This is a genomic window from Microbacterium sp. SL75 (assembly GCF_026625865.1).
Lineage (GTDB): Bacteria > Actinomycetota > Actinomycetes > Actinomycetales > Microbacteriaceae > Microbacterium.
Genome location: NZ_CP113067.1, coordinates 1,025,582 through 1,082,179, shown reverse-complemented (window position 1 = coordinate 1,082,179; position 56,598 = coordinate 1,025,582). Strand labels below are relative to the sequence as shown.

General features: G+C 71.4%; 53 protein-coding genes (2 of these 53 only partly in view). 30 read left to right on the top strand and 23 right to left on the bottom strand.

Annotation, left to right across the window (positions count from 1 at the left end):
• The 4 genes from OVA17_RS04910 to OVA17_RS04895 form a co-directional block, all read right to left on the bottom strand.
• Positions 1-1,029, bottom strand: partial view of an ABC transporter permease gene (locus tag OVA17_RS04910; RefSeq protein WP_267789358.1) — the 5' portion only. 105 nt of this gene lie to the left of the window's left edge; only the first 1,029 of its 1,134 coding nucleotides appear in the window; the start codon lies at positions 1,027-1,029; its stop codon lies off the left edge, out of view.
• 5 nt (positions 1,030-1,034) lie between these two features.
• Positions 1,035-1,919: an ABC transporter ATP-binding protein gene (locus OVA17_RS04905; protein WP_267788562.1), complete on the bottom strand. Its 885-nt coding sequence runs from the start codon at positions 1,917-1,919 to the stop codon at positions 1,035-1,037.
• 274 nt (positions 1,920-2,193) lie between these two features.
• Positions 2,194-2,871 (bottom strand): response regulator, encoded by a 678-nt coding sequence (locus tag OVA17_RS04900; RefSeq protein WP_267788561.1) that lies wholly within the window; start codon positions 2,869-2,871, stop codon positions 2,194-2,196.
• Entirely contained in the window at positions 2,864-4,123 is a 1,260-nt protein-coding gene (locus tag OVA17_RS04895; protein ID WP_267788559.1) for a sensor histidine kinase, read from the bottom strand. Before OVA17_RS04895 ends, OVA17_RS04900 begins: the two co-directional genes overlap by 8 nt.
• Before the next feature lie 144 nt (positions 4,124-4,267).
• Between OVA17_RS04895 and OVA17_RS04890 the strand changes: the two genes are divergently transcribed.
• On the top strand, positions 4,268-4,840 hold the full coding sequence (locus tag OVA17_RS04890; RefSeq protein ID WP_267788557.1) for an NADPH-dependent FMN reductase: 573 nt from the start codon (positions 4,268-4,270) through the stop codon (positions 4,838-4,840).
• Positions 4,841-5,099: 259 nt separating this feature from the next.
• Here the strand turns inward: OVA17_RS04890 and OVA17_RS04885 are convergent, their stop codons facing one another.
• Entirely contained in the window at positions 5,100-5,945 is an 846-nt protein-coding gene (locus OVA17_RS04885; RefSeq protein WP_267788556.1) for an exodeoxyribonuclease III, read from the bottom strand.
• Positions 5,946-6,254: 309 nt separating this feature from the next.
• On the opposite strand from OVA17_RS04885, the gene pyrE reads away from it, so the two are divergent.
• Positions 6,255-6,833 (top strand): orotate phosphoribosyltransferase, encoded by a 579-nt coding sequence (pyrE, locus tag OVA17_RS04880; RefSeq protein WP_210076888.1) that lies wholly within the window; start codon positions 6,255-6,257, stop codon positions 6,831-6,833.
• 756 nt (positions 6,834-7,589) lie between these two features.
• Here pyrE and OVA17_RS04875 read toward each other — a convergent pair.
• From OVA17_RS04875 to OVA17_RS04865, 3 genes are all read right to left on the bottom strand, one after another.
• Positions 7,590-7,745, bottom strand: coding sequence for a hypothetical protein (locus tag OVA17_RS04875; protein ID WP_267788554.1), 156 nt, complete (start codon positions 7,743-7,745; stop codon positions 7,590-7,592).
• Between the two features lie 18 nt (positions 7,746-7,763).
• On the bottom strand, positions 7,764-8,594 hold the full coding sequence (locus OVA17_RS04870) for an HAD-IIA family hydrolase (protein ID WP_210075830.1): 831 nt from the start codon (positions 8,592-8,594) through the stop codon (positions 7,764-7,766).
• Positions 8,595-8,704: 110 nt separating this feature from the next.
• Positions 8,705-8,875, bottom strand: coding sequence for a CsbD family protein (locus OVA17_RS04865; RefSeq protein ID WP_210075832.1), 171 nt, complete (start codon positions 8,873-8,875; stop codon positions 8,705-8,707).
• A 191-nt stretch (positions 8,876-9,066) separates the two neighbouring features.
• Between OVA17_RS04865 and OVA17_RS04860 the strand changes: the two genes are divergently transcribed.
• Positions 9,067-10,014 carry an SDR family NAD(P)-dependent oxidoreductase gene (locus OVA17_RS04860; protein ID WP_267788553.1) on the top strand — a complete coding sequence of 316 codons (948 nt, stop codon included), beginning with the start codon at positions 9,067-9,069 and terminating at the stop codon, positions 10,012-10,014.
• A 141-nt stretch (positions 10,015-10,155) separates the two neighbouring features.
• On the opposite strand, the gene OVA17_RS04855 is transcribed toward OVA17_RS04860, so the two are convergent.
• Both OVA17_RS04855 and OVA17_RS04850 read right to left on the bottom strand, forming a co-directional pair.
• Complete coding sequence (locus OVA17_RS04855) at positions 10,156-10,791, bottom strand: metal-dependent transcriptional regulator (protein WP_267788552.1); 636 nt, start codon at positions 10,789-10,791, stop codon at positions 10,156-10,158.
• Positions 10,792-10,800: 9 nt separating this feature from the next.
• Positions 10,801-12,132: an Nramp family divalent metal transporter gene (locus tag OVA17_RS04850; protein WP_267788551.1), complete on the bottom strand. Its 1,332-nt coding sequence runs from the start codon at positions 12,130-12,132 to the stop codon at positions 10,801-10,803.
• 223 nt (positions 12,133-12,355) lie between these two features.
• On the opposite strand from OVA17_RS04850, the gene OVA17_RS04845 reads away from it, so the two are divergent.
• Positions 12,356-13,063: a TrmH family RNA methyltransferase gene (locus tag OVA17_RS04845; protein ID WP_420712428.1), complete on the top strand. Its 708-nt coding sequence runs from the start codon at positions 12,356-12,358 to the stop codon at positions 13,061-13,063.
• A gap of 212 nt (positions 13,064-13,275) precedes the next feature.
• The gene (locus OVA17_RS04840; RefSeq protein ID WP_267788550.1) at positions 13,276-14,520 is read left to right on the top strand and encodes a monooxygenase; all 1,245 of its coding nucleotides are present in this window, start codon (positions 13,276-13,278) and stop codon (positions 14,518-14,520) included.
• A 70-nt stretch (positions 14,521-14,590) separates the two neighbouring features.
• Here the strand turns inward: OVA17_RS04840 and OVA17_RS04835 are convergent, their stop codons facing one another.
• Positions 14,591-15,919, bottom strand: a complete 1,329-nt coding sequence (locus OVA17_RS04835) for an MATE family efflux transporter (protein ID WP_267788548.1) — start codon at positions 15,917-15,919, stop codon at positions 14,591-14,593.
• 104 nt (positions 15,920-16,023) lie between these two features.
• Here OVA17_RS04835 and OVA17_RS04830 point away from each other — a divergent pair, with 104 nt between their 5' ends.
• Together OVA17_RS04830 and OVA17_RS04825 are read left to right on the top strand one after the other, a co-directional pair.
• A complete protein-coding gene (locus tag OVA17_RS04830) occupies positions 16,024-18,003 on the top strand; it encodes a M13 family metallopeptidase (protein ID WP_267788547.1) in 1,980 nt (659 codons plus the stop codon).
• 48 nt (positions 18,004-18,051) lie between these two features.
• Positions 18,052-19,017 (top strand): serine hydrolase, encoded by a 966-nt coding sequence (locus OVA17_RS04825; protein WP_267788546.1) that lies wholly within the window; start codon positions 18,052-18,054, stop codon positions 19,015-19,017.
• A gap of 6 nt (positions 19,018-19,023) precedes the next feature.
• Here OVA17_RS04825 and OVA17_RS04820 read toward each other — a convergent pair whose 3' ends face one another.
• Both OVA17_RS04820 and OVA17_RS04815 read right to left on the bottom strand, forming a co-directional pair.
• On the bottom strand, positions 19,024-20,229 hold the full coding sequence (locus OVA17_RS04820; protein WP_267788542.1) for an MFS transporter: 1,206 nt from the start codon (positions 20,227-20,229) through the stop codon (positions 19,024-19,026).
• Positions 20,226-20,750, bottom strand: a complete 525-nt coding sequence (locus tag OVA17_RS04815; protein ID WP_267788540.1) for an ArsR/SmtB family transcription factor — start codon at positions 20,748-20,750, stop codon at positions 20,226-20,228. The genes OVA17_RS04820 and OVA17_RS04815 overlap by 4 nt, the downstream gene beginning before the upstream one ends.
• A 154-nt stretch (positions 20,751-20,904) precedes the next feature.
• Here OVA17_RS04815 and OVA17_RS04810 point away from each other — a divergent pair, with 154 nt between their 5' ends.
• Both OVA17_RS04810 and OVA17_RS04805 read left to right on the top strand, forming a co-directional pair.
• Complete coding sequence (locus tag OVA17_RS04810; RefSeq protein ID WP_267788538.1) at positions 20,905-21,180, top strand: hypothetical protein; 276 nt, start codon at positions 20,905-20,907, stop codon at positions 21,178-21,180.
• 14 nt (positions 21,181-21,194) lie between these two features.
• Entirely contained in the window at positions 21,195-22,085 is an 891-nt protein-coding gene (locus tag OVA17_RS04805) for an FHA domain-containing protein (protein ID WP_267788536.1), read from the top strand.
• A 204-nt stretch (positions 22,086-22,289) separates the two neighbouring features.
• Here OVA17_RS04805 and purU read toward each other — a convergent pair whose 3' ends face one another.
• Complete coding sequence (gene purU, locus OVA17_RS04800; RefSeq protein ID WP_094735542.1) at positions 22,290-23,171, bottom strand: formyltetrahydrofolate deformylase; 882 nt, start codon at positions 23,169-23,171, stop codon at positions 22,290-22,292.
• Between the two features lie 128 nt (positions 23,172-23,299).
• Complete coding sequence (locus OVA17_RS04795) at positions 23,300-24,418, bottom strand: zinc-binding alcohol dehydrogenase family protein (RefSeq protein ID WP_267788533.1); 1,119 nt, start codon at positions 24,416-24,418, stop codon at positions 23,300-23,302.
• An 81-nt stretch (positions 24,419-24,499) separates the two neighbouring features.
• Between OVA17_RS04795 and OVA17_RS04790 the strand changes: the two genes are divergently transcribed.
• From OVA17_RS04790 to OVA17_RS04780, 3 genes are all read left to right on the top strand, one after another.
• Positions 24,500-25,075: a TetR family transcriptional regulator gene (locus OVA17_RS04790; RefSeq protein ID WP_267788532.1), complete on the top strand. Its 576-nt coding sequence runs from the start codon at positions 24,500-24,502 to the stop codon at positions 25,073-25,075.
• Between the two features lie 191 nt (positions 25,076-25,266).
• Entirely contained in the window at positions 25,267-26,589 is a 1,323-nt protein-coding gene (locus OVA17_RS04785; protein ID WP_267788531.1) for an MFS transporter, read from the top strand.
• Between the two features lie 32 nt (positions 26,590-26,621).
• Positions 26,622-27,305 carry a GNAT family N-acetyltransferase gene (locus OVA17_RS04780; protein ID WP_267788529.1) on the top strand — a complete coding sequence of 228 codons (684 nt, stop codon included), beginning with the start codon at positions 26,622-26,624 and terminating at the stop codon, positions 27,303-27,305.
• 3 nt (positions 27,306-27,308) lie between these two features.
• On the opposite strand, the gene OVA17_RS04775 is transcribed toward OVA17_RS04780, so the two are convergent.
• Together OVA17_RS04775 and OVA17_RS04770 are read right to left on the bottom strand one after the other, a co-directional pair.
• Positions 27,309-27,518: a multidrug transporter gene (locus OVA17_RS04775; protein WP_267788527.1), complete on the bottom strand. Its 210-nt coding sequence runs from the start codon at positions 27,516-27,518 to the stop codon at positions 27,309-27,311.
• A 5-nt stretch (positions 27,519-27,523) separates the two neighbouring features.
• On the bottom strand, positions 27,524-28,336 hold the full coding sequence (locus OVA17_RS04770; RefSeq protein WP_267788526.1) for an SDR family oxidoreductase: 813 nt from the start codon (positions 28,334-28,336) through the stop codon (positions 27,524-27,526).
• 115 nt (positions 28,337-28,451) lie between these two features.
• Between OVA17_RS04770 and menC the strand changes: the two genes are divergently transcribed.
• The 5 genes from menC (at position 28,452) to OVA17_RS04745 (ending at position 33,703) form a co-directional block, all read left to right on the top strand.
• Positions 28,452-29,585, top strand: coding sequence for an o-succinylbenzoate synthase (gene menC / locus OVA17_RS04765; protein ID WP_267788525.1), 1,134 nt, complete (start codon positions 28,452-28,454; stop codon positions 29,583-29,585).
• On the top strand, positions 29,582-30,301 hold the full coding sequence (locus tag OVA17_RS04760; RefSeq protein ID WP_267788524.1) for a hypothetical protein: 720 nt from the start codon (positions 29,582-29,584) through the stop codon (positions 30,299-30,301). Before menC ends, OVA17_RS04760 begins: the two co-directional genes overlap by 4 nt.
• Before the next feature lie 58 nt (positions 30,302-30,359).
• On the top strand, positions 30,360-31,748 hold the full coding sequence (locus OVA17_RS04755; protein ID WP_267788523.1) for a glycine--tRNA ligase: 1,389 nt from the start codon (positions 30,360-30,362) through the stop codon (positions 31,746-31,748).
• A 144-nt stretch (positions 31,749-31,892) separates the two neighbouring features.
• Entirely contained in the window at positions 31,893-32,903 is a 1,011-nt protein-coding gene (locus tag OVA17_RS04750; RefSeq protein ID WP_267788522.1) for an ATP-binding cassette domain-containing protein, read from the top strand.
• Positions 32,900-33,703, top strand: a complete 804-nt coding sequence (locus tag OVA17_RS04745) for an ABC transporter permease (RefSeq protein ID WP_116239503.1) — start codon at positions 32,900-32,902, stop codon at positions 33,701-33,703. Before OVA17_RS04750 ends, OVA17_RS04745 begins: the two co-directional genes overlap by 4 nt.
• On the opposite strand, the gene OVA17_RS04740 is transcribed toward OVA17_RS04745, so the two are convergent.
• Positions 33,700-36,552 carry an ATP-binding protein gene (locus OVA17_RS04740; RefSeq protein WP_267788519.1) on the bottom strand — a complete coding sequence of 951 codons (2,853 nt, stop codon included), beginning with the start codon at positions 36,550-36,552 and terminating at the stop codon, positions 33,700-33,702. The genes OVA17_RS04745 and OVA17_RS04740 overlap by 4 nt on opposite strands.
• Before the next feature lie 10 nt (positions 36,553-36,562).
• Positions 36,563-37,597: a LacI family DNA-binding transcriptional regulator gene (locus tag OVA17_RS04735; protein ID WP_267788518.1), complete on the bottom strand. Its 1,035-nt coding sequence runs from the start codon at positions 37,595-37,597 to the stop codon at positions 36,563-36,565.
• Between the two features lie 208 nt (positions 37,598-37,805).
• On the opposite strand from OVA17_RS04735, the gene OVA17_RS04730 reads away from it, so the two are divergent.
• The 3 genes from OVA17_RS04730 (at position 37,806) to OVA17_RS04720 (ending at position 45,263) form a co-directional block, all read left to right on the top strand.
• Positions 37,806-39,056 carry an MFS transporter gene (locus OVA17_RS04730; RefSeq protein ID WP_267788517.1) on the top strand — a complete coding sequence of 417 codons (1,251 nt, stop codon included), beginning with the start codon at positions 37,806-37,808 and terminating at the stop codon, positions 39,054-39,056.
• The gene (locus OVA17_RS04725) at positions 39,053-40,693 is read left to right on the top strand and encodes an amidohydrolase (protein WP_267788515.1); all 1,641 of its coding nucleotides are present in this window, start codon (positions 39,053-39,055) and stop codon (positions 40,691-40,693) included. Before OVA17_RS04730 ends, OVA17_RS04725 begins: the two co-directional genes overlap by 4 nt.
• A 100-nt stretch (positions 40,694-40,793) precedes the next feature.
• Positions 40,794-45,263 carry an SCO7613 C-terminal domain-containing membrane protein gene (locus OVA17_RS04720; protein WP_267788514.1) on the top strand — a complete coding sequence of 1,490 codons (4,470 nt, stop codon included), beginning with the start codon at positions 40,794-40,796 and terminating at the stop codon, positions 45,261-45,263.
• Between the two features lie 12 nt (positions 45,264-45,275).
• Here OVA17_RS04720 and OVA17_RS04715 read toward each other — a convergent pair whose 3' ends face one another.
• The 3 genes from OVA17_RS04715 to OVA17_RS04705 form a co-directional block, all read right to left on the bottom strand.
• Positions 45,276-45,854, bottom strand: coding sequence for an HhH-GPD-type base excision DNA repair protein (locus tag OVA17_RS04715; protein ID WP_267788512.1), 579 nt, complete (start codon positions 45,852-45,854; stop codon positions 45,276-45,278).
• 81 nt (positions 45,855-45,935) lie between these two features.
• On the bottom strand, positions 45,936-46,250 hold the full coding sequence (locus OVA17_RS04710) for a hypothetical protein (protein ID WP_267788510.1): 315 nt from the start codon (positions 46,248-46,250) through the stop codon (positions 45,936-45,938).
• A 115-nt stretch (positions 46,251-46,365) separates the two neighbouring features.
• Positions 46,366-47,697, bottom strand: coding sequence for a glutamyl-tRNA reductase (locus OVA17_RS04705; RefSeq protein WP_267788508.1), 1,332 nt, complete (start codon positions 47,695-47,697; stop codon positions 46,366-46,368).
• A gap of 100 nt (positions 47,698-47,797) precedes the next feature.
• On the opposite strand from OVA17_RS04705, the gene hemE reads away from it, so the two are divergent.
• The 5 genes from hemE to OVA17_RS04680 all read left to right on the top strand — a co-directional run bounded on the left by hemE (position 47,798) and on the right by OVA17_RS04680 (position 51,537).
• The gene (gene hemE, locus OVA17_RS04700; protein WP_267788507.1) at positions 47,798-48,835 is read left to right on the top strand and encodes a uroporphyrinogen decarboxylase; all 1,038 of its coding nucleotides are present in this window, start codon (positions 47,798-47,800) and stop codon (positions 48,833-48,835) included.
• Complete coding sequence (gene hemG / locus OVA17_RS04695) at positions 48,832-50,340, top strand: protoporphyrinogen oxidase (RefSeq protein ID WP_267788505.1); 1,509 nt, start codon at positions 48,832-48,834, stop codon at positions 50,338-50,340. The genes hemE and hemG overlap by 4 nt, the downstream gene beginning before the upstream one ends.
• Positions 50,341-50,452: 112 nt before the next feature.
• On the top strand, positions 50,453-50,854 hold the full coding sequence (locus OVA17_RS04690; protein ID WP_181906402.1) for a hypothetical protein: 402 nt from the start codon (positions 50,453-50,455) through the stop codon (positions 50,852-50,854).
• A gap of 3 nt (positions 50,855-50,857) precedes the next feature.
• Entirely contained in the window at positions 50,858-51,268 is a 411-nt protein-coding gene (locus tag OVA17_RS04685) for a phage holin family protein (RefSeq protein WP_210075893.1), read from the top strand.
• Positions 51,265-51,537, top strand: a complete 273-nt coding sequence (locus OVA17_RS04680) for a hypothetical protein (RefSeq protein ID WP_267788502.1) — start codon at positions 51,265-51,267, stop codon at positions 51,535-51,537. The genes OVA17_RS04685 and OVA17_RS04680 overlap by 4 nt, the downstream gene beginning before the upstream one ends.
• Before the next feature lie 211 nt (positions 51,538-51,748).
• On the opposite strand, the gene OVA17_RS04675 is transcribed toward OVA17_RS04680, so the two are convergent.
• Positions 51,749-52,537 carry a DUF4239 domain-containing protein gene (locus OVA17_RS04675; protein ID WP_267788501.1) on the bottom strand — a complete coding sequence of 263 codons (789 nt, stop codon included), beginning with the start codon at positions 52,535-52,537 and terminating at the stop codon, positions 51,749-51,751.
• 137 nt (positions 52,538-52,674) lie between these two features.
• Here OVA17_RS04675 and hemQ point away from each other — a divergent pair, with 137 nt between their 5' ends.
• The 5 genes from hemQ to hemL form a co-directional block, all read left to right on the top strand.
• The gene (hemQ, locus tag OVA17_RS04670) at positions 52,675-53,346 is read left to right on the top strand and encodes a hydrogen peroxide-dependent heme synthase (RefSeq protein WP_267788499.1); all 672 of its coding nucleotides are present in this window, start codon (positions 52,675-52,677) and stop codon (positions 53,344-53,346) included.
• On the top strand, positions 53,343-54,344 hold the full coding sequence (gene hemC, locus OVA17_RS04665) for a hydroxymethylbilane synthase (RefSeq protein ID WP_267788498.1): 1,002 nt from the start codon (positions 53,343-53,345) through the stop codon (positions 54,342-54,344). Before hemQ ends, hemC begins: the two co-directional genes overlap by 4 nt.
• The gene (locus tag OVA17_RS04660; protein ID WP_210075904.1) at positions 54,341-55,156 is read left to right on the top strand and encodes a uroporphyrinogen-III synthase; all 816 of its coding nucleotides are present in this window, start codon (positions 54,341-54,343) and stop codon (positions 55,154-55,156) included. Before hemC ends, OVA17_RS04660 begins: the two co-directional genes overlap by 4 nt.
• A complete protein-coding gene (gene hemB, locus OVA17_RS04655; RefSeq protein ID WP_267788497.1) occupies positions 55,153-56,136 on the top strand; it encodes a porphobilinogen synthase in 984 nt (327 codons plus the stop codon). The genes OVA17_RS04660 and hemB overlap by 4 nt, the downstream gene beginning before the upstream one ends.
• 83 nt (positions 56,137-56,219) lie before the next feature.
• Positions 56,220-56,598, top strand: partial view of a glutamate-1-semialdehyde 2,1-aminomutase gene (gene hemL, locus OVA17_RS04650; protein WP_267788496.1) — the 5' end (the start) only. 962 nt of this gene lie beyond the right edge of the window; the window shows 379 of its 1,341 coding nt (coding positions 1-379); it begins with the start codon at positions 56,220-56,222; the stop codon falls past the right edge of the window.

Here is a 56,598-nt window from a genome sequence, read left to right as displayed (position 1 = left end):
CAGAACGAGGAGCGAGAGCACGGGTTCCCACCACTGCGCGTCGCCGAGGTACATGCGCAGCGGCATCCCCACCGGAGCCGAGAACGGCACGTACGACATGATCGTCAACACGACGGGGTTGTCGTTGAAGAAGATCACCAGGAAGTACGGCGCCATGATCAGCATCGTGATCGGGGTGGTCGTCGCTCCGATGTCCTCCTGCCGCGAGACCATCGCGGCGGCCGCGGCGAACAGCGCCGCCAGCAGCACGAAGCCGAAGAGGAAGAAGATCGCGAACCACGCGATCGGGGCGCCGAGGGCGTCGAGCACCCCCGCTTGGCCGGTGACGGCGAGTCCCACGACCGCGACGGCGGCGAGCAGCACGATCTGCGCCATCGCGAGGATCGTGTTGCCGAGCACCTTGCCCGCCAGGAGCGCCCGCACCGGAATCGCCGAGATGAGGATCTCGACCACGCGCGTCTGCTTCTCTTCGACGACGCTCTGCGCGATGGTGCCCCCGAAGGTCGTCGCGGCGATGAGGAAGACGAGGCCGAAGGCCAGCGCGATGAAGTACCGCAGCACGTCGGCGGCGGTCGAGCCGGGCTCGAGCCGGTCGACCGGCGGGGTGTCGCTCAGCATCTGCAACAGGGTCGAGGGGACGCTGTCCTTCACCACGACGGTGAAGTCGAACGCCGAGTCCGACGAGTCCGAGATCAGGGCGGCATCCACCGTCCCGTCCGCCACGAGAGCGCGAGCGGCGTCGTCGCTGTCGGCAACCGTCACCTCGAGTCCGTCGAGGCCCGACACATCGCCCTGCGTCTGCGAGGTGACGGCGACGGGGATGCCGCTGCCGCTGGCGTTCGAAGCGGTGAAACCGCCCCAGAGCACCGACGCCAGGGCGGCGACGATGAGGATCGCGGTGGAGATGACGAATGCCTTGCTGCGCAGCTTCGAGCCGATCTCCCGCTCGGCGACCAGCCAGATGCTCTGCACCTCGCCGGGCGCGCGGTGCGGTGCGGTCTTTCGTGCCGGTGCCTGCGCGGTGGTCACGGTGCTCACTGGATGACCTCCTTGAAGATCTCGGCCAGGGTGGGCTGCTGGGGGGAGAAGCTGGCGACGTCGCCGCGTCCTACGGCTTCGCGCAGAACCCGCTGGGCGACGAGGTCGTCGTCGGCGTCGAAGAGGGCGTAGCCGCCGTCGAAATCGATCACGCGCACGCCGGGCTCGTCGCGCAGCCACCCGGTGTCACCGCGCGAGACCAGCTCGTACCGGTGGGTCGCGTGCTCGGCGCGGAGGCCCTCGCGGCTTCCCGCCGCTCGGATCGTGCCGTCGGCGATGATGACGAGGTCGTCGCAGAGACGCTCGACCACGTCGAGCTGGTGGGAGGAGAACAGCACGGCCGCGCCCTCGGCGGCCTTCTGCTGCAGGACGCCGGCGACCACGTCGACCGCCAGCGGATCGAGACCCGAGAAGGGCTCGTCGAGGATCAGCACCTCGGGCTCGTGAACGAGCGAGGCCGCGATCTGTGCGCGCTGCTGGTTGCCCAGCGAGAGCGTTTCGATGAGGTCGCCCAGGCGCTCACCGAGTCCGAGGCGCTCGAGCAGGGCCGTGGCTTTGGAGGTCGCCTCGGTCTTGCCGAAGCCGTGGAGCCTCGCGAGGTAGGCGATGTGCTCGGCCACCTTCATCTTGGGGTACAGCCCGCGCTCCTCGGGCATGTACCCGAAGCGACGGCGGTCGGAGGCGGTGACCGGGGCGCCGTTCAGCTCGACGGTGCCGGCGTCCTTGCCGAGCACGCCCAGAGCGATGCGCATCGTCGTGGTCTTTCCCGCGCCGTTGCCGCCGACGAAACCCGTGAGGCGCCCGGGGGCGACGTCGAAGCCCACCCCGTCGAGCACGCGGCGTCCGCCGTAGCTCTTGGTGATGCCGTCCAGATGGAGCACGATGCATCCCTTCTTCTCGATGTCTCCCACGCTAGGGATCCGGATGCCGCGTCGCCTCCGCCCCGGGACGGTTCTGCGTGTCCGCCGCAGGGGGGAGGGCCCCTCCACCGCGGGGCTGCGGCAAGGCGCCCAGATCACCCTCGATCGCCGAGACGACCCGCGGTGGCGGCGGTACGGCGCCCGGCCCCGCGGGCGCGGCGGCCCGGCGGGCGCGGCGGTTCGGGCGCGGCGCCCAACCCGACCGGCCCCGGCCCGGCGGGCGCCCGCGCCGCCGTCAGGCCAGACCGTGCCGGTGGGCCAGCACCACGGCCTGCACGCGGTCGCGCGCGCCGAGCTTCTGCAGCAGGTTCGACACGTGCGTCTTGACCGTCGCCTCGCCGATGAACAGGCGTGCGGCGATCTCGGCGTTGCTGAGCGCCTCGGCCACCAGCCGCAGCACTTCGCTCTCGCGCTCGGTGAGAGGCTCGGTCAGACGCAGCGGCTCGATCGTCTCGGAGGAAGTGGATGCCGGCACCTCGGCACCCTGCGAGGCGAAGCGCTCGATGACCCGGCGCGTAACCTCGGGTGCGAGCAGCGCGTCTCCGGCCCCGACGATGCGCACCGCCGAGACGAGCTCTTCCGGGCCCGCGTTCTTGAGCAGGAACCCGCTGGCCCCGGCGGCCAAGGCCGAGAAGAGGTAGTCGTCGCGATCGAAGGTCGTGACGATGAGCACCGCCGCGTCGGAGGCGGGGTCGGCGGTCAGCTGGCGAGTGGCTTCGAGGCCGTCCATGCCGGGCATCTGCACATCCATGCAGATCACGTCGGGCCGCAGGCGCGCCGCCGCCGCGAGTGCCTCGAGCCCGGATGCCGCCTCGCCCACGACCTCGATGTCGGGCTCGAGCGACAGGATCGTGCGGAAGCCGGCGCGCATCATGGCGTGGTCGTCGACCAGCAGCACGCGCACCTCAGACATGTGCCACCCCCGCCGGCGTGAGGGGCACGCGCACGCGCACGAGGTAGCCGCCGCGCGAGCGCGGCCCGATCTCGATCGTCCCGCCCGAGACGGCCGCGCGCTCGCGCATGCCGAGCTGCCCGAGCCCCGGCGTCGACGAACCGCGGCGTCCCGTGTTCGAGATCTCGAGCTCGACGGCATCCGTCTCGAACCTCAGGCGCACGTCCGCGCTGGCATCCGGCCCCGCGTGGCGGCGCGCGTTCGTCAGCGCCTCCTGCGCGATGCGGTACAGGTTCACCTGCACGAGGGGAGGGGGATCGCACGCGGGATCGCCGACGACGGTAAAGGTCGAAGGGAGCCCCGCGGCGGTGGCGTCGTCGACGAGGGCCTGGATCGAAGTCAGCCCGTGGGTGGTGGGCGCGGTCTGGGGGGCGGCGTCGCCGTCGGGCGTGCGCAGGGTCTCGAGAAGCTGGCGCAGCTCGTGCAGCGAGGCACGCGCGGAACTCTCGACGCTCGCCAGGGTTTCGCGAGCGGCGTCGGGGTCACGCGTCAGGAGCGACCGGGCGACCCCCGCCTGGACCCCCATGAGCGAGACGTGGTGGGCGACGACGTCGTGCAGTTCGCGCGCGATACGAACGCGGTCGAGGGCGACGGCCTGTGCCGCGGTCACCTCGCGCTCGGTCTCGAGCTCGGCGGTGCGTTCCTCGAGGGCCGCGCGCTCTCGCATCTGCTGGTGCGAACGGTCGCCGAAGTAATAGGCACCCCCGAAGAAGAGGGCGTTGATCCCGATCATCAGCAGTTGGTAGGCGACGAACGGCGAGAAGGCGCCGGCGCGCGAGAACGCGCCTCCGGTGATCCCCTCCACCGGTTGCGTGGCGTCTTGGAACATCACCACGAACAACCAGGCGAACATCCCCACGATGATGGCGACGCGCACGATCGTCGCGCGGCGGCGGCTCGTCTCCCACGCGCCGACCGTGTACAGCGCGATGAACATGGCGATGTTCCCGGCGTAGATCTCGGGGATGCGCAGGGTCACGGCGAGGAAGTACGCGAACGACACGATCACGGCCACCACCGACGGCCAGCGCCGACGCAACGCGATGGGGGCGGCGAGCACGAACACGTAGCCCACCGCGAGGGCGAGCGAGGCCTGCTGGTCGCCGTAGAGGCCCGACACCGACGACAACACCGCGCTGAGCAACCCGCCGAGCAGCAGCACGATCGCGAGCACGATGTCGTTCCGCTGTTGCGCGCGCGTGATCCGTGGCATCCCTCCACGCTAGAGGCGACCGCCGACACCTGCATCCCCCGCACGGCGGAGTCAAGAGGAGGGGGAATACAGGTTCGACCGTGATGCTTGCACGTGAATGAATCAGGGCGCTCGGCGCCCCCGTCGTCCAGAAAGAGGATCATCGTGACCGACTACACGATCGGCTACATCGTCGGCAGCATCTCCAGCACCTCGATCAACCGCCGTCTGGCGAAGGCACTCGAGAAGGTCGCCCCCGAGGGCGTGACGCTGAAGGAGATCCCGATCAAGGATCTGCCGTTCTACTCGCCCGACTACGACGGGAACTTCCCCGAGGTCGCGACGGAGTTCAAGAAGGCGATCGAAGACGCGGACGGCGTGTTCATCGTCACCCCCGAGTACAGCCGCTCGATCCCGGGTGTGCTCAAGAACGCGCTCGACTGGTCGGCGCGCCCCTACGGCGAGGCGTCGTTCAACGACAAGCCCACCGCCGTCATCGGCACCTCGCAGGGCGGTATCGCCACCGCCGCCGGTCAGCAGCACCTGCGCGCGGTGCTCCTGCACTACAACGCCCTGGTCCTCGGCCAGCCCGAGGGGTACATCCAGTCGACCCCCGGCCTGTTCGAAGAGGACGGCACCGTCACCGACGAGGGGACCGCCGCGTTCCTCCGCTCGATCATCGAGGCGCTGGTGACGCTGGTCGAGCGCACCGCTCCCGCCGAGGTCTCCTCGGTCTGACGCTCCCGCACGGCGGGGTCGGGGTTCGCTCCGGCCCCGCCGTCGTGCGTTGCGGGGTGCACTCTTCGCGCGCACCATGCGTTCTCGAGGGGATCGGGTACCGCGGCGGCCCCGCAGAATCGGGTGGATGCAACGGACGCGGGCCATCCGGCGCCTGAGCTCCGAATCTGTTGCCGTGGGTTCGGGTCCGGTGCCTCGCGGGCACGCCGATCGACACACCTGCGCGGGTGGATGTCTCCGGATGCCGCGACCTCGGCGTTCAGCCGAAGATCATCGGCAGGTCGTCATCGTCGTCGGCGTGCGACAGCTCGAGGTCGGCGACGACGGGGACGTGGTCGCTGGGGACCTCGCCCTTGCGTTCGTTGCGATGGATCTCGGCGCCGTGGACGGCGTCGGCGAAGGCGCGCGAGCCGAGGATGAAGTCGATGCGCAGACCCTCGTTGCGCGGGAAGCGCAGCTGCTTGTAGTCCCAGTAGGTATAGCCGGTGGGGATGAGCGGTCGCACCACGTCGGTGAGCCCCGCCGTCTCGAACGCGGCGAAGGCCGCCCGCTCGACCGGCGAGACGTGCGTGCTCGCACCCTGCACGATCGTCGGGTCGCCGTTGTCGTCGTCGGTCGGGGCGATGTTGAAGTCACCGGTCAGCGCGAGAGGCAGGTCGGGGTCGGCCGCGAGGGTGTCGGCCGTGTACTGCCGCAGCTTGTCGAGCCAGTCGAGCTTGTAGGTGAAGTGCGGGTCGTCGAGCCCGCGACCGTTGGGCACGTACAGGCTCCACACGCGGACGCCGTTGACGGTGGCGCCGATCGCGCGGGCCTCCTGCGGGAGGTCGGGCCCCTCTTTGCCCTTCTCGAACCCGGGCATGCCGGGGAAGCCGATCTCGACGTCCTCGAGCGGCTCACGGCTCGCGATCGCGACGCCATTCCACTGGTTCATTCCGTGCGCTGCGACGTGGTAACCGGCCTCCTCGAAGGCGGCGTACGGGAACTGCTCCGTCTTGCACTTGATCTCCTGCATCGCCAGCACGTCGATGTGCTCGCGCACGCAGAACTCGACGGTGCGGGTGACGCGGGCGCGGATGGAGTTGACGTTCCAGGTGGCCAGGCGCATGGCATCCAGCCTACTTTCGTGCGCCGACATCGCCGCGCGGGCGAGACGGTCGCGGCCCGTCGCGCGGAGTCGGTGGCCGACATGCCGTTCGGGTCGCCGATGGGGCGGCGTGCCGGGGCCGAACTCCGCGGGACGGCGGGCGGCGTGCCGGGTCGGTTGGTGGGCCGTCGTGCGGAGTGCGCGGGCGGCGCGCCGGGTTCGCCGCAGCAGGGGCGGAGTGTCGGGGGAAATCTCCGCACGACGGATGCCGCAGACCCGCGCCCCGCAGCGGCCCGGTCCGCGGCGGGGCAGGGCAATAGAATCGACGCCGTGACCACCGCCTCCACGCCCGAGCTCGAAGCCGACCGTCAGGCCCTCATCGGCCTCATCAAGGACGAGGCGGTGTTCCACGGCGACTTCACCCTCTCGAGCGGCAAGAAGGCGACGTACTACGTCGACATGCGCAAGCTCACCCTCGACCACCGCGCCGCCCCCGCGATCGGCCGTCTGGTGCTGGACCTCGTGAAGGACCTCGACGGCGTCGTGGCCGTCGGCGGCCTCACGCTCGGCGCCGACCCCATCGCCAACGCCGTCATGCACGAGTCGGTGCACGCCGGAACCCCGCTCGACGCGTTCGTCGTGCGCAAAGAGCCCAAGGACCACGGCCGCGGTCGCCAGATCGAGGGCGCCGATGTCGAGGGCAAGCGCGTCGTCGTCGTCGAAGACACCTCGACCACCGGCCAGTCCGCCCTCAAGGCCGTCGAGGCGCTGCGCCGCGCGGGTGCCGAGGTCGTCGCCGTCGCCGTCATCGTCGACCGCAAGACCGGAGCGCAGGCAGCGATCGAGGCCGAGGGTCTGCAGTGGCTGGGATCCATCGACCTCGATGACCTGGGCCTCGCCCCGCAGTAAGCAGTCCCGCTCCGCCGGACCCTCGGCCGGTGCGTCGGTGGGTCGACGCGCTGTTACGAGAACAGGGTGATGCGACGAGAACAGGGCGTTTCGTGGGGTTTCGTCCTGTTTTGGTGGCGTCTCCTGTTCTGGTGACGGGGTGGCGGATGCCGGCTCTTGGGCGCCCGGCCGGGGTGCAGCCGCCGGGGTGCGTCGGGGCGTCGCCGCGTTGTTACGAGGACAGGGTGGTGCGACGAGAACAGGGCGTTTCGTGGGGTTTCGTCCTGTTCTGGTGGCATCCCCTGTTTTGGTGACGGGGTGGTGGATGCCGGCCCCTGGGCGCCCGGCCAGCGCGCAGCCGCCGGGGTGCGTCGGTGCGTTGTCGCGTTGTTACGAGAACAGGGTGATGCGACGAGAACAGGGCGTTTCGTGGGGTTTCGTCCTGTTCTGGTGGCATCTCCTGTTTTGGTGACGGAGATGGCGGATGCCGGCCCTTGGGCGCCCGGCCGGGGTGCAGCCGCCGGGTGCGTCGCCGCGCTGTTACGAGAACAGGGCGGTGCGACGAGAACAGGGCGTTTCGTGGGGTTTCGTCCTGTTCTGGTGGCATCCCCTGTTCTGGTGACGGGGATGGCGGATGCCGGCACCCCGGCGCTCAGCCAGCGCGTAGCCGCCGACCGCGTCGGCGCGCCCCGCGCCGGACCCGCCTCAGGATGACCCGCCTCAGGTCGACCCGCCTCAGGTCGCCCCGACGCTCGACCCGCCTCAGCCCGGCCCGCCTCAGGCCGACCCGTCTCCCGACCCGTCGCCCGGCCCGTCGAACGGGTCTCGCCGCCCGCCGCCGCGCCGCGAACGGCGCCACTGCACGATGAAGGCCACGAGCGTTCCCGCCGTGATGAAGAAGGCGACGATCAGCCAGAGCGTACGGTCGTCCATGGTGTCTCCTCGTCGGGGTCAGAGACCCGCTTCGAGGCCTTCCTCACCATCGGCGAGGTCGGACTCGAGGGGCTCCTGGCGCACGAGCTCGGCGACCGAGCCGAGAATCTCGTCGGGGCGGAAGGGGTAGCGCTCGATCTCTCGCTGGTCGCTGATGCCGGTCATGACGAGCACGGTGTGCAGCCCGGCTTCGATGCCGGCCACGATGTCGGTGTCCATACGGTCGCCGATCATGCCGGTGTTCTCGCTGTGCGCACCGATGCGGTTGAGGGCCGAGCGGAACATCATCGGGTTCGGCTTGCCGACGATGTACGGCTCCTTGCCCGTGGCCTTGGTGATGAGTGCGGCGATGGCTCCGGTCGCGGGCAGCACGCCCTCGGTAGAGGGGCCCGTGGCATCCGGGTTCGTGGCGATGAAGCGGGCGCCCCCGCGGATGAAGCGGATCGCCTTCGTGATCGCTTCGAAGGAGTAATTGCGGGTCTCGCCCACGACGACGTAGTCGGGCGTGGTCTCGGTCATGATGAAGCCCGCCTCGTGCAGGGCGGTGGTCAGCCCCGCCTCGCCGATGACGAAGGCCGATCCGCCGGGCATTTGCGACCGGAGGAAGTCGGCGGTGGCCAGAGCCGAGGTCCAGATCGAGGACTCGGGCACGACGAGACCGGACGCCCGGAGTCGGGCACTGAGGTCACGCGGAGTGTAGATGGAGTTGTTCGTCAGCACGAGGAATGGGGTTCCCTCGGCCCGCCACTGTGCGAGCAGTTCGGACGCCCCGGCGATGGGCGTGTTCTCATGGACGAGGACGCCGTCCATGTCGGTCAGCCAGCACTCGATATCGCCTCGGGTCCGCATAAGGCCCAGCCTAGACCCGGCCACCGACACGCTCCCAGGGGTGGTGCTGCGCGGACGAGCGTGGGCGGGCCCGACCGAAAGTCGTGGCCCGCCCGACCGCGGATGCCGACTTACTTGAAGGTGTCCTTCACGTCTTCGCCGGCCTTCTTCGCGTCGGCCTTGACCTGGTCGGCCTTGCCCTCGGCGGCGAGCTTGTCGTTGTCGGTGGCGTTGCCGATCGCTTCCTTCGCCTTGCCCACGATGTCCTGAGCGGCGTTCTTGATCTTGTCGTCGAGACCCATGATCTGACTCCTCTTCGTCGTTTCGGCGTCGGCGGCGAGGGGATCTCGTCGCGACGGAGCGGGTTGCTCACCGATGAGACGCACCCCGAGCGCGATTCGTCACGCGACGTCGCGAAAAACTTCTCGCCGCGGGTATTCCGTTCACGGAATGCACCCGTGACGGACGCGCCTGATCTCGTTAGGGTCGAAGGGTGACGCGAGCCGAATGGGACCCCGAGAACCTCCCGAACCTCTCCGGGCGGTCCTATCTCGTCACGGGCGCCACTCGCGGGCTCGGCTTCTTCGCGTGCGAGCAACTCGCCGCCGCCGGCGCCCACGTGCTGCTCACCGGCCGAAACCCCAACAAGATGTCCGCGGCCAAGGCGGCCATCAAGCGTTCGACTCCGGATGCCAGCATCGAGACGCTTCTGCTCGACACCAGCAACATGGGTTCGGTGCGGGCCGCGGCCGCCACGGCCCGCGCGCGCGGGCGGCTCGACGGGCTCCTTCTGAACGCCGGCATCGTCCACCCGCCGAAGGAGCGCCAAACCGCCGGCGGCCACGAGCTCGTCTTCGCCACGAACGTGCTGGGCCACTTCGCCCTGGCCGGCGAGCTGCTCAAACCCCTCGCCGCTGCCCGCGGCCGCATGGTCTGGGTGGGCAGCATGTCGACGTCGCTCTGGCGGCACGTACCCACCGATCCCGAGCTGCACGAGGGCTACTCGCCGTGGCGCGCCTACGTGCAGTCGAAGGCCGCGACGACCGCGTTGGCCCTCGAAGCGCAGAAGAGGCTTCTCGCCCACGGCGTTCCGATCCAGAGCCTCGTGGCCCACCCCGGCTACTCGACGAGCGGCCGCACGCGCGGCGTGCGCGGCGTCAACGAGCCGAGTCGGCTCACGCGCTTCCTCGACAACCTGCAGGCGCCGATCACCCAGTCCAAGGAGCAGGGCGCCTGGGCCCTCGTCCGCGCTCTCGTCGACCCGTACGCCGAGGGCGGCGCGATGTACGGACCGGCGCTCGTCGCCCGCGGAGCCCCGCGCGTGGCGACCCCGGCCCGCCGGACGCGGGGCAGCGAGCTCGGTGCCGACCTGTGGCGCGCGTGCGAGACGGCGACGCACGTGCGCTGGCCCTTCGATCGGGCTCGGCGCGCGGCATCCTGAATCCGGCCTCGCGCCACCGCTGAGCGGAGGAGGACCGAGGGAGAACCTCACGAGGGTCCTCTACTCGCCGGATCCCCTCCCGTGCACCGGCCGCAGCTCGCGCGAGCGGTCGACGGCGCACGCCGGGCGAGCCCCCGACTCTCAGCGCGTGAGCCAGACCGAACTGCCCGCGCCGGCCGGCAGCGTCACTTCGACGCCGTCGGCGCGCACGACGTCGTCGCTGAGCACTTCGAGCTCGTGCCCGACATCGATGCCGTTCTCGACGAGCGCCCGCAACAGTTCGGGGTCGCGGTCGCTCACGCGAAGAACGCGTCCGGCGTGTCCGGCCGACGCCTCGGCGAGGAGCACGAAGGGTTCGCGGTGCACCGAGCCGTCGGCATCCGGGATCGCGTCTCCGTGGGGATCGAAACGCGGGCGGCCGAGTCGCTCGTCGATTCCCTCGAGCAGGCGGTCGCTCAGGGAGTGCTCGAGCACCTCGGCTTCGTCGTGCACCTCGTCCCACGAGTAGTCGAACTCGCGTACGAGCCAGGTCTCGATGAGGCGGTGCCGGCGGATCACGCCCGCAGCCCGGAATCCGCCCGCGGGGGTCAGCGACACCGGTCCGTACGGCCGATGCGTGACCAGACCCTGCGCGGCGAGCTTCTTGACCATCTCGGTCACGCTCGAGGGGGCCAGACCCAGCACGCTCGCGAGCTGCGAGGGCGTGATCGGGCTGTCCTGCCACTCGGTGTGGTGGTAGATCGCCTTGAGATAGTCGTCGGCCACGGGCGATTCCACAGCGTCAGCCTAACCGCCGGTGAAGACCAACCACAGGAGCAGGGCGTTGAGGGCGATGAGGAACACGGATGCCAGCACCCCGGCCGCCGTGGTCGCCGCGCGGTTGCGATAGTCGCCGAGCACATCGCGTCGACGGGTCAGGGCCACGAGCGGGACGAGTGCGAACGGGATGCCGAACGACAGCACGACCTGGCTGAGCACGAGCGCGAGGGTGGGGTCGACGCCGAGGGCGAGGATCACCAGCGCGGGTACGAGAGTGACGAGCCGGCGGGCGAGCAGGGGGATGCGCGCGTGCAGGAGCCCCTGCATGATCTCGGCGCCGGCGTAGGCGCCGACCGAGGTCGAGGCGAGACCGCTGGCGAGCAGGCCCACCGCGAACAGGGTGGCCACGAGCGGGCCCAGTCCCGCGCGCAGAGCCGCGTACGCGCCTTCGAGGCTGTCGGTGCCCTCGACCCCGGCGAGGTTCGCGGCGGCGAGCAGCAGGATCGCGAGGTTGACGGTGCCGGCGACGGCGAGGGCGATCGTGACGTCCCACCGGGTCGCTCGCAGCAGGCGCGGGGTCGAGATGCCTCGGGCTTCGGCGAGGGCATCGGCGCGGGTCTGGGCGGTCGCGTCGGCGAGGGGGTGGGTGCCGTCGCCGCGCGTGGCCGGATCGGCCCCCGCGGGTGCGAAGCGATCGCGGGCGAGGGCGGAGTGCGCGTAGATCGCGTGCGGCATGATCGTCGCGCCCAGGATCGAGGCGGCCAGCAGGACGGAGGTGCTGCCCTCGAACCGCGGAACGAGACCAGCGATGACCCCGGCGGGCTCGGGCGGGGCGAAGAACAGCCCGAAGGTGAAGCCGACGGCGATGATCAGCAGCAGCCCGATGAGCACCGTCTCGAAGGCCCGTGCTCCGCGCCGTGTCTGCACGAGCAGGAGGCACATCGAGATGACCCCCGTGATCGCCCCGCCCCACACCAGGGGGATGCCGAAGAGCATATGCAGAGCGACGGCACCGCCGATGACCTCGGCGACATCGGTGGCCATCGCTACGAGCTCCGCCTGCAGCCAGTACGCACGACGCGCCCAGGGTCGGCGGATGCGGTGCCCGAGCGCCTGCGGGAGGCTCTCGCCCGTGACGATGCCGAGCTTCGCGGAGAGGTACTGGATCAACCAGGCCATGACATTGCCGAGCACCACGACCCAGACGAGCAGGTAGCCGAAAGTCGCGCCCGCGGTCATGTTGCTCGCGACGTTGCCCGGATCGAGGTAGGCGACGCCGGCGACCATGGCCGGTCCGAGCAGCCAGAGTGCGCGCCCGGATGTGTGGCGGCGATCCACGGCATCCATATTTTTCGGCATCCCGAAACCGTAGCAATATTTCGGGCGACCGAAAAGTGGCGACGACGGGTGCGGCGATCACCCGTCGGGCGCGAGGCGGTCCCGGACGCGGCCGGTACGACGCGCGGCCTCGCGCCCGTGCCCTCGACCCGCGGCGGACGAGAGTGCGTCGCGGTGGGCGGCGTGTCCGCGGGGGAGGGCGCCCATCACGGGGCGGCGCGCAGCGCGCGGGTAGCCTGAGGACGTGACGCATGCCGACGAGACCGCGCCGGCGCCGACCGACGCCGCCGAGCCCCGATCCGCGCATGCCGACGATCCGGCGCCGCGGCCGGACGACGTGGCTGCGGCACCCGCGCACGGCGTCGGTCCCTGGCCCGGCGGCCCGGACGCCTGGCCCGACGACCCGCGTTACGACCGCGAGCTGCTCGAGAACGGCGACACGCGCAACGTCGTCGATGTCTACCGCTACTGGAGCATGGACGCGATCGTGGCCGACCTCGACGTCAAGCGGCATCCGTTCCACGTCGCGATCGAGAACTGGCAGCACGACCTCAACATCGGCTCCATCGTGCGCAGTGCGAACGCGTTCCTCGCGGCCGAGGTGCACATCGTGGGCAAGCGCCGCTGGAACCGTCGCGGCGCCATGGTCACCGATCGCTACCAGCACGTCCGTCACCACGAAGACGTCGCCGCCTTCACCGCCTGGGCGCGCGAGGTGGGACTCCCGGTGATCGCCGTCGACAACGTCGAGGGGTCGGTGCCGGTCGACCGGGCCGAGTTCCCGGAAGCGTGCGTGCTGCTGTTCGGCCAGGAGGGGCCCGGGCTGTCGCCCGAGGCGATCGAGGCGGCCACCGGCGTGGTCGAGATCACCCAGTACGGTTCCACGCGCTCGATCAACGCCGCGTCGGCCGCCGCCGTGATCATGTACGAGTGGTGCCGTCGCTGGGCGTGAGCTGCGCCTTCGTGACGCCACCGTGTGAAACGCGGGGTCTTTGTCGGTAACGCGCTGCCGCTCGGCGGCGAGACGGTTGTTTACTGACGGCACCCGGTTGCAAGACCCGCGGGGAGGAGGAAGCGCCCCGCCGCGAGTCGCGCAGCCTGCCCTTCGCCGGTGGCAGCCGGTGAAGGACGCGACACCGAATCACACTCCTGGAAGGAATGACCATGACGACCACGGATTCAGCGACGACGGACCTGGCGGACCGCTGGCGGGACGCACCCGCTCCACACGATAGCGCCGGCTGGATCGCGCGCGCCCGCGAGGTGGCCGACATCCTCGCCGTCGACGCGGTCGAGCGCGATCGGGCGAATCAACCCCCGTTCACCGAGGTCGCGCTCCTCAAGGCATCGGGCCTGGTCACGCTGCTCGGCCCCCGCGCGCACGGCGGCGCCGGCGAGACGTGGGAAACGGCGTACAAGGTCATCCGCGCGGTGGCCCGCGGCGACGGCTCGATCGGCCAGCTGCTCGGCTACCACTACCTGTGGGCGTGGGCGGCTCGGCTCGTGGCGACCGACGCCCAGATCGCCGGGGTCGAGGCGCTGTACACCTCGAACGCCTTTCTCTTCGGTGGGGCGGTCAACCCGCGCGACTCCGACCTCGTCATCCGCGAAGACGGCGACGATCTGATCTTCTCGGGGCACAAGTCGTTCTCGACCGGCGGCCGTGTCTCCGACCTGACGGTGCTCGAGGGCGTGCTCGAAGGCACAGACACCCATATCTTCGCCATCGTCCCCACCGCGCAGGAGGGCATCGTCTTCGCCGGCGACTGGGACAACCTCGGCCAGCGCCTCACCGAGTCGGGATCGGTCGAGATCCGCGACGTCCGGGTGCCGTGGGCGGATGCCGCGGGCTTCGTCGACAAGCAGTTCCAGCCGCTCGTCTACAACACCCTCAATGTGCCGGCCATCCAGCTCGTCTTCGCGAACTTCTACCTCGGCATCGCACAGGGAGCCCTCGAGACCGCCGCGGCGTACACGCGCGACCGCACCCGGCCGTGGCCGTACGGCGGAGACGACAAGCAGCGCGCGACCGACGAGTGGTACCTGCTCGAGGGGTACGGGACGCTGCAGTCGAAGCTGTGGGCAGACGAAGCGCTGCTCGACGCGGTGGGCGCCGAGATCAGCGCCGTCCTGCACGCTCCGCGCGAGGAGCTGACCGAGCACCGTCGCGGAGAGATCGCGGTGCGCATCGCCGCCGGAAAGCTGCGGATCGTCGATGACGGTCTCGAAGTGGCCTCGAAGGTCTACGAGCTCACCGGGGCTCGCGCGACGTCGAACGCCGTCGGCCTCGACATCTTCTGGCGCAACCTCCGTACGCACAGCCTGCACGACCCCATCGCCTACAAGAAGCGCGAGGTCGGCGAGTACGTGCTGCTCTATCAGGTGCCGGTCCCCACCTGGTACACGTGATTTCCGGGGGCGGGGCGCCCACGGGCGTCCCGCCCCGCGCTTCGTCGAGACCGGTGCCGACCACAGGACGTCAGGCGCCCGCCGTCATCCAGCGCCGCCCGCGCACCCGCAGCCCGAGGGTGAGCGCCCGCGCCACCATGTAGACGCCGAAGAACGCCGCCGCCAGCCACGCCAGGCCGACGGCCCCACCGCCGGCGAACAGCGCCACCAGCACGAGCGCCGGCGCGTAGGGCACGAGGTTCAACAGCCCCGCCAGAGCGAGGTAGCGTGCATCGCCGGCCCCGATCAGCACGCCGTCGAGCACGAAGACGAACCCGGCCAGGGGCTGTGCGACGGCGAGCACCAGCAGCGCCGGTTGGATGAGCGCGGCGATCTCGGCATCGCCCGTGAAGATCAGGCCGATGACGCCCGAGGCGGCGGCGAGCACCGCCCCCACCGCGACGCCGAACCAGATGCCCCAGGCGCTCGTGCGCGAGAGCACCCGGCCGACCGCGTCGGTGTCGCCGGCGCCCAGGGAGCTGCCGATCAGCGCTTGGGCCGCGATCGCGAGGGCGTCGAGGGCGAACGCCGCCGTCGAGAAGATGGTGAAGGCGATCTGCCATCCGGCGAGCTCGGCCGAGCCGAGCCCCGTCGCCACGGCGACCGTGGCCAGGAACGCCGCGCGAAGGCTGACCGTGCGCAGGAAGAGCCACCCGCCCGAGCGGACGGTGCTGCCGAGGCTCTCGCGCTGGAACCCGAGGGATGCCGTGTGCACCTGCGCCAGCCGCCGCGCGACGAGCACGTAGGCGCCGACCATTCCCCACTGCGCCACGACCGTGCCGATCGCCGAACCCGCGATGCCCCATCCGAAGCCGTAGATGAACAGCGCGTTGAGCAGCGCGTTGGCGCCGAAGCCGAGGCCGGCGATCCAGAGCGGAGTGACCGTGTTCTGCATGCCGCGCAACAGGCCGGTGGCGGCGAACACCACGAGCATGGCGGGCAGACCCCACATCGAGATCGCGAGATAGGTGCGCGCGTTCTCGGCGACATCGGGCGCGGCGCCGAAGAGGTCGACGATCCCGGGGGTCGCGAGAGAGCCGGCTGCGGCCAGGAGGGCACCCAGGCAGAGCGCGAGCCACATGCCGTCGATCCCGACGCGCACGGCCCGGCCGTACTCGCCCGCACCGTAGCGCCGCGCAACCGCGGGCGTCGTCGAGTACGCCAGGAACACCATGAGCCCGACGATCGTCTGCAGCACGGCCCCGGCGATCCCGAGGCCCGCGAGGGGAGCGACACCGAGGTGGCCCACCATCGCGGCGTCGACGATGAGGAACAGCGGTTCCGCGACGAGCGCGCCCAGGGCCGGCAGAGCGAGCCGCAGGATCGAGCGGTTCAGCGTCGCGGGCTGCGGGGTCGTCACGGTCCGAGCCTAGGGCGGGCCTCCGACACCGCCGCGGCGGCGCACCTGCGAGGGGCTCGGGCCGTTTCGAGCCCGCATGCATATCGGACACATATCCTGTCTCCATGACCGACACCCCCCGCTCCGGTCTCGCGCTCGACGAGCTCAGCGACGAGATCCGCCCTCAGGACGACCTGTTCCGCCACGTGAACGGCAGCTGGCTCGAGCGCACCGAGATCCCCGACGACAAGGCCCGTTGGGGCTCGTTCCACCTCATCGCCGAGCAGGCCGAGGCGGACGTGCGCACCATCGTCCAGGAGTCGCAGGATGCCGAGCCGGGCAGCGAAGCCCGCAAGATCGGCGACCTGTTCGCCAGCTTCATGGACACCGACCGCATCGAGGCCGCCGGTCGCGAGCCGCTCGCCGCGCAGCTCGACCGTGTCGACGGCGTCGCCGACATCCCCTCCCTGCTCCGGCTCATCGGCGAGCTCGAGCGCGATGGGATCAGCGGCCTGCTGACGCTCTTCGTCGAGCCCGATCCGGGCGACCCGACCCGCTACGTGCCCGTCGTCTACCAGGGCGGCATCTCGCTGCCCGACGAGAGCTACTACCGTCTTGACAACTTCGAAGAGACGCGGACCGCCTACCGTGCGCACATCGAGCGGATCCTGGAGCTCGCCGGAGTCGCCGAGGCCGCGGCATCCGCCGATCGCACTTTCGCCCTCGAGACCGACATCGCCGCGCACCACTGGTCGCGCGAAGACAGCCGCGACTCGGTGAAGACCTACAACCTGAAGACGTGGGACGACACCCTCGCCCTCGCGGGGATCGACCTCGAGCCGTGGCGCGCGGGGGTCGCCCCGGGGCACGACGAGGCGCTCGCCGAGGTCGTCGTCTATCAGCCGAGCTTCATCGAGTCGCTCGGCGCCCTGCTTGTGGAGGAGCGCCTCGACGACTGGAAGGCCTGGCTGCGATTCAAGGTCGTGCACGCGGCCGCCGCCTTCCTCTCCGAGGCCTTCGTCGCCGAGAACTTCGCGTTCTACGGCACGCAGCTCACCGGCGTCCCCGTCAACCGCGAGCGCTGGAAGCGCGGCGTCAGCCTCGTCGAAGCGGCGCTGGGCGAGGCGATCGGAAAGGTCTACGTCGAGCGCCACTTCCAGCCCGCGGCGAAGGACGCGATGGACGGACTCGTCGCCAACCTCATCGAGGCGTACCGCCGCTCGATCCAGAGCCTGTCGTGGATGACGGACGAGACGCGCGAGCGCGCCCTCGCCAAGCTCGATACCTTCGTGCCGAAGATCGGTTACCCGGTCCGCTGGAAGGACTACTCCGAGCTCGAGATCACCGCCGACGACCTCGTGGGCAACGTCCGCCGGGCGCACGTGTGGGAGCACGACCGTCAGCTCGCCAAGGTCGGCCAGCCGATCGACCGTGACGAGTGGTACATGACCCCGCAGACGGTCAACGCGTACTACAACCCGCTCATGAACGAGATCGTGTTCCCCGCGGCCATCCTGCAATACCCCTTCTTCGACGCCGACCGTGACGCCGCGGCCAACTACGGCGGGATCGGCGCGGTCATCGGACACGAGATCGGGCACGGCTTCGACGATCAGGGCAGCCGTTTCGACGCCGACGGGTCGCTTCGCGACTGGTGGACGGATGCCGATCGCTCGGCGTTCGAGGAGCGCACCAAGGCCCTGATCGCCCAGTACGAAGCGCTCGTCCCCCAGGGGCTGAGCGAGGAGCACCACGTCAACGGCGCCCTCACTATCGGCGAGAACATCGGCGATCTCGGAGGGCTCGGCATCGCGATCGCCGCGTACCGCCTGTTCCTCGAGAGCCAGGGCGAGACCGATCTGAACGGACCGGTCGTGGACGGGTACACCGGAATCCAGCGGTTGCTGCTCAGCTGGGCGCAGATCTGGCAGCAGAAGGGTCGGGATGCCGAGACCATCCGCCTGCTCACGATCGACCCGCACTCGCCGAACGAGTTCCGTTGCAACCAGATCGTGCGTAACATCGACGCGTTCTACGACGCGTTCGAGGTGACCGAGGGCGATGCCCTCTGGCTCGACGCCGACCAGCGCGTCACCATTTGGTGAGGTCCTGTTTGTTGCTCTTCTGACGCGGAAGGAGCCACGCTCGTGGGCATGCCCCCGGTTCCCGAGTCCGCCCCGCCCGACCCCGTCGGCGGGCCGGTGGAGTCGTCTCGTCGCGACGCCCCGGCCCTCCGCGGAGCCGGACGCAAGGGACCGAAACGTCTGCCGCGTCGCGCCGCCGCGGGGCGTCGGTCGTTTACGGCGACCCTCCGCTCCCTCGACGAGCTCGCCTCGTCGGGCGCCAAGGTGTCGGTGCGCATCGACGACCTCGACGGGGGCTCGACGGAGGTGCTGGCGGGCGACGACTTCGTCACTCTTCCCGTCGGCGGCCTCGGTGTCGTTCCGTTGCTCATCGAGGCCGCGGCGTCGTTCGAGTCTGGCCGTCTCGACCCGCTCGAGATCATCGATCGGGCGACCGTCCACGGCGCGGCTCATGGCGGGGTCTGGCAGCACCTGAAGGCCCCGGCACTGCCCCTCGCCGACGTGGCGGTGCTCGCGGCTTCCTCCGGCGACGCCCTCGCCGTCAATGCCCTGCTGCACCGGGTGGGCCTGCAATCGGTGCGGGCGCGCGTCGAGCAGCTGGGGCTTCGCCGCACGGCCCTGCTCGACCGTTTCCGCGACGACCGCGGCCCCGACGACGCCCCCCACCTGGCACTGTCGACGGCTCGCGAGATGGCGCAGGTGTTCGCGGGGCTCGTGAACTCCACGATCGTCTCGCCGCAGGTCAGCGCGCAGGTCGCGGAGTGGCTGAGTCTGAACCACGACCTGTCGCTCGTGGCATCCGCCACCGGCCTCGATCCTTTCGCGCACGAGAACGACCAGCACGGGCTGCTGTTCATCAACAAGACCGGGCGTGCCCCGGGTGTCCGCGCCGAGGCGGGGGTGCTCGGCGGACCCCGCGCCGGAATCTCGTACGCGCTGATCGTGAACTTCGACGACCTCTCGATCGCCCACCGCCTGCGTGCGCACGACGCCTTCCGCGTGCTCGGCGTCGAACTGATGGAGTACGTGTACTGAGGGTGATCAGGCGGTTCGCACGCGCCACACGCTGCGCGAGCAGGCCGCGAACACCGTCGCCAGCACGATGATCGCCGCGCACCCGAGAAGCACGGGGGTCGCTCCGAGCTCGTGCGCCAGGGGCCCGACCAGGATCTCCCCGAGCGGGACCGCCACGAACGATCCGACCATGTCGTACGAGTACACGCGCGACAGCGCCTCGCGCGGAACCTGCGTCTGCAGCGACTGATCCCATGCGATCGCGAACAGCTCGATCGCGGCCCCTCCGACGGCGAACGCGCCCACGAGGAGCGCGAGCGTCGGTTGCACCGCGAGGACCGCGACCGGAAGGGCGACCAATGCCATGCCCGCGACGCCGAGACCGAGGGCGTGGCGCGGGCGCCATCGCAGGGCGATCACGGCGCCCACCGCGAGACCGGCGGTCTGCGCGGCGACGACGAGTCCCCATCCGCCGCGACCGAAGGTCTCGTCGGCCACGAGAGGGCCGAGCACGGTGGTGGCCCCGACGAACGCGGCGTTGAGCACGGCGAACTGCAGCACGACGATCCAGATCCACCGGCGGCTCGCGAACTCGCGCCACCCCCCGCGCAGGTCGGCCCAGACCGATGCCGCCGCGCCGGGGTCGACGGCATCCGTTCTCGCGGGAAGGCGCAGGCGGGTGAAGAACACCGCCGCGACGGCGAAAGCCGCAGCGTCCATCGCCAGGCCCCACCCGGGGCCGACCGCGGCGACCACCACCGCACCGACGGAGGCGCCGACGATGCCGCCGCCGTTCAGACCGAGACGCAGCAGAGCGTTCGCCGGCCGCAGCAGGGCGACCGGAACGGTGTCGGGGACGAGGGCGGCCGCCGCCGGAAGGCTCACCGCCGCGACGGCGCCGTTCACGACGCTGAGCAGGATGAGGATCGGGATGCCGGCGGTTCCGGTGAGCACGAGCACGGCGATCGTGCCCTGGGTGGCGGCGGCCGCCAGAGAGGATCCCACCAGTACCGCCCCGCGGGGGAGGCGGTCGGCGAGCACGCCGCCGAAGAGCAGCATCGCGACGTTCGCGACCGAGCGGGCGGCCACGACGAGACCCAGGTCGGCGGCCGACCCGGTCAGATCGAGCACGGCGAAGGCGAGGGCGATGGGTGCGACGGCGTTGCCGATGATCGCCGTGGTGCGTGCGGCGAGCAGCCAGCGGAACGGCGCGTGGGCGAGGGGACCGGTCATCGGGGGTGCCGGAGCGGGAAGAGGGCGGTCGTCATCGACACCGGTCGCGTCCCGACGGTCCGCGGAGGTCGGGCCGCGGCATGCAGGAGAGCCGATGCCTCGCCGACGTGCCGGACGATGCGGGCCCAGACCTGCGGGTCGACCCAGAGCTCGGCATCCGCGGTCAGAGCCGGCCCATCGCTCCGGGCGCGTGCGCGGCGCCGGAGCTCGTCGATCAGCGCTTCGACGTACTCCTCTTCGCTCTCGGGCGAGCGCTCGCCGGTGTGAGCGTCGGGATCGTATCGTCGGGACGAGCTCTCGTGGCGGTATCGCCGTGCCTCTCCGCCGCGCAGCCGCACCACCTCGACGACGCGGATCAGACCCGCCCGCTCGAGTACGCGCAGGTGGTAACTGGCCGACGCCTGCGAGACGCCGAGTTCGCGCCCGGCCTCGGCGGCGCTCATCGCCGCGCCGGTGAGCAGCGACAGCAGGCGCAGGCGCAGGGGGTGCGCGGTCGCGCGCAGCTCGTCGATCCGGGACATCCCGCCATCGTGGCGCGTCCGACCGCGACCGTCAAACGTCTCTTTGGGGGTCGGGCAGATGGTCCCGCACCACGCGCCCGAGCGCAATCCCCGCTGTCGCGCCCCGACCCGCTGGGACGCTGGTGGCCTCGAAGCGAAAGAAGGGACCGAAGCCATGTCGGACACCACCCCCGCGAGCGATCCGTTCGCCAGTTCCACCGGGCCCGAGGCGCACTCCATCACCGACTGGACCGACCTCGGCCGCGAGATGTGGTCGTACCTGACCGGTCGCGGCGCCGCCGTGAACTACTCGTTCGTCGACATGACCGTCGAGGTGCCGCGCGACATCGGCCCCGACGCTCCCCGTGCGACCTGGAAGCTCAACGGCACCCTCCGCGTCACCACGAGCGACGACACCGCGGCCGGGTCCGACCCGTACCGCGGCAACTGAGGGGCGGCGCCGTCATGGTGCGCCTCGACATCGACCTCGCCTTCTCGGAGCACGAGGGACAGGATGCCGACACCCCGCCGTTCGAGGGTACGATCACGGCCGCGGGCACCGAGGTGCGCATCGTCGTGAGCGACCCCTCGCGGCTGCCCGGCAACGGCCGACGCACACTCGCCGAGCTGTCCACGGTGGCCGACGCCCTGGCATCCCGAGGCATCTCCGTGAGGCTCGAGGGCCCGGACGGGCCGATCCTGCACCTCGGGGACGTGAAGAAGAGTGCTCTTCAGCGGGCGATCACCGGGTCGCGCCACATCCGGCTGGGGTCGGTGGGGGCGGTCGCGCCGCTGCTCACCCGCCGCAACAAAGGGCGGGCGTTGACGTTCCCGATCCCGCCCGGGACGCCGCTGCCGCTGGTGCCGACGGTCAATCGCACGGTGCGACGGCGCATCACGACGACGCACTACACGCCCGGATCCGGCCGCCCGCGCCTGATCTTCGCGGTGGGCGACGCGACGTGGGACGGCTCGCGCCCGCGCGAGTTCGACCTGCTGCCGACCACGACGGTCATCGGGTCGGGCGAGGGCGCAGACCTGCGCCTGCCGGGGCTCGCGCCGGTACACGCCGAGATCCGGCACGAGGGCGACGACGAGTACGTGCTCTACGGCTTCGACGCGGTCGGGGGCGGCGGGGCGCGAGAACAGGGCCCGGGGCGTTCCGGCGGCGGTCGCATCCTGCGCACGGGCGCGCGCATCGAGCTGGGTGACTGGCGACTGGCGTACTTCCGCGCCGAGTTCGCCGACCACGGCCGACCGTACGGGGGCCGCCAGGGCGGCGAGCTCTCGGATCAGCGCAAGCAGCCGCCGCGCGGCGGCTCGGGTCCACTCAGTCGGGCGACCGATCCGGAGTAGCGCTCACGCGCCGGTCGTCCCGCGGGCCCCTTCGGCGTCGAGACGGCATTTCGCTGACGAAACCGTTGCAGCGTGCAACCGAGATGTCAGCGAGATGCCGTCTCGCGGTGGTCAGGGGCTTCTCGCGTCGGCGGAGGGGCACACGCCCGGCCGTGCTCACGGGAGCCGCACGGCGCGTGGCCGCCAGGGCGCGGCATCCGGGGTCTAGAAGACGATCGTGTGGTTGCCGTGGCGGATGATGCGGTCCTCGGCGTGCCAGAGCACGGCCCGAGAGAGCACCTGGCGCTCGACGTCGGCGCCGCGACGCGCGAGCTCGGCGGACGAGTCGGCGTGCGTCACGCGGACGGTGTCCTGCTCGATGATCGGGCCCTCGTCGAGATCGCTCGTGACGTAGTGCGAGGTCGCGCCGATGAGCTTGACGCCGCGCTCCTTCGCCTTCTTGTAAGGCTCCGCGCCGATGAAGGCCGGCAGGAACGAGTGGTGGATGTTGATGACCGGCACGCCGATCTTGTCGAGGAAGTCCGGCGAGAGGATCTGCATGTAGCGCGCCAGCACGACGAAGTCGACGTTGCCCACGAGCAGCTCGAGGATGCGGGCCTCGGACTCCGACTTGTCGGGACCGGGCGTCGAGGGCACGTGGAAGAAGGGCACACCGAACGAGCGCACGTCCTCGGCGGCCGTGGTGTGGTTCGACACGACCATGGGGATGCTCACCGGCAGGTCGCCGCGGCGGTGGCGCCAGAGCAGGTCGAGAAGGCAGTGGTCCTGCTTCGACGCGAGGATCGCCATGCGCTTCGGCGTCGACAGGTCGGTGAGCGTCCATTCGAGCTCGAAGCCCTCGCCGAGGGTCTTCGCGAGATCGGCCTCGATGTCGGGCAGAGCCACCGACAGGTTCGGGCGGTGGAACACGACCCGCTGGAAGTACGCGCCTCCGCGAGGGTCGTCGGAGTACTGGTCGAAGGCGACGATGTTGCCGCCCTGACGGGCGATAAGCGCCGACACCGCGGCGATGATGCCGGGGGTGTCGCTGCCGTGGACGATGAGGCACGCGTGATCGGGCTGCAGGTGGGGGCTCGCGGAGACCATCGGACCATTCTGCCGTGCGCGGGTGGCGTCTCCGACCACGGGTGCGGAGCGGTCTGCCCGCGCTCGGAGGGCCGAGGCCGCCCGTCCCGCTCGGGCGACGGTGAGACCGAGGTGCCCGCCCCGCGGACTCAGAGACGCACGACCACCTTCTGCGCCGAGACGCCCGCGCGCTGCCGATCGAGAGCGTCCTGCAGCGCGCCGAGGCCCTCCCCGACGACGAGCGGCGCCGGCGCCGGGCGCAGGGCCCCCTCGGCCAGCATCCGCGGCACCACCTCGCCCCAGAGGCGCGGACCCATGGCGTCGTCGCGCAGGCTGCTGCCCCAGACGAAACCCGCGCGGATGCCGAGGCGCCGGGCGCGCAGGTTCGAACGCACCGTCCCGAGCCCGATGCGAGCGAACACCGGCAGCATGGCCGGGAACAGGCGGCGGCTCCCGACGAGGGAGTCGAGCGAGATCGGCGTGCTGGCCATGGCCAGCCGCTTCCCACCCGTCCGCGACAGCACCTCGAGGCACGCGTCGGTCGAACCCGCGCCGAGAGCGACGGCGCCGACGACGGAGCGTCCGGCCACGGCCGCGACGAGGTCGTCCACCGCCGAGGGGGAGCGATGATCGACGACGTCCCCCGCGCCGAGCGAGCGCACGGTCTCGGCGTTCTTCCCGGATGCCGTGGTCACCACGTCGTAGCCGGCTGCGCGCGCCAGTTGGATGGCGTTCATGCCCACGCTGGTGGATCCGCCCCAGATCGCCACGACGCCGTTCTCGGCAGCGGACGCCGGGTCACCCGGCATCCGGAGTCCGAGATGCTGCGGCTGGAACAGGGCGCAAGCGGCCGTGGAGAGGCCGAGCGGGAAGACGGCGGCCTCCTCGTCGGAGAGATTCTCGGGGGTCGGGGCCGTGAGGCGCTCGAGCAGGGTCGTGTAGTCCTGGAAGGCCCCCTCGCGGAGCGGGTCCCTCCCGCGGTCGGTGCCGGTCGCGAGTCCGAAGACGCGCTGTCCGACGTGGAATCGCGTCACGTCCGCGCCGACCGCGACGACCTCGCCCGCCACGTCGGAGCCCAGGACGGCGGGGGTGCGCAGCCACCGATAGGTGACGCGACCGGTGCCCTGGATGACCCAGTCGACGGGGTTGATCGCCACCGCGCTCACGCGCACGAGCACCTCGTCGGCGGCCGGCATCGGGGTCTCGAGGGTGGCGGGGCTGAGCGCGGTGCGAGGGGCGGGGAGTGTCGCTGCGGCGTGGACGGGCATGGGGGCACCTTTCGTGCGATGACACGGAGTGTCTTCACTATAGACGTGATGACACCAGGTGTCGTCACGTAGGATCGCGGCATGGCCAGATGGGCACCCGATACACGAGAGCGTCTGCGCGCGGCGGCCATGCAGCTCTTCGCGGAACGCGGCTTCGAGGCGACGACGGTGCCCGACATCGTCGAGCGAGCGGGGGTGACGCGCCGGACGTTCTTCCGTCACTTCGGCGACAAGCGCGAGGTGTTCTTCGGAGATGACGAGATCCCCCGGCTCGCCGCCGAGATGCTCGCGGCCGCTCCCGCCGAGACGCCGCCCTTCGCGATCGCCTGGGCCGGATTCCAGACCCTCGCCGCCGAACGGTTCGAGCCCCGCCGCGACGAGATCGTGGCCGCGCGGCGGCTCATCGAGGCCGAGCCCTCCCTTCGCGAGCGCGATCTGCAGAAGCAGGCCGATCTGCGCGCCGCCGTGGCCGAGGGCTATCGCGCACGGGGCGTCGATGCGCTGCGAGCGCGCGTGCTCGCGGGCGTCGCGGTCGAGCTGCTGCAGACGGCTCTGGAGCAGTGGGCGGACGACGAGGCGCGCACGCCCCTGGTGCAGCACCTCGAACGAGTGCGCGACGAGATGGCGGACGTTCTCGACGCCGGTCCGTCTGCGTAGACGACCCGCGGAGGATCCGGCCTGCGCCGGGGCGCGATTCGTGCACTGGTGCGGTCAGTGCGCGCCCCAGTGCACCGATCGCGCCCCGGTGCGGAGAGTGCTCACCCCGCAACACGGGCCGGCGCACCGGTCGCGCGCCGAGCAGGACCGCCCCGCCGCCGATGTCGGTGGGCGGCGATAGCCTGGAACGCGTGATCAGCTCCCTCCGCCTCGACCGGCCGGGGTGGCGCACCTGGACGCTGTGGGGCGTGGGCGTGCTCGCCTACGTCGTGTCGATCATCAACCGCACCTCGCTCTCAGCCGTCGGGGTCGACGCGGCCGTGCGCTTCGGGGCGGATGCCTCGGCGTTGTCGATGTTCGCCGTCATCCAACTGTTCGTCTACGGGGCGATGCAGATCCCCGTCGGGCTCCTCCTCGACCGCTTCGGCGCGCGTCCGATGATCGCGATCGGCATGGTCCTGATGGCCGCGGGCCAGCTCGTCATGGCGTCGGCGGATGCCGTGGGGATCGGCATCCTGGCCCGTGTCCTGATCGGCGCGGGAGACGCGGCGATCTTCCCGAGCGTGCTGCGCGTGATCGCGACGTGGTTCCCCGCCCAGCGGGCGCCCGTGCTCGTGCAGCTGACCGGCATCATCGGTCAGCTCGGCCAGATCGTCGCCGTCGTCCCGCTGGCGGCCCTGCTGCACGCCACGAGCTGGAGCGTGGCCTTCGGCAGTGTCGCGGGTCTCGGTCTGTTGTTCGCGGTGCTGACCTTCCTGATCATCCGCAACCGTCCGCCCGAGCGCCGATCCGACCCGGTCGACACGTCCGTCGACACGCAGACGGGTGCGATCCGCGTCGTGCGGTCGGCGCCCGACCTGCGGCAGGGCTTCCGCGAGTCGTGGGCGCACCCCGGCACGCGCCTCGGCTTCTGGTCCCACTTCGCCACGCCCTTCGCGGGGACGGCGTTCATGCTGCTCTGGGGATTCCCGTTCCTCACGGCGGGCGAGGGCCTGGCGCCGGCCACCGCGTCGCTCGTGATGACCTCGCTCGTGCTGTTCAGCATCCTGAGCGGTCCCGTGATCGGGGCGCTGTCGAGTCGGCATCCCACCCGTCGCTCTCGCTGGCTCGTGCTGCCCACGGTCGTGTTCCAGGCGGTCGTGTGGATCGTGGTGATCGTCTGGCCGGGGCCGGCGCCCGTGTGGCTGCTCATCGTGCTGATGTTCGCGCTGTCGACCGGGGGACCGGCTTCGATGATCGCCTTCGACCACGCACGGACCTTCACGCCCAGTCACCGCCTCAGCACCGCGACCGGAATCGTCAACGGCGGCGGGTTCTTGGCGGCACTCCTGGCGATCCTCTTCATCGGTATCGCGATGGACGTGCAGGGGGCGGGCAGCCCCGAGACCTACTCGCTCGACGCGTTCCGCCTGGCCTTCCTCACGCAGGTGCCGCTGTGGCTCGTGGGGGGGATCGCGATCGTCATCGAGCGTGGGCGCACCATCCGTCACGTCGGCGGCGTGCTGCCGCGGTGAGCGGGACGGGCCGCGATGCGAGGATCGACAGCATGAGCGCGATCGACATCCGCCCCCTCGACACCGTCGACGGCATCCACGAGGCCGCGCGCGTGCTGGATCGCGTGTGGGGCGAGGACGGGACCATGCCCGCCAACATCCTGCGGGCGCTGGAGCACGCCGGCAACTACGTCGTGGGACTCTTCGACGGCGACGAGATGATCGGCGCGTCAGCGGCCTTCTTCGGTCCACCCGCCGAGCGGTCGATGCACTCGCACATCACCGGGATCGTCCCGGGGTATCAGGGCCGCGGCCTGGGCCGGCAGCTGAAGAACCACCAGCGCGAGTGGGCGCTCGAGCGCGGCGTCGGCCGCATCACGTGGACCTTCGACCCGCTCGTCGGCCGCAACGCCCACTTCAACCTCGCCGTCCTCGGCGCGCGCGTGACCGACTACCTCGTCAACCAGTACGGCGAGATGGCCGACGCCGTCAACCGCGGCGACGAGTCCGACCGGCTCCTCGCCGTCTGGGCCCTCGCAGAGCCGCCCGCGCCCACCCCGACGGATGCCGAGATCGAGGCCGTCGTGCCCGTGCCCGACGACATCGAGGGTCTGCGCGCCCGCGACCTGCGGGCAGCCGCCGAATGGCGTCGGCGTGTGCGCGACGAGGTGCGTGGGCACCTGGCATCCGGTCGCCGGATCGGCGGCTTCGACCGCCGGGGCTACCTCATCGTCTGAGGTTCAGGCGTCCGAGACCGGCTCGTCCCTCTCGGCCGCCGGGTCGCCCTGTCCCGGACCCGGGCGGACGGCCGCGTCGTCGCGCACGTCGATGCGCGTGACGCCGTCGTGCTCGCTGACGTCGAAGCGCGGGGCCGCGTCTTCCTCCGTCGCCTTCGGCGCGCTCGTTAGCTGGTCGTGACGGTTCTCTTCGAAGCTCTTCTCGTCGCTCATCGTTCTCACTCCTCGCCGGCCGAACGCCAGGCGTCCGACTCCATGTGCGATCCCGCCTGCGGGCCCATGTGCAGCATCCCGCCGTCGACGACCCAGCTCGCGCCGGTGACGTAAGCGCTCGCCGGCGACGCCAGGAAGCGGATCACGTCGGCGACCTCGTCGGGCTTGCCCGGGCGGCCGAGCGGGATGCCGGGGCGGTGGGTGCGATCGGCATCTTCGGCGGACATGTCGTTGATGGGGGTGGCGATCTCGCCGGGAGCGACCGCGTTGGCCGTGATGCCGTACTGACCGAGTTCGAGCGCCATGGTCTTGATGAGGCCGCCGACGCCGTGCTTGGCCGCGACGTAGGGGGCCGAGCCGACGCGGGGCTGGTGCTCGTGCACGCTCGAGACGACGATGAGTCGGCCGCCGCGACCCGCCTTGACCATGCGCTTCGCCGCGGTGTGAAGGGCCAGGAAGGCACCGTCGAGGTTGAGCGAGATGTCCGTGCGCCAGGTGTCGAAGTCGAGGTCGAGGAAGCTGCCGCCGATGCCGCCGCCGGCGTTGTTGACGAACACGTCGAGGCCGCCGAGCTCGTCGGCCATGGCGTTCACGGCATCCGGGACCGCGTCGAAGTCGGTCGCGTCGAACTGCGCGACGGTCGCCCGCACTCCGCGCTCGCGGACGGCGGCGGCCGTCTCTTCGGCACCGTCCTTGTCGGAGTGGTAGGTGACCGCGACGTTCATCCCGGCGTCGGCCAGGGCGAGCGCGGTGGCCGCGCCGATGCCCGAGTCGGAGCCGGTGACGATCGCGTGGCGGGGGGTGAAGTCGTCGCTCATGCGGCCGACGCTACGCGCGGGGGCAGGCCGACCGGCCGCCCTTGCCACGGCCGGGTGCGGACGTTATGGCCCGCACGCCCGCGAACCGTCGGCGAGGGCCCGCTAGCCTGCCCCCATGCCCCTCACGTGCCCCGCCTCCCTCGTGACCCTGGATGCCGTGGAGCTGCGCGTGCTGCACATGCCCCTCGTCTCGCCGTTCACCACCTCGTTCGGCACCGAGACGGTGCGCGAGGTCATCGTCGTCACGGCCGAGACGGCCGAGGGCCGCGGCTGGGGCGAGGTCGTCACGCAGCAGGCGCCGCTGTACTCGAACGAGTACACCCAGGGCGCATGGGACGTGCTCACCCGGTATCTGGTCCCGGCTCTGCTCGAGCGCCGCACGTTCGCGCCCGACGAGGTCGCCGGCATCCTGCGTCCCTTCGTGGGGCACCGCATGGCCAAGGCGGGGCTCGAGCTCGCGATCATCGACGCCGCCCTGCGTGCCGAGGGCCGCAGCTTCGCCTCGTCGATCGGCGCCGAGCGCGACCGCGTGCCCTCGGGCGTCTCGGTCGGCATCCAGAGCGCCCCGACAGCCCTGGTCGACACCGTCGGCGGGTACCTCGACGAGGGGTACGTGCGGATCAAGATCAAGATCAAGCCCGGCCGCGACGTCGACGACACGGCCGCCGTGCGCGAGGCCTTCGGGGCGATCCCGCTGCAGGTCGACGCGAATTCGGCCTACACGCTCCAGGATGCCGACACCCTCGCCGAACTCGACCGTTTCGGGCTCCTGCTGATCGAGCAGCCCCTGCAAGAGGACGACCTGGTCGATCACGCGACCCTCGCCCGGAGGCTGACGACCCCGGTCTGCCTGGACGAGTCCATCGTCTCGGACAAGGCGGCGGCGGACGCGCTCGCGCTCGGGTCGGCGGCGATCCTCAACATCAAGGCCGGACGGGTCGGCGGCTACGTCGAGGCCGTCGCGATCCACGATCGTGCGCGGGCGGCGGGGATCCCGGTCTGGTGCGGAGGCATGCTCGAGACGGGGATCGGCCGTGCCGCCAACGCCGCGCTGGCCGCGCTCCCGGGCTTCACGCTCCCGGGGGACATCTCGGCATCCGCCCGCTTCTACGCGCACGACATCGTCACCGAACCCGCCGTGCTGGAGGACGGGCACGTGCGGGTCCCGACCGGTCCGGGCCTGGGCGTCGAGATCGACGCGGCGGCGCTGGAGCGGTTCACCGTGCGACGCGAGAGGGTCGTGCGGTGAGGCGGCGCGGCGGTGAGAGCAGCGGCCGCGAGGGGCTCAGCGAGACCTCGGGCGAAGACGTCCCGTGGGGTCGTCCCGCGGTTGACGGCATCCCCCTTCCTCCGTTCCGGAATGCCGCCGCGCACAGGTCGTACCTGCTGTCGTTGCAGACGTTCATCGCCCTCCTCGACGAGGGAGAGCCGGCGCCCGCGACCATCGCGCTGCTCGCCGCCCTCGCCGCCGAGATCCCCCGGGACGACGCCGGGGTGTCCACGCAGTTGTCTCCGCTCGCTCTCGCCGTGAGCCTGTCGACGTTCTTCCCCGCGCCGTGGACGCCGAAGGCCCTCGCCGCCGCCCTCGCCGTGCGCGGCCCGTTCGCTCCGAGAGGGGGGTGGGGAAGCTGGGCGTGGGGCGGCGATCCCGACTATCGGGCGACCATCCACCGCGGTGGATGGTTGATCGAGCGGCACGAGCGCGGCTCCCGCACCCGAGCGACTCTGGCGCACGAGGGCGATCTGGTGCTGCTGTGGATGGACATGTTCCGCAACCGCTTCCCCTACCCGATCGCGCACATGCTGTCGACGCTGGCGGAGAGCCCCGCGGCCCTGGCCGCCGCAGCGCGCGCCACCCGCGGCGCCCATGCGGCGAACACCGCGATGCCGTACCTGCAGAACTGGCGGGCGGAGCGCGATCGGGCGCTGACCGGCGGGCCGGAAGAACACGGGCCGCTTCGATAAACTGGATGCCGCGCACTCGCGCTCGATCCCCACAACTTTCCCGACCATTGGAGCCACCGTGGCCGAACAGTCCCGCCTCGACAAGGTCATCGCCCTCGCCCGCCATCGCGGGTTCGTCTTCCAGGCCGGTGAGATCTACGGCGGTTCGCGGTCCGCGTGGGACTACGGTCCCCTCGGCACGGAGCTGAAGGAGAACATCCGTCGGCAGTGGTGGCAGACCTTCGTCCGCGGTCGTGGCGACATGGTGGGCCTGGACTCGAGCATCATCCTGCCCAAGCGCGTGTGGGAGGCCTCAGGGCACGTCGCCACGTTCACCGACCCGCTGGTCGAGTGCCTGCAGTGCCACAAACGCTTCCGCGCCGACACGATCATCGAGGACTTCGAGGCGCGTAAGAACCGCAAGGCCGAGAACGGTCTCGCCGACGTCCCGTGCCCCAACTGCGGCACCAAGGGCCAGTACACCGAGCCGAAGTCGTTCTCGGGCCTGGTCAAGACCTACCTCGGCGTCGTCGACGACGAGTCGGGCCTGTACTTCCTGCGCCCCGAGACGGCGCAGGGCATCTTCGTGAACTTCTCGAACGTGCTCACGGCATCCCGTCGCAAGCCCCCGTTCGGCGTCGGCCAGGTCGGCAAGGCGTTCCGCAACGAGATCACGCCCGGAAACTTCATCTTCCGCACGCGCGAGTTCGAGCAGATGGAGATCGAGTACTTCACCCCGCCGGCCGAGGCGAACGAGTGGTTCGAGCACTGGGTCGAGGCCTGCTGGAACTGGTTCATCGAGCTCGGCATCGACCCCGAGAACATGAAGCGCTTCGACGTCCCCGAGGACGACCGCGCGCACTACTCCGCCGGCACGATCGACGTCGAGTACCGCTTCGGCTTCCCGGGCAAGGAGTGGGGCGAGCTCATGGGAGTCGCCAACCGCACCGACTACGACCTCAAGAGCCACTCCGAGGCCTCGGGCCAGTCGCTCACCTTCTTCGACCAGGCCTCGGGCGAGAAGTACACGCCCTACGTGATCGAGCCCTCGTTCGGTCTGACGCGCGCGATGATGGCCTTCCTCGTCGACGCCTACCGCGAAGAAGAGGTGCCCAACGCCAAGGGCGGCACCGACACCCGCACGGTGCTCAAGCTCGACCCGCGTCTCGCGCCCGTCAAGGTCGCCGTCCTGCCGCTCTCGCGCAACGAGCGCCTGTCGCCGTTGGCCCGCGAGGTCGCCGACACGCTCCGCGCGGCCGGCTGGAACATCGACTTCGACGACGCCGGCGCCATCGGCCGCCGCTACCGCCGCCAGGACGAGATCGGCACGCCGTTCTGCGTCACGGTCGACTTCGACTCGCTCGACGACAACGCCGTGACCGTGCGCGACCGCGACACGATGGGCCAGGAGCGCATCGGCCTCGACGCGCTGCAGGGCTACCTGGCCGAGCGCCTGCGCGGAGCCTGACCCGCGAGAACGAGAGACCGGATGCCGTGGCCCGAGGCCGTGGCATCCGGTCTCTCGTCGTTTCGGGGAGTCGTGACAGCGCCGTGACAGCGCTCCCGCCGCCGTGACAGCGGTGCGGCAGAGCCTCCGGCGCATCCTGTCGTCATGACCACTTCCTCCACCCGCACTCCGGCCGTACGAGCCGAGGGGCTCGTCAAGACGTTCGGCTCGAACCGCGCCGTCGACGGCGTCGATCTCGTCGTCGAAGCCGGCACGGTCTACGGGGTCCTCGGCCCCAACGGCGCCGGCAAGACCACCACCATCAGCATGCTCACCACGCTGCTGCGACCCGACGGCGGCCGCGCCGAGATCTTCGGCCACGACGTCGCCCGCGAACCGCACGTCGTGCGCCAGCTCATCGGCCTGACCGGGCAGTTCGCCTCGGTCGACGAGAAGCTCTCCGCGACCGAGAATCTCATGATCTTCGGGCGCCTGCTGGGCCTGTCCCGCGGTGATGCGCGCCGCAAGGCGAGCGAGCTGCTCGAGGAGTTCGGACTCACCGAGGCCGCATCCCGGCCGCTCGCGAAGTTCTCCGGCGGCATGCGTCGCCGGCTCGACCTCGCGGCATCCCTCATCGCCCAGCCGCCGCTGATCTTCCTCGACGAGCCGACCACGGGCCTGGACCCCCGCACCCGCGGACAGATGTGGGACACGATCCGCCGGCTCGTGGCATCCGGATCCACCGTCGTGCTCACCACGCAGTACCTCGACGAGGCCGACCAGCTCGCCGACCGCATCGCCGTCATCGACCGCGGACGCGTCGTCGCCGAGGGCACGGCGCTCGAGCTCAAGGCCTCCGTCGGGCAGGCCTCGCTCGTGCTGCGCCTGCGGCCGGGCTCCGACCTCGACGCCGCCCGCGCGACCGTCGGACGGGTCCTGGATGCCACGGCCATCGTCTCTCCGGAGGCGGCGCGCCTCACGGTGCCGATGTCCGACCCCGACCAGGTCACCGACCTGCTCGTGGCGTTCCGCGAGGAGGGGCTGCACCTGAGCGAGTTCAGCGTGCAGCAGCCCACCCTCGACGAGGTTTTCCTCACCCTCACCGGCACCGGTGTGCCGACCGACGACACCGCCGCGCGCGAGAGCGCCGACGACCTGGAAGGAGCCCGCTCATGAGCGCCCTCACCGCCACCCGCGACCTGCCCCGCACCGCGAGCCTCGCGCAGACCCTGCAGAACACCGTCACGATGGCCGGCCGCGGTCTGCTGAAGATCCGCCGCACGCCCGAGCAGCTGATCGACGTCACGGTGCAGCCGATCCTGTTCACCCTGATGTTCACGTACATCTTCGGCGGCGCCATCGCGGGAGACGTGCAGAGCTACCTGCCGATCATCATCCCCGGCATCCTCGTGCAGACCGTCATCACGACCTCGGTCGTCACCGGCACACAGCTGCGCGAAGACATGGACAAGGGCGTGTTCGACCGATTCCGCTCCCTGCCGATCGCGCGCATCGCGCCGCTGTCGGGCGCGCTCTTGGCCGACACCGTGCGCTACGCCATCGCCACGGTCCTGACCTTCACGATGGGCTTCATCATGGGTCTGCGTCCGGCCGGCGGCATCTGGGCCGTGGTCGCCGCGGGCCTGCTCGTCATCGCCTGCTCGTGGGCGATCAGCTGGATCTTCGCGTTCTTCGGTGTCATCGCGCGCAGCGCCTCGAGCGTGCAGGGCATCTCGATGCTGATCCTGTTCCCGCTGACGTTCCTGTCGAACGCGTTCGTGCCCTCGAACACCATGCCGTCGTGGCTGCAGTGGTTCGTCGACGTGAACCCGGTCTCGCACCTCGTCACCGCGGTGCGCGACCTCGTCAACACGGGCACGGCGGGCTCCGACGTGATCATCTCCCTCGTCGGCGCGGCGGTGATCGTCGCGGTCTTCGCCCCGCTCACGGTGCGCGCCTACATGCGCAAGGCCTAGTCGAGAAGCGCGAGAAGGGTCTCGGCATCCACGTCCGAAAGAGCGGGACGGATGCCGACAGCGGGCGCCGGGGTCACCTCGGCGCCCGCTGCCATGCGCTCGCGCACCCACACGGCGAAGGGGGTGCGTTCGTCGGCGCCCCCGCGGACGGCGTCCGCCCGGGCGAGCGCCTCCTCGGCGCGGTCGAGGCGGTCGACGGCCGCGTTCCACCCCGCCACCGTGAGAAGCACGATGGCGATGATGGGATGATCGCGCGAGTCGACGGCGCGCGTGAGCCCCGTGCGCAGGGCTTCGCGGGCCTCATCGTGTCGCCCCAGGAGCAGCAGAGCCTGGGCTCGTTGCGCGTCGATCCACGCGAGGAACTGGTCCGGGATGCCGGGTTGTCCGGCCAGGTCCATGCGTTCCATCTCGCGCAGGGCTGCCTCGCCGTCGTCGGCGGCGATCTCGATCTGGGCCGCGGTCATGCGCGCCTGCCCCAGCGCGCGGACGGATCCATCCGCCGTCGCCGCTCGAGCGATGTCGGCCGCCCGCTGCCGGGCGTGGTCGAGACGGCCGAGCCGGAGCAGGATGCCGACCGCCTGGGCCTCCTGCTGAAGAAGATCAGGCGTGGAGGTGAGGCCGCGGATCGCGTCTTCCGAGCGGTCGATGACCGCCAGCGCCTCGTCGAGACGATCGGCGAGCACGAGCCACTCCGAGCGCAGCTGGCTGGCGAAACCCGTGCCCCACGGGTCGCCGAGCATCTCGAACATCTCCAACGCCTTCGCGCTCTCGACGCCCAGCGCATCCATGTCGCCGGCGTTCTGCGCGGCTCCCGCGCGCAGAGCGTGCAGGATCGCGCGCGACCACGGGGGAGCCTCGGCGAGCTCGTCATCGCTCACGTCGACGTGCCACGTGCGGGCGTTCTCACCCTCTCCCGCGAGGATCACGGTCGCAGCCAGCCGCAGCAGCGGGGCCACCAGTGCCGTCACCTCGGAGGGGTGCGCCGCCGCCGCGGCTTCGAGCTCGGTGCGGCGGGCAGCATACGCCTCGCCGGTCACGGTTGCGGATCGACCGAGCTCGGGGAAGGACGCGGAGAAGAGGGCGAGCGACTCGACCACCACCCGGGCCTCGCTGTCGAGCGGGGCATCGGGGTCGGCGAACTCTCCGACGGCACGGCGCAGATCGTCGCCGCGTTCGCGCACCGCCCACGGCCACAGCAGGCTGCGCAGCAGCGGGATGCCCTCTCTCCGGTCGCTCGAGTCGACGTAGGTGCGCAGGGCTGCGGCCAGGTTCTCGTCGTTCGCGTCGAACCAGGCGAGGGCTTCCCGCAGCCCTGGCCCGCGCACGTTCTGCTCCCATCGTGCAGCGAGCCGGGTCAGGACTCCAGCCGCTCGCGCGCGGAACGACGCCTCGTTCCCGTCGTCGCGCAGGCGTTCGAGGCCGTACTCGCGCACGGTTTCGAGCATGCGGAACCGACCCTCGCGTCGGACGAGCAGCGAGCGGTCGACGAGGGCGTCGAAATCCGCGGCATCCCTGTCGAAGGCGCGAGCCACGGGGGCAGCGTCGGCCGCTCCGATCCCGTCGGCGAAGACCGCGGCGACCTGCAGGGCGGTGCGCTCGCCGTCGCTGAGGGTGTCCCAGCTCCAGTCGATCAGCGCGCGTAGGGTGCGGTGCCGCTGCGAGCTGAGCCTCGGCCCGTTCGACAGGAGCGCGAAACGGTCGTCGAGGCCCTCGTCGATCTCGGTGAGGGTCAGGGTGCGCGATCGCGCGGCGGCGAGTTCGATCGCCAGCGGCAGTCCGTCCAGGCGTCGCACGATGCGTTGTGCGGTCTCGCGCTCGTCGTCGTCGGGAACACGTCCCCGCGCCGACCGCACACGCTGGGCGAAGAGCGCGTCGGCGTCCGCCGGGGGGAGCGGCCCGAGGTCGACGAACGCCTCGCCGGCGATGCCCAGCGGTTCGCGACTCGTGGTCAGCACGCGCACTCCCGGGCTCATGCGCAGCAGATCGAGAGTGGCCTCGGCAGCCTCGTGGATGACGTGCTCGCAGTTGTCGAGCACGATCACGACGCGTCGACCGGTGACGGCCTCGGCCACGCGCTCGGCTGCGGTCAGGGGTGCGCCCGCCGATTCGGGCAGGCGGATGCGACGACCCACCGCACCCGCGATCGCCGTCCATACGTCTCCCGCGGCGGCCGGGGCGAGCTCGACGACGATCGAGTCGGCGACCGCGCGCGCCGTCTCGACGGCGAGGGTGGTCTTACCCGCGCCGCCGGGACCGATGAGGGTGACGAGACGATCGGTCGTCAGACGTTCGCGGATGGCATCGAGCTCGACCTCGCGACCCACGAGGGCGGTGAGGGCCGCGGGCGTGACATCGGCAGCGGGGAACGGCCCTGTCGCGGGCGCGGGCGCGGCGGCGACCAACCGCTCGGCGTGCGATCGGTCCTCGAGCAGGTCGCGGACGAGCCAGTCGAATCCGTCGTGCGGGGTCCACACCTCACCGTTCCACAGGGCCAACGCTTCCCGCGCCGGTGCGGCATCGCTCGTGGCACGAGCCTGAGCGACGAGATCCTGGAAGCGCGTGATGTCGATCTCTGTCCGCGGCAGGTCGAGTCGATAGCCGCCGGGGGTCGATGAGACCGCGCCGGCGGGGAGCGTCCGACGCAGACGCGAGACGAGGGATTGAAGAGCGGCGCGGGGATCGTCGGGGGTGTCGAGGCCCCAGATGTCCTCCGCCAGCGCCCGGTAGCCCACCGTGGTGCCGGCGTCGACGGCGAGGCGCAGCAGGAGCGACTGCTGCCCACGGCCGGGCACGGTGGCGTCTCCCTCACCCGTGTCGACGCTCAAGCCGCCGAAGAACCGCACCCGCACGGTGTCCACCCTAGGTCGCGGGGTGCAGCGTCTCGCCCGGATCGCCCCCGTGTCCGGCCGTGCTGTCGCGCACGACGAGACGCGGGTGGGCGACTCGGACGGGATCGGCGAGGGTCTCGGCATCCCAGACCTCGACGAGCAGCTCGAGGCATGCCGCACCGAGCTCGCGCGCGGCGAGGTCGATCGAGGTGACCGGCGGTGACAGCAGGGCGTGGGCGGGCTCGTCGACGCACGCAGCGACGAGCAGGTCGTCGCCGACCCTGCGCCCCGCGCGGGCGGCGGCGGCGAGGGCGGTCGCAGCCGATCCGCTCGGGGCGATGACGACGGCGTCCACGGTGGGGTCGGCGACGATCTCCGTCACCACGGTGGCGATCTCGGCCGCCGTCGGCACGAACGACACGGTTCGTGACAGGCCGTCGAGGCCGTGCTCGCGGGCCCAGCTCTCGTAGGTTTCGGCGAGTTCCCGGCTCCACGCGGTCCCGTCGGGAGGGAGGACCGCCGCGATGCGCTGCGCCCCGCGCTCGCTCAGGTGCGCGAGCAGACGTCGCAGGGCGGCGGCGTGATCGATGGCGACGCTCGCACTCGTGCGTCCCATCCCGCCGAAGACGTGTTCGCCGCTGACCACGGGACGACCGGAGTCGAGCAGGGCTCGGATGCCGGCATCCTCGATCGAGGCGTCGACTACGACATATCCGTCGACGAACGATGCCGGGGCGCCGCTCGCGGCGTCGTCGCGATGGGGGAGCAGGATCACCGACAGTCCGCGGCGATCCGCGGCATCGACGACTCCGAAGGCGAAGTCGGTGTAGTACGGGAGGTGGGTCGTTCCCGCCGGGAGGTGGAGTCCGACGGCTCCCGATCGGGCGGTGCGGAGGTTCCGCGCGGGCATGTTCACCGAATAGCCGAGGTCGCGGGCGACGGCCGTCACGCGGTCGCGTGTCTCAGCAGACACCCCCGATTTCCCCCGGAGTGCGAAGGACGCGGCGGCGATCGAGACGCCCGCGCCGGCGGCCACGTCGTGGAGCGTCGGCTTGCGCGGGGTCACGAGCAGTGACGTTACCGGACGCGGGATCGGGGTGACCGTGCGGCGAAGTCTTGCGGGTTCGCGCACTTAAACGTTTAATGTCAGGGAAACACAACGAGCACGGACCGAAACACACGGTCCCTAGCCTCGGGTCACCGGACGCGCTCGACGACGACGCATCCCGGCCCATCCCGTGTCCGCCGCTCGCCGGCTCCCCCGAGAGGTTCCCGTGTCCACTCCCGTTCAGACCACTCCGACATCCGTCGGCGCCGCCCGGCTCCCCATCCGTTTCCCCACCGCCTCCTCGACGTTCCTCGTCGGTATCGCGGGCTACCTCGGCGTCAACATGTCGCCTTACATGATCGCCGCCGTCCAGGCCGGTATCGGTGCAGACGTGCTCACCGCGAGCTGGATCGTCACCGCCACCCTGCTCCTCACCGCCCTCGTCGGCCTCGCCGTCGCCCCCGCGTGCGCGGGACCGCGCCGCCGCCTGGTCGCGCGGGTCGGCCTGATCCTCGCGGTCGTGGGTTTCGGTGCTGCGGCGCTCCTCCCCGCCCTCGTCGTGACCGGGCTGCTGGTCGGCGGTGTCGGCGCGGGCGGGGCCGTCGCCGCCGCGGGTGCCGCGCTCGCCGCATTCCGCAACCCCGATCGCGTGGCGGGCCTGAACGGTCTCGTTAATCGCGGCCTGATCACGATCATCCTCGCCGTCGTCCCGCTCATCGGTCTCGCCCCGCTCGACGTCTTCGGGTCGATGGCACTGTTCAGCCTCATCGCCCTACTGACGGTCTCGTGGATGCCGGCGGCCCCGGCCGCCAGCGTGCACGCCGCGGCGGCGGTCGGCGAAGCCGTCCCCATCGAGGTGCCGCCCACCGGAACCCTCCGCACGGCCGCGCCGCCCTCGCGCGTGGTCACGATCGCGGGCTTCGTGCTCCTCGTGGTCTTCGCCCTGTGGGCCGCGAGCGAGGATTCGCTGTGGGCCATGGCCGGGGTCATGGGCGCCGACAACGCCGGTCTGACGCCCGAGGGGCTCAGCCTCGCGCTCAGCGGTGCCACCGCCGGCGGCCTGCTCGGCACGATCGCCCTCGTTTCGGTCGGCGATCGCCTGGGTCGAGGCATCCCGCTCGTCGTGCTGCTGGTGGCCGGCGGCATCCTGAAGATCGTCGAAGGCTCCGTGTCCGACCCGACCCTTTTCGTCGTGGTCTTCATCGCGTGGAACACGATCTACGCGGTCGCCTTCATGTACTTCGTCGCCACCGCTTCGGCCCTCGACGTCGACGGTCGGTGGTCCGGTCCGTTGCTGGCGACCTACCTCGTCGGCTCGGCGCTCACGCCGGTGATCGGCGCATCCCTGGTGGGGCTCCTGGGATACCAGGGCTTCGCCCTCACGCTCGCCCTGGCGAGCTTCGTCCTGGCCGTTCCGGCCGGCATCATCGGCGTGCTCTCCCGACGGCTCGAGCGCGCCGCGAAGGAGGCAGCATGACGCGCACGCTCTACCGCGGGGGGCGGATCTTCACCGCCCACACCGATCCGAGTCGGCAGTGGACGGATGCCATGGCCGTCGACGGCGAGACGATCGCCGCCCTCGGATCCGAGGCGCTGGCGTTCGCCGCAGACACGGTGGTCGACCTGGAGGGGGCCGTGGTGCTCCCGGGCTTCACCGACGCCCACACCCACCTGCTGATGATGGGCGCGGCCCTGGCGCAGGTGCCGCTGACCGACGCGCGTTCGCTCGATGCGATCCAGGCGCTCCTTCGCGAGGCGCGCGACGCAGCGCCCGATGCGACGGCGATCTGGGGTCGCGGGTGGCTCTTCGACTCGGTCCCCGGCGGGGCTCCGACCGCGGCGATGATCGACGCCGTCGTCTCCGACGTCCCCGTGTACCTGGATGCCAACGACTACCACTCGTGCTGGGTGAACTCCGCCGCTCTGGCCGAACTCGGCATCACTCGGGACACTCCCGACCCGCTCGGGGGCGAGATCGGCCGCGACGTCGACGGGGAGCCGAACGGCATGCTCTTCGAGACGGCCGCGACCCGGTACGCCTGGGCTCGCCGCGACTCCTCGACGACCGACGCCGAGCGCGATGCGGCGGTCGATCGCGTCATCGACGCATACGTGCGCGCCGGGGTGGTCGGCGTGGTGGACATGGCGTTCAACGAGCACGGCCTCGCCGCCTTCGAGCGGGCGGCGGAGCGGCACGGTGGCACGCTCCCGATCCGGCTCGCCGCGCACTGGCTCGTCGAGAACACGGGCGATCGCGAACAGAACCTCGCGCAGATCGACCGCGTGATCGAGCTGGTGGAGCGCACCCGATCGTCGTGGGTGCGGGTGGTGGGTATCAAGCTCATCCTCGACGGCACGATCGACGCGTGCACGGCGGCGATGGGCGCGCCCTACGCCGACGGATCGAACGCCGCACCCATCTGGCCCCTCATCGACCTCGCGCCGGTCGTGGGCGCCGCCGACGCCGCGGGCCTGCAGATCGCCATGCACGCGATCGGCGACGCCGCGAGCGACGACGCCCTCACCGCGCTCGAGCGCGCCTACGCCGCCAACGGCGAGCTGCCCCGGCGCCACCGCATCGAGCACCTCGAGTACGCCGCTCCCGGAACCGCCGAGCGGATGGCACGCCTCGGGGTCACGGCATCCATGCAGCCCGTGCACGCCGACCCGGCGATATACCCGAACTGGGCCGCCATGCTGGGCGACGAGCGCGCCGACCGAGCCTTCGCGTGGCCGGAGTACGAGCAGGCGGGGACGCTGCTGGCTTTCTCGACCGACGCCCCGACCGCCCCGTACGACGCTCTCGCGAACATGTACGTCGCGACGACCCGGGCCTCGGCGCTGGACACGTCGGTTCCGGCGGTGCATCCCCAGTTCGCCCTGCCGCTGGCCGACAGCATCGCCCACGCCACGCGCGACACGGCGGCCTCGGTGGGCGACGGTGACTGGCGCGGCCGGCTGGCCCCCGGTTTCGCGGCGGACTTCGCCGTCCTCGACGCCGACCCCTTCGCCGAGGGCGCGGCCACGCTGCTGAGCGCGCGCGTCGTGCGGACCGTGCGGGCAGGAGAGACGGTCTTCGAAGAGACGACAGGGGGCTCCGCGCCGCGCCACTGAGCTCGCCGCCCCGGTTGGGGAGGAAGGACGCGGTGGACAACCTCGGCGCCGCCCTCGCACTTCGCTAGCCTGGGGCGACGACCGACGCCGAGGGGGCACGATGACGGAAGTCGACGCTGGGGCACAACTCTCCGGGTTCGCGTGGCCGCCGGGGCCGGGCGCACTCGTCGACACCTCGCGCTGCCCGTCGTGCTTCACGCCGATCGCCGCATCCCCGTGTGCCTCCTGCGGTCTCGACCTGACCGATGCGCGCACGGCGCGTGTGCTCGAACTGTCCCAGCGGATCGTCGCGCTCGTCGACGAGCGCGCCGACGTCCTCATGCGGGTGCACCGTGATGCGGAGGCCGCGGCTGCGGCAGCCCGCGCAGAAGACGAGCGGATGCCGGCTCCCCCGGCGCCCGAGCTCCACCCGGTGCTGCCATTCCCGGTGGCGGCGCCCCCGGGCGACTCGATCGCGGCTGCGCCCGCACCGCTCTCGACGACGGCATCGGCTCCGGTCGCAGCCGCCGACGTGGTGTTCGCGCCACCGTCGGGGCCGGTGATCCCCCCGGGGCCGCTGGCCCAGCCGGGACCAGGCTCCCCGGCCGTGCCTCCGTCCGACGGTGTTCCCCCCGTGGAGCCGTCCTCACCCGTCCCCGCGGGGCCGTCCGCGCCCCGGCGTTCGAGCGTCCAGGTCTTCCTCCTGTCGGTCGGCGTGGTCCTCCTCGCCGTGGCCGCGGCCTTCTTCCTCACCGTCGCGTGGATCAGCGGCGGCCTCGTCCTGCGCTCCGTCATCATCGGACTCGTCACGGCCGCGATCATCGCCACCGCGTCGTTCCTGCGCCGACGCGGTCTCGGCGCCACCTCCGAGGGCATCGCGCTGCTCGGGATCGCTTTCGTGGCTCTCGATGTCTGGGCCGTCCGCGCCAATGACCTGGGCGGGGCGGCGAGCCTCGAACCGAGCGTGTACTGGGGCGCGACGACGGTGGTCGCGGGTGCCGCGTTCGTGGGCTGGTCGCGTCTGTCGCGCCTGCGCGCTCCGCTCTCGGTCGCCGTCGCGGCCCTCGCGGTCGGGCCCGCGATGCTGGTCGCCGGTCTCTTCACGCGCGATGCGGCCCTCGGGTGGTACGCGTGGGGGCTGGTGCTGCTGCTTCTGGCCCTCGCGGCACCGTTCGCGCCGCTCCTCGCTCGGGCTCCTCGCCCGGCGTTGACGATCGAGATCGGGGTCGTCCGGGGTCTCGCCGCCGTCGGTGCGGTCGTCGCGATGACCTCCGCCCTGATCGTCGACCCGCGCAGCACAGCGACCCCCGCGGTCCTCGGTGCGGTGCTCGCCCTCGGTCTCGCCCTCCACGCCCGGTCGTTCGCGCGCCGAGGTGCCGCGAGCCTGGCGCCGACGGCCGCGGTGGCCGCGGTCGTCGTCCTCGGGGTGGAGATCGCGGGCACGGTCGTCCGTGCGGCCGACGCGACCCTGTCGGTCACCGTCCCGGTGCTCGTCGCCTCGGCCGTCGCGCTGGGGCTCGACGCCGCCGCGCGTCGCGCCGCTCCGGGCCTCGGGCGGACGACCGTCGTCGTCGCTTCTCTGGCCGCGGCGATCGCCGCCGCCGTTGCCGCGATCCTGCCGCTGGTCGCCGCGATGAATGCTGTCGGAGCCGTGGTGGGTCGGTCGATCGTCGTCTTCGGGCGATCCGCCCTCGACCTCGATGCCCCGGATGCCGTCAGCACGGCGGCCGTGATCGCACTCGCGGCGATCGTCCTGCTCGCGGTCGCGGTCTGGCGTCTGTCGGGATCGTGGGCGCAGCGCCGCGCTCCCGCGCTGATCGCCGGGGCGGCCGTCGCCCTGCTCGCGGGACCTCAGCTGCGTGTCGTGATCCTCGTGGTCGCCTGGTACCTGGCGCTCGCCGTGGTCGCCGTCATCGTCCTCCGCCGCCGTCGCGGCGACATCTCCCTCGCCGCGGTCGGGGGTTTCCTCGCCCTCGGCGCGGGGTGGTTGTCGTCGTTCTCCTCTCCGCTCGCGTGGGGGCTGTCCAGCGTCGTGGTCGCCGCCGTGCTCGCCGCGGTCGCCGGCGCGCATCCCGGTATCCGGGTGCCGTCCACGGTCGGGGTCGTCCTGTTCCTGTCGGGGAGCGCCATCCTCGTTCCCGGGGCGCTGCGCGCCGGAGCCGACCTCGTCATCGCCGGCGCCACGCCGACCACGGTTCCTCTCGCGATGGCATCCCTGTGTCTCGTGGCCGTCGTCGCCCCGCTCTGGCGACGGCGGGGTCTCGACGTCGCGCAACGCAGCGCCGGCGTCGTCGCCGCCCTGTCAGCGATCGTGGTGGTCGCCGCCCCCGCGCTGTGGTTCCGCACGGGCACCGCGGCCGACGGCTGGATGCTCGTGTGCGCGCTGGTCGCCGCGGTCGCGTCGGCGGCTGTCCTCACGACGCCGTACCGGCCGTGGCGCGTCGCGCGACCCTTCGCGGCGGTCATGACGCCCCTGCTCGTCGCGGGCGCGGCCGGTTCTGCGCTCCGGCTGATCGAGCCGCTGCCGCTGGTGCCGGCGATCGTCTATGCGGCGATCGCCCTCGTCAGCGCCGCGGCAGCCCTGCGCCTCCTCCGCGCGGACACGTCCACCCGTGCCTGCCTCGACGCGGGGGCCGCGCTCGTGGCCGCCCTGTCGATCGTCGTCGTCCCCTCGCAGGGAGTCCGGTGGCTTCCGCTCCTGCTCGCGGCGGTGACCGCTGTGCTGTGGGCGACCGACGGCGACGGTCTCTTCCGCTCTCGCGGTCCGCGCCGGCACCTCATCTGGCTCGCGCTCGTGCTGGGCACCCTCGCGCTGTGGACGCGACTGTTCTGGCAGCAGACCGAGACCGTCGAGCTCTTCACCGTGCCGGTCGGCATCGCGCTGCTCGGCATCGCGGCCGGTCACGAGCGCGCTCGGCGGCTGGGAGGGGATCGTTCCGCGGTCACGCCCGCGGTGATCGCCGCCGCGGGAACCACCGTCGCGCTCGCTCCCAGCGCCCTCTCGGCCCCGGGAGATCTCGTCCACGTGCTGGCGGTTGCGGTCCTCTCGGCCGCGGTCCTGGTGGTCGGGGCCTGGGTACGTCCGCCGCGGACCCCCGACGAACTCCCCGTCGCGGTCGCCGCCGCCGGGGCGCTCGCGCTCGTGCTGCTCACGGTCGCGCAGCTCGTACGCCCCGTCGACCGGGGCGGCATCGGCATCGCGGATCTCGTGGTCGTGGTGTCGGTGGCGGCGATCGGCGCAGCCGCCGCGGGCGTCGCGCGACGCCCGGCCCCGTGGGCGGGGTCGTCCGCGCGCAGCGCTCTGGTCGGGGCCGCCGCACTCCTCGCGCTCGGATCGGCTGTGCTGGTCGCCGTCGACGGCGGCCCGATCGGGCGCATGATGATCGCGGTCGTGCTGCTCGGTGCCGTCGGCGTCGCCGCCCTGCGCGTGCGCCACCGGCTCGGGGGAATGCCGCTCGCGATCACCGCGCACTCCGGAGCGGGCCTCGTCGCCCTCATCGGCGTGGGGGCGGATATCCGCCCGATCGAGTGGGCGACCGTTCCTCTCGCGCTCGTGTGGATCGCTGCCGCTCTCTTCGACCGTCGCCGCCCTGTCGCCCCGGCCTCGGTGCTGTTCGCCGTCGGCGGTGCGGCGGTCGGGCTCCTGCCCTCAGCGGCGCTCGCCGACGCGTCGCTGGTGCGCGCGATCGGCGTGACGCTGGCGGCGATCGCCGTGCTGGTGGTCGGGGCTGTTCTGCTTCGCGGCGCGCTCGCCCCGCTGGCGACCCCGCTGATCGCCGTCGCCTCCCTCGGGCTGATCGTGGCCGCGTCGCTGCGCGGCCTGCACGAGCTCGCGACCGCGCTGTTCGACCTCTGGCTCGTCGCCGCGACCGTTCCTCTGGTGGTCACGGCCGTCCTCCTCCGCCGTCGGCGCACAGACGTCCTGCCCGGGCTGTCCCAGGCTCTCGCGATCGCCGCGCCCGCTGTCGCGGTGGCTCTCACCGCCACCCGTCTCTCGGCCACGGGCGAGGGCCCCCTGCGTCTGGTCGTGACGCTCGTCGCCGTCCTCGCCGTCGGTCTGTGGTGGCGGGATGCGGCCGTGCGGTGGGCCGCGATCGGCCTGTCGGCCGTCCTCGCGCTCCTGGCGATCGTTCTCGGCAGTGCCGATCCCGTGGAGGCGGCCACGGCGCCGCTCGCTGCGGCGCTCCTGGTCCACGGCATCCGGACTCTCCGTCAGCGTCCAGCGTTGCGGACGTGGCCGGCACTCGGTATCGGTCTGGCGCTGCTGCTCGTCCCCTCGCTGCTGTTCGACTTCTCGAGCGGCAACGCGCTGTGGCGCGTCCTCGCTCTCGGCGTCATCGCTCTGGCGACGCTGCTGGTCGGTGCCCGGTTCCGGTGGCAGGCCCCGGTTCTGCTCGGCGGCATCGTGCTGATCGTCCACGCCGTCGCCCAGCTCTGGCCGTGGATCACGTCGCTCTACGAGAGTGCCTCCGGCCTGTGGTGGCTGTGGCTCGGCATCGCCGGTGTGCTCCTCATCGTGATCGCGGCCACGTACGAGCGCCGCATCCGTGAGGTGAGGGCGGTCGCCCTCGCGATCAGGTCTCTCCGGTGAAGGAGGCAGCGCCTACTTCGTCGTCGCGTCCTTCGCGGCCGCTTTCGCGGCCCGCTTGGTCTCGCGCACCTTGGTGAGCGACTCCGGGCTCACGATGTCGGCGACCGACCGGAACGACCCCTCCTCGCCGTAGGGTGCCGACGCTTCGCGCCATCCGGCGCCGTCGAAACCGCGCTGCTTGCCGAGCAGGGCGAGGAAGATCTTCGCCTTCTGCTCGCCGAAGCCGGGCAGCGCCTTCAGACGCTTCAGGACGGTTCTGCCGTCAGGGTCGTCGCGCGTCCAGAGATTCTCGGCCTTGCCGCCCCAGTCCTGCTCGATCGCCGCGCACAGCGCCTGCACGCGCCCCGCCATCGACCCGGGGTAGCGGTGCACCGCGGGCGACTGCGAGAACGCGGCGGCGAAGTCGTCGGGGTCCTGGTGCGCGATCGCGCCGGCATCCATCGCCCCGGTGCGCTCCTGGATCTTCAGCGGTCCGGCGAACGCGGTCTCCATCGCGACCTGCTGGTCGAGCAGCATGCCGATCAGCAGAGCGAGCGGGTTGCTCGACAGCAGTTCGTCGGCGGCGGGGTCGTCGGTGATGCGCAGGCTCATGTGCTCATTCTCGCGCGTCTCGACGCGGGCGGGCGAGAGCGCATCTCGCTCCCGAGTCGGCGTCAGGTCGCCACCGCTACGTCAGCCGGATGCCGTTTCGTCGCCCGCCGCGGCTGCGTCGGGCTCGGCGATCCATTTCCGCGCGAAGGGCACGGCATCCATCGAAGCGAGGTCGGCGGTGACCTCGGAGATCTGTTTCTCGAAGTGCGAGACGCTGCCCGGCTTCAGTCGTTTCACGAGCGACCTGTCGACCCGGCGGATCACCGTCTCCGACACGGACGGCGCGTCTTCCTCAATCTGCAGCAGCCCCAACACGAGCGTCGCCGCCCACCGCGGAGCATTCCCGCGCCGACGTTCTCCCGCGACGACGTAGACCTCGGATGCCGGTGTGCTCACGGCATCCATCCTGCCCGACGCGCGCGTTTCGACGAGGTATCCGGCTCCTCCGCCGCCGGCGCGGAGACCCGCTCCCCACACCGAGGGCCGCGGCGCGATGAGGGTGGGAGGGCGCTCAGCCCGCGTCGGCGATACCGCGACGCTCGGCGGCCGCGGGGTCGGCGACCTCGATGCCGAACAGCGCCGAAAGAGCGTCGATGTACTCGTCGGCGCGGCCGGTCTCAGCGAGTTCGTGCGCCCGGGTGGTCGGGGTGTGCAGCAGCACGCCGACGAGGTGACGAAGCGCCTGCTCGGTCTGACCGCCCTCGTCGCCGCGGGCGCGCACGCGGGCGACCTCGGCGTCGAGCACGCCGAAGACGTGCGCGCGCAGGGCCACGACGGCGGGGGTGATGTTCTTGCGCTCGCCGACCGAGGCGAAGCGGCGGGCCGCGTCGCGCACGAGATCGCGTGCCGCGTCGGTCGCCTGAAGCTCTTCGAGTGGGGCGTGCAGGCGGATCGTCTCGAGGTCGAGCAGGTCGACGCCCGGGACGGTGGCGACATCGGGGTCGACGTTGCGGGGGAGGCCGAGGTCGATGATGAGGCGGCGCGCCGTGTGATCGACGGGGCACACGCCCGCGGCGCCGTCGACGGCGGTCTCGTACGCGCCCCGACCCGCGGCGAAGGTCGCGGCGCTGAGCACGTGGTTCTCGCTCGTGGTGCAGGTGATCACGAGATCGGCGTGGGCGACGGCGCTCGGGAAGGTCTCCGCCGAGACGGCCCGCAGACCGTGCTTGACCGAGAATTTCGCGGCCCGGCCCGACGGTGAGTAGACCGAGATGTCTTCGGCGCCCTGGTCGCGCAAGGCTGCCACGGTGGCGGCGGCGTAGGCGCCGGTGCCGACGAGCAGCACCCGCTGGGTCGACCAGTCGGCGATGCGACTGTCGGCGAGTTCGAGGCCCAGGCGTACCAGGGAGCGTCCGGCGCGGCCGATCGCGGTGGAGTTCTTCACACCGCGCTGGGCTTCGGACGCGCGCTGGAACAGGCGCTCGAGTTCGGCGGAGGTGGTGCCGAGCTGACGCGATTCGTTGAGAGCGCGTCGCACCTGACCGGCGATCTCGCCCTCGCCGACGACGACGGATTCGAGCCCGGATGCCACCGAGAACAGATGCTCGGCCACATCGCTGCCACCGAGGACGGTGTAGGAGCCCTCGAGCTCGCTGGCCGGAACGCCGGTCGCGGACTCGATCGCCGCGAGGGTGGCCTCGATGCCGAGGGCGACCGCGGCGGTGACGGGCTCGTCCATGTCGACGTACGCCTCGAAGCGGTTGCAGGTCGCGACGACGACGGCGCCCTGGACGCACTCGTCGTGCTCGGCGATCAGGGGGGCGACGGGTGTCGCGGGTACGCTGAGCCGCTCGAGGAGATCGAAGGACGCGGTCTTGTGACTCGCGCTGACGCACAGCAGCACATCCATATTCTACGCTCGCGCTCCCCGGGGTATTCCGGGCGGCCTCTCGACGTCAAGGCATCCCCCGTCTTCCCCAGGCGCGGGTGGAAGGATGGATGCCATGGCCTCCCTCGACGCGCCCCTGCTCCGTGCCCTCCGTGGCGATCGTCCCGAGCGGCAGCCGGTGTGGTTCATGCGTCAGGCGGGGCGCTCGCTGCCCGAGTACCGCGAGCTTCGTGTGGGCACCCGCATGCTCGACGCGTGTCTGACTCCCGACCTCGCGGCGGAGATCACCCTCCAGCCCATCCGTCGCCACAAGGTGGATGCGGCCATCTTCTTCAGCGACATCGTGGTGCCGCTGCGTCTGGCCGGCGTCGATGTCGTGATCGAGCCGGGTCGCGGTCCGGTGTTCGCCGACCCCGTGCGCACCGCGGACGACGTGGCGCGGATCACCGCGATCGACCCCGACGACGTCGCCGCCGCGGCCGAGCCGGTGCGCGAGGCGGCCCGGCGCGTCACCGCCGAGCTCGACGAGGCGGTTCCCCTCATCGGGTTCGCCGGTGCCCCCTTCACCCTCGCCGCCTACCTCGTCGAGGGTGGGCCGAGCAAGGAGCACCTGCGCGCCCGCGGCATGATGCACGCCGATCCCGCGTCGTGGCACCGCCTGGCCGGCTGGCTCTCGAAGGTCTCGCGCGCCTTCCTCGATGCGCAGATCGCGGGCGGAGCGCAGGCCGTGCAGCTCTTCGACTCGTGGGCGGGGTCGCTGTCACCCGCGACGTTCCGCGAGTTCATCGCTCCGCACTCGCACGCCGCCCTCGAGGGCATCGAGGTGCCCCGAATCCACTTCGGCGTCGGCACCGGCGCCTTCCTCGACGACATGCGCCTCGGCGGTCTCGCCGACGCGGTGGGTGTCGACTGGCGGATGCCGCTCGATGAGGCGGCAGCCATCGTGGGTCCCGACGTCACGCTGCAGGGCAATCTCGACCCGGCGTTGCTGGGGGCTCCGTGGCCGGTGCTCGCCGCCCATGTCGACGACGTGCTCGCCCGTGGTCGCGCGGCGCGCGCGCACATCCTCAACCTCGGTCACGGCGTGCCGCCCGACACCGACCCCGAGGTGCTGACCCGCATCGTCGCCCGCGCCCACGGAGAAGACGCGTGAGCGAGCCCCTCGACCGGCTCGTCCGCCACGCTCACGAGACGCGGGTCGTCGTCGTCGGCGGCGGCATCTCGGGTCTGGTCGCGGCGCGCGAGTGCGCGAAGGTCGGCCTGCAGGTCACGGTGCTCGAGGCGTCCGAGGTGTTCGGCGGAGTCCTCCGCAGCGCCGAGGTCGGCGGGATGACGCTCGACGTCGGCGCCGAGAGCTTCGCGACGCGCGGCGGCATCGTGCGAAAGCTCCTCGACGAACTCGGTCTGTCAGACGACATCGTCTCGCCCAACCCGGCGGGCGCGTGGGTCGCGGGTGTCCCGGGAGTCGGGGCGGCGCCGCTGCCGAAGGGCGGGGTGCTCGGCATCCCGGACAATCCCTTCGCCCCCGACGTGCGACGCGTCATCGGCTGGTCGGGTTCGTGGCGCGCGTACCTCGATCGGCTCCGTCCCCCGCTGACGATCGGTCACGCGCACAGCCTCGGAAAGCTCGTGCGGTCGCGGCTGGGTGCGCGGGTGCTCGAACGCCTGGTCGCTCCGGTCACGAGCGGGGTCTATTCGGCCCGCCCCGACGACATCGACATCGACCTGGCGGCCCCGGGACTGAACGCGGCACTGACGCGGACCGGGTCGCTCACGGGCGCGGTCGCCGACCTGCGTGCGAGCCGTGCCGCCGCGCGGTCCGCCGATCAGCCGGCATCCGACGTCCCCATCATGTCGGGCGGTGCCGCGAAACCCGCCGCCCCGGGTGGCGCGGTCGAGGGAATCGCGGGAGGCATGTCCCGCCTGGTCGACGCCCTCGTCGCGGGCCTGCGCGAGAACGGCGTCGAGCTGCGCACCGGGGTCTCAGCCCGTGCGCTGACCAAGACCGACGACGGCTGGACGATCGCGACCTCCGCCGACGACGAGCCGCTGGCGGCCCGGGCCGTGATCGTCGCCCTTCCCGAGGGGCCCGCGCGCGAACTGCTGGCGCCCGTCGTTCCGGGCCTCGAGGTGGGCGACCCGGTCGCCCCCGTCGTCGAGGTGGTGACCCTGGTCGTCCATGCCCCCGCGCTCGACCGGGCACCGCGCGGAACGGGCGTCCTCACCGTTCCCGGAAGCCACGTCGCCAAAGCGCTCACGCACTCCACGGCGAAGTGGGATTGGGTTCGGGATGCCGCTGAGCCCGGCATCCACGTCGTGCGCGTCTCGTTCGGAGCACAGGGCGAAGAGCCCGCGACCGCGGCCCTCGACGACGAAGCGGCCGCAGCCCTGGCCCTCTCGGAGGCCTCGGCGATGCTCGGCGTCGAGTTGTCGGCATCCGCTCTGCGCGATGCCCATCGGGTGCGCTACGTGCAGTCGCAGCCCGCCGCGACCATCGGACGGGCGGCCGAGACCGCTGCGGCGCGGGGCGCCGTGCGCGCGGTGCCCGGACTGGGGGCCACCGGTGCGTGGATCTCGGGCACGGGTCTCGCCCAGGTCATCCCCGATGCCCGCGACGAGGCCGACCGCGTCCGCAGCGACGCCCTCTGGTCCACCTGACCGCGATCGCCACTCGACCATGCCGCGCCGCCTGTCAAGGGTGGATGCCGATCGCGGCATACGTGACTACTGTGAGATTCGACCAGCACTGGATCGAGCGTGAGGAGACCCCATGAGGGGCAAAGCAGCACTCGTCGTCGGACTCGTGGCGGGCTACGTGCTCGGTGCACGCGCAGGCCGCGACCGGTACGAGCAGATCAAGACTCAGGCCGGCAAGGTCTGGGACCAGCCCGTCGTCCAAGGACAGGTCGAGAAGGTGAAGGCGTTCGGCGTCTCCGCTCTCAAGTCCGTCCCCGGCGTGGTGTGGAAGGGCGCGAAGTCGGTCACCGGCGCGGCGTCCGGTTCCGGCACCGTGCAGGAGCGCGCCGAGCGCGCGGGACGCGCCGCGAAGCAGTCGGCCCACGAGGTGGCCGATGTCGTCGAGGATTCCGTCGACGACGCCAAGCAGGCGGAGAAGGCGGCCACCACGCGCGCGCAGGCGGCCAAGAGCGGCTCCACCTCGTCCGGGAGCTGACGCATGACCACTCCGCGCGGATTCCGCGATCGTTCCGACGACAGTCTGTTCACCCTCATCGGCGACATTCCCGAGTTGGTGCGCAACCTCGTCGTCGCCGAGATCAACGGCGCGAAGGCGTGGGCGCAGCGCACGGCGAAAGACGCCGGGATCGGCGCCGGATGGTTCGTCGGCGCTCTGATCGTCGTCTTCTGGGCCGTTCCGGTCTTCTTCGCGTTCGTGATCGCGGGGCTGTCGTCGTGGTGGCCCGTCTGGCTGTCGGCGCTCGTCGTCTTCGGCGTGATGATCGTCGTCACCGCGATCCTCGCCCTTCTGGGCTACCTGCGCTTCAAGAAGCTCTCGAAGCGCGAGAACCCCGGCAAGGCCATCGCCGAAGACGTCCGAATCGTGAAGGAGGCCCGCGATGAGTATTGATCGTCCCGTCCCCGTTCCGCGTACCGCGGTGCCCCTCGGCATCACCGACCCGGTGCAGTCGGCCCGCGCCGAGGCTCAAAGCCGCTCTCGCGGCCATCGAGGTCAAGGCCAACGCCCCGCGTCGCGCGAGCGAGGCCGTCGAGCGCAAGGTGCAGGAGGTTCGCCGAAAGGCCCAGCAGAACCCCGGTGCTGCTGCTGCCGTCGTCGCGGGCGTCGCCTCGCTCGTCGGCCTGGCCGTCTGGGGCATCGTTCGCGCCTACACGCGCTGAGATCGCGCGAAGCGGCCCGTCTTCCTCCGGGAGGGCGGGCCGCTTCGTCGTTCCCGGGCGCCCGTGCCGGCCCGTCGTGCGGAGTTCGTCTGCGGCGCGCCGGGTTGTGCGGCCGTGTGGCGGTGAGTCTGCCGTGATCTCCGCGGGACGGTTCGGGACCGGATGCCGAAACCCTGCCGCCCGGCCCGAGGCCGGGATCCCGCCATCCCGCCTACGGCTCGTTGACGAAGAGCCCCCGCAGCAGGTCTTCGAAGTACTCGGGTGTCACGGCGATCGGGCCCGCGTAGGCGTGGTCGAATCCGGCGATCGCGTACAGCAACAGGGCCACGAACAGCGCGAGCATGCTGGACATCAACAGGTGCACCCGGAGGTTTCGCACCTCGATCAGGCCGAGGAGGATCGCGTTGAGCACCGCACCTACGCCGAGCACGATCCACAGCACACTCGGTAGCGCGAGGTGGGTGAGCGCGATGCGGTCGCGGCGGTTCTCCACCAGCAGCTGGAACTGATCGAGGGACTGCTGCACATAGAGGGTCTCGGCGGCCGTCGTCGGCTGCACGGCGCCGATCGCCCGCTGCATGGCCGAGACATTGGCATCCGTCTCGGCGGGAATCTCCAGACGCCGCTGTCGGGGCCAGTCCAGGTCGATGACGTTGCGGGCGTACTGGGTGATCTGGGCCTGCAGTTCGTCGCCTTGCGGGTCGGGGAGCAGCGCCGCGGTGCGGTACAGCGAGGCGAGCGACGACGACTCCTCGAGCACGACGCCGTCGACCTCGGTGAAGTTGCCGTAGGCCGCCGTGGCGATGAGCGCGAGGGTCACGCCGTAGAAGACGCCGTAGACGCCTACCGCGTAGCTGAGCACGCGGTCCCACTCCTCACCGCGCGGTGCTGCCCGTCGTACCCACCTCCGCAGGGCCAGCAGGATCGCGCACGAACCTCCCACGACCAGGACGATGAACAGCGGCAGCCCCAGATACATGGGGAGGTCGTACAACCACATCGGCAGGCCTCTCGAAGGGCGTACCCCGACGCCGTCGTCGCACAGTACCAACGGGGAAGCGGCTTGCGCACGTGGCGGTGGTTCGTCGGCGAGTCAACCGGTTTGGACCGCCGCCCCGACCGGACGAGACTGGGAGTATGTCCGACGACAGCTCCTCCTCTGTGTACACGTTGTGGGCGGTTTTCCGCCGCGATCCCGAAAACGCGGTCACCGCCACCGACGCGACCGAACTGGCCGATCTCGTCTCGCTCATCGAGGCCGACGGCGTCACCGTGCGCGGTTTCTACGACGTGAGCGGCCTGCGCGCCGACGCCGACCTCATGGTCTGGTTGTACGGCGAAGACCCGCAGGCCCTTCAGCGCGACCTGCGGCGCCTCCGCCGCACCGACCTGCTCAAGAACCTCCTCCCCACCTGGAACGCGATGGGCGTGCACCGCGACGCGGAGTTCAACCGCTCGCACGTGCCCGGCTTCCTCCGCGGTATCGAGGCGCAGCAGTGGCTGTGCCTGTACCCCTTCGTGCGCAGCTACGAGTGGTACCTCCTGCCCGAGGCCGAGCGCCGCGAGATGCTCATCGAGCACGGCAAGAAGGGCTCGGCGTACAAGGGCGTCATCGCCAACACGGTGGCGTCGTTCGCCCTCGGCGACTACGAGTGGCTCCTCCCCATGGAAGCGGACGTCCTCACCGACCTCGTCGACATGATGCGTGACCTGCGGTACACAGAGGCCCGTCGCCACGTGCGCGAGGAGGTGCCGTTCTACACCGGTCGGCTGGTCACTCTCGACGAGATCCCCGAGATCCTTCAGTGACCGCGCCCCTGCGTCTCGGCACTCGCCGCAGCAACCTGGCGATGACCCAGTCGCAGATGGTCGCCGATGCCGTCTCAGCGGTATCCGGTCGTCCCGTCGAGCTGGTGCCGATCGTCTCGGAGGGCGACGTCAACCGCGCCTCGCTGTCGCAGCTGGGCGGACGCGGGGTGTTCGCGAACGGTCTGCGGGAGGCGCTCGCCGCGGATCGCTGCGACTTCCTCGTGCACTCGCTCAAAGACCTGCCGACCCAGCAGCCCGACGGTCTGGTCATCGCGGCGACGCCCGCGCGGGCAGATGCGCGCGACGTGGTCGTCACCCGCGACGGCACCCCGCTGGGCGCTCTCGCCGCCGGTGCGCGTGTGGGCACCGGCTCGCCCCGTCGTGTCGCCCAGGCGCTGCGCCACAACCCGGGAGTCGACATCCACGACATCCGCGGCAACGTCGACTCGCGTCTCGCACGGGTGCGCGATGGAGAGCTGGATGCCGTGATCCTCGCGGCCGCGGGCATCTCGCGGCTCGGCGGCGACCTCGGTGGCCTTCTCGCCGAAGAGCTCGGTCTGTCGGAGTGGCCGACCGCTCCGGGGCAGGGCTCGCTCGCCGTCGAGACCCGCGACGACATCGATCCCGATATCTACGCCGCTCTCGCCCGGTTGGACGACGAACTCACCCGCGTGGCCATCACGGCCGAGCGCACGGTCCTCTCGGCGCTCGACGCCGGGTGCAGTGCCCCCGTGGGCACGCATGCCTCGCTTGCCGAGGGCGACCTGCGTCTGCGCGCGATCGTCTACGCGCTCGATGGGACACAAAGGATCGGCGTAGACCGGACGGTGCGTCTCGACCCGGGGTATGGTGGGGACACTACGGGCAGTGGCAATGGAGCGGATGCTGCCGACGACGGGGGACCGATCGCGCAAGCGACGCGAGCGGGCCGAGAAGCCGCGCGTCGGTTGCTCGAACGCGGGGCGGCCGACCTGGTACCACGAGAGTCGACCACATGAACGAAGGCCACCAGCACACGCCGAACCCCTCGACGGGCAGCGTGCCGAAACCGCTTGCCGGTCGACGCGTCCTCGTTCCCCGAGGAGGCCCCTGGGGCGACGGCGTCGCCGCGAGCCTTCGACAGCTCGGCGCCGTGCCCGTCATCGCGCCGCTGATCAACTTCGCACCCACGAACGACCAGGCGACCCTCGACGAGGCCCTCGCCGATCTCGCCGCCGGCGCCTTCGACTGGCTGACGCTCACGAGCGCCACCACCGTCGACGTGCTGTACGCCTACAAGGCGGTCATCCCCGCCGAGACGAAGGTCGCGGTCGTCGGTGAGACCACCGCGGCCGCTATGCAGGCCGTCGGCTACCACGTCGATCTCGTCCCCGAGCGCGACAACTCGGCCCAGGGCATGGCCGAGCAGATGATCGAGCTCGAGACCGAGCCGCGGAAGGTCCTCACCCTCCGAAGCGAGATCGCCAAGCCCGTGCTCACGCGCCTGCTCATCGAGGCCGGGCACGATGTCCGCAGTGTCGTCGCCTATCGCACGGTCGGGGTCCCGGTCACCGAGAAGATCGCCGGCGACGTGCAGTCGGGGCGCATCAACGCGATCCTCGTCACCAGTGGCTCGGTCGCCGAGCAGGTCGTCGAGCAGTTCCCCGAGGTTCCGGCATCCACCGTCATCGCCGCGATCGGTCCGCGCACCGCCAAAGACGCCAAGCGCGCCGGACTCAGCGTCGACGTCGTGGCCGAGACGCAGACGGTGGACTCGCTCATCGACGCCGTCGCCCGCTTTCCCCTGAACACCGACGAATCGACCCCATGAGCTTTCCCGAGCACCGCCCGCGGCGTCTGCGCCGCACCCCCGCCGTCCGTCGTCTCGCTCGAGAAACGCACCTCGTGCCCTCGCAGCTCGTGCTGCCGATGTTCGTGCGCGAGGGAATCACCGAGCCGAGCCCGATCGGTTCGATGCCGGGCATCGTGCAGCACTCGATGGACTCGCTCCGCCGTGCGGTCGCCGAGGCGGCCGAGCAGCGCATCGGCGGGGTCATGCTCTTCGGCGTGCCCGAGACGCGCGACGCCGTGGGCTCCGGGGCCGACGACCCGAACGGCATCCTGAACCTCGCCACCGAGGCCGTGGTGGCCGAGGTCGGCGACGCGGTGGTCGTGCAGACCGACCTGTGTCTCGACGAGTTCACCGATCACGGCCACTGCGGCGTGCTGCGCGATGACGGCGCCGTCGACAACGACGCCACTCTCGAGCGCTACACGGCGATGGGTCTCGCGCAGGCGCGCGCGGGCTCGGCCATGCTGGGCCTGTCGGGAATGATGGACGGCCAGGTCGGTGCGGTGCGCGAGGCGCTGGATGCCGAGGGCTTCACCGACACGCTGATCCTGGCCTACTCGGCGAAGTACGCGGGCGCGTTCTACGGCCCCTTCCGCGAGGCCGTCGACTCGCAGCTGAAGGGCGACCGCCGCTCGTACCAGCTCGACCCCGGCAACGGCCGCGAGGGCGTGCGCGAAGCGCTGCTCGATGTCGAAGAGGGCGCCGACGTCGTCATGGTCAAGCCGGCCCTGCCGTACCTTGACGTGCTCGCCGACGTGAAGGCCTCGGTCGACGTCCCCGTGTGGGCGTACCAGGTGTCGGGCGAGTACGCGATGGTCGAGGCCGCCGCCGCCCACGGCTGGATCGATCGCCGGGGCGCGATCATGGAGAGCCTGCTCGGCATCCGCCGCGCCGGTGCCGACGCGATCCTGACGTACTGGGCGGTCGAGGCCGCCCGCTGGCTGCGCGCCGAGCTCTGAGCCCTGTCTTGCGGGGTCGTCGGGTGGCCGTGAAGCGCCCGGATCCGACCCCTTTCCCCGTGCTGCCCGGAAGAATGGATGCCATGACCGATCTCAACGACCAGTGGTTCGCCCGCGCGAAGGACGTCATCCCGGGGGGCGTGAACTCGCCCGTTCGCGCGTACGGCTCCGTGGGTGGCACGCCGCGGTTCGTGCAGTCGGCCTCCGGCTCTCGGATCACGGATGCCGCGGGTCGCGAGTACGTCGACCTCGTCGCGTCGTGGGGCCCGGCACTCCTCGGTCACGCGCACCCCGAGGTGGTCGGGGCGGTGCAGTCCGCGGCATCCCGTGGTCTGTCCTTCGGCGCCCCGACGGGGGCCGAGGTCGAGCTCGCCGATCTCGTCGCACAGCGCGTGCAGGTCGGCGACCTGAAGCCGATCGAGAAGGTGCGCCTGGTCTCGACCGGCACTGAGGCGACGATGA

Excerpts from the sequence above, each read along its gene's own strand:
- hemE (WP_267788507.1), top strand. The coding sequence starts at position 47,798 with ATGGCCTCCCTCGACGCGCCCCTGCTCCGTGCCCTCCGTGGCGATCGT.
- OVA17_RS04675 (WP_267788501.1), bottom strand. The coding sequence starts at position 52,537 with ATGTGGTTGTACGACCTCCCCATGTATCTGGGGCTGCCGCTGTTCATC.
- OVA17_RS04745 (WP_116239503.1), top strand. The coding sequence starts at position 32,900 with ATGAGCGCCCTCACCGCCACCCGCGACCTGCCCCGCACCGCGAGCCTC.
- OVA17_RS04805 (WP_267788536.1), top strand. The coding sequence starts at position 21,195 with ATGGTGCGCCTCGACATCGACCTCGCCTTCTCGGAGCACGAGGGACAG.
- OVA17_RS04660 (WP_210075904.1), top strand. The coding sequence starts at position 54,341 with ATGAACGAAGGCCACCAGCACACGCCGAACCCCTCGACGGGCAGCGTG.
- OVA17_RS04780 (WP_267788529.1), top strand. The coding sequence starts at position 26,622 with ATGAGCGCGATCGACATCCGCCCCCTCGACACCGTCGACGGCATCCAC.
- OVA17_RS04875 (WP_267788554.1), bottom strand. The coding sequence starts at position 7,745 with ATGGACGACCGTACGCTCTGGCTGATCGTCGCCTTCTTCATCACGGCG.
- OVA17_RS04900 (WP_267788561.1), bottom strand. The coding sequence starts at position 2,871 with ATGTCTGAGGTGCGCGTGCTGCTGGTCGACGACCACGCCATGATGCGC.
- OVA17_RS04795 (WP_267788533.1), bottom strand. The coding sequence starts at position 24,418 with ATGCCCGTCCACGCCGCAGCGACACTCCCCGCCCCTCGCACCGCGCTC.
- purU (WP_094735542.1), bottom strand. The coding sequence starts at position 23,171 with ATGGTCTCCGCGAGCCCCCACCTGCAGCCCGATCACGCGTGCCTCATC.
- OVA17_RS04870 (WP_210075830.1), bottom strand. The coding sequence starts at position 8,594 with ATGCGGACCCGAGGCGATATCGAGTGCTGGCTGACCGACATGGACGGC.
- OVA17_RS04815 (WP_267788540.1), bottom strand. The coding sequence starts at position 20,750 with ATGTCCCGGATCGACGAGCTGCGCGCGACCGCGCACCCCCTGCGCCTG.
- OVA17_RS04825 (WP_267788546.1), top strand. The coding sequence starts at position 18,052 with ATGCCCCCGGTTCCCGAGTCCGCCCCGCCCGACCCCGTCGGCGGGCCG.
- hemQ (WP_267788499.1), top strand. The coding sequence starts at position 52,675 with ATGTCCGACGACAGCTCCTCCTCTGTGTACACGTTGTGGGCGGTTTTC.
- OVA17_RS04770 (WP_267788526.1), bottom strand. The coding sequence starts at position 28,336 with ATGAGCGACGACTTCACCCCCCGCCACGCGATCGTCACCGGCTCCGAC.
- OVA17_RS04840 (WP_267788550.1), top strand. The coding sequence starts at position 13,276 with ATGACGACCACGGATTCAGCGACGACGGACCTGGCGGACCGCTGGCGG.
- OVA17_RS04885 (WP_267788556.1), bottom strand. The coding sequence starts at position 5,945 with ATGCGCCTGGCCACCTGGAACGTCAACTCCATCCGCGCCCGCGTCACC.
- OVA17_RS04790 (WP_267788532.1), top strand. The coding sequence starts at position 24,500 with ATGGCCAGATGGGCACCCGATACACGAGAGCGTCTGCGCGCGGCGGCC.
- OVA17_RS04750 (WP_267788522.1), top strand. The coding sequence starts at position 31,893 with ATGACCACTTCCTCCACCCGCACTCCGGCCGTACGAGCCGAGGGGCTC.
- OVA17_RS04895 (WP_267788559.1), bottom strand. The coding sequence starts at position 4,123 with ATGCCACGGATCACGCGCGCGCAACAGCGGAACGACATCGTGCTCGCG.
- OVA17_RS04725 (WP_267788515.1), top strand. The coding sequence starts at position 39,053 with ATGACGCGCACGCTCTACCGCGGGGGGCGGATCTTCACCGCCCACACC.
- OVA17_RS04820 (WP_267788542.1), bottom strand. The coding sequence starts at position 20,229 with ATGACCGGTCCCCTCGCCCACGCGCCGTTCCGCTGGCTGCTCGCCGCA.
- OVA17_RS04715 (WP_267788512.1), bottom strand. The coding sequence starts at position 45,854 with ATGAGCCTGCGCATCACCGACGACCCCGCCGCCGACGAACTGCTGTCG.
- OVA17_RS04685 (WP_210075893.1), top strand. The coding sequence starts at position 50,858 with ATGACCACTCCGCGCGGATTCCGCGATCGTTCCGACGACAGTCTGTTC.
- OVA17_RS04775 (WP_267788527.1), bottom strand. The coding sequence starts at position 27,518 with ATGAGCGACGAGAAGAGCTTCGAAGAGAACCGTCACGACCAGCTAACG.
- OVA17_RS04865 (WP_210075832.1), bottom strand. The coding sequence starts at position 8,875 with ATGGGTCTCGACGACAAGATCAAGAACGCCGCTCAGGACATCGTGGGC.
- hemB (WP_267788497.1), top strand. The coding sequence starts at position 55,153 with ATGAGCTTTCCCGAGCACCGCCCGCGGCGTCTGCGCCGCACCCCCGCC.
- menC (WP_267788525.1), top strand. The coding sequence starts at position 28,452 with ATGCCCCTCACGTGCCCCGCCTCCCTCGTGACCCTGGATGCCGTGGAG.
- OVA17_RS04720 (WP_267788514.1), top strand. The coding sequence starts at position 40,794 with ATGACGGAAGTCGACGCTGGGGCACAACTCTCCGGGTTCGCGTGGCCG.
- OVA17_RS04830 (WP_267788547.1), top strand. The coding sequence starts at position 16,024 with ATGACCGACACCCCCCGCTCCGGTCTCGCGCTCGACGAGCTCAGCGAC.
- OVA17_RS04690 (WP_181906402.1), top strand. The coding sequence starts at position 50,453 with ATGAGGGGCAAAGCAGCACTCGTCGTCGGACTCGTGGCGGGCTACGTG.
- OVA17_RS04810 (WP_267788538.1), top strand. The coding sequence starts at position 20,905 with ATGTCGGACACCACCCCCGCGAGCGATCCGTTCGCCAGTTCCACCGGG.
- OVA17_RS04850 (WP_267788551.1), bottom strand. The coding sequence starts at position 12,132 with ATGCCGAAAAATATGGATGCCGTGGATCGCCGCCACACATCCGGGCGC.